We start from the raw sequence: 56479 nt of genomic DNA, 5'->3' as shown, positions 1-56479 counted from the left end.
ACCGAGGCCGCTCCGGGGCCACCGTTCAGCGCGAAGGTGACCGGTCGGTCCTTGCCGTCCATGGTGTATGCGGTGTACACCACGTCGGCGATGATCTTGCCCTGGGTGTCCTTGACCGGGAGTGTGCCGACCTTGACCGTGTAGTGCAGGGTCTTGCCGTTCAACTGAACGGTTTGGCTGGTTTGCGCATCGTCGGGCAGCGGTGCGGGCTTGTCGGCATCTGCATGCGTGGCCGCATCGGGCTTCTCATTGGGCTTCTCATTGCCGTGCTCCACCTCGCTGGCGAGCGCGGGGGAAAACGGCAACATGGCCAGCAATAGCACGCTGGCGAGCAGGGACGAGGAGAGGTTCGACACGCATGGGCGCTCGGCAATGGGGATTGGCATCCTAGTGGCGATGGTGCTGTCAGTGGATGTGCATAAAGACACGGTCAGGATGAATATGGTCATCCAACCCCTTGTCGCTCACCATGGCGTGTACCACGCTCTAGACATCCAGCGACGCCAGGTCGCCCTTTGTCTCCAGCCACTGCTTGCGGTCGCTGGCGCGCTTTTTGGCCAGCAGCATGTCCATCAACGCACGGGTGTCGTCGCCTTCGTCCACGGTCAATTGCACCAGCCGGCGGGTGTCGGGGTGGATGGTGGATTCGCGCAACTGTTGCGGATTCATCTCGCCCAGGCCCTTGAAGCGGGTCACGCTGACTTGGCCCTTGATCTTCTCGCGTGTGATCTTTTCCAGCAGTGAGCGCTTTTCTTCCTCGTCCAGTGCGTAGAACACTTGCTTGCCCACGTCCACGCGGAATAGCGGTGGCATCGCCACGAAGACGTGGCCGGCCTTGACCAGTGACGGGAAGTGGCGCAGGAACAGCGCGGTCAGCAGTGTGGCGATGTGCAGGCCATCGGAATCGGCGTCGGCCAGGATCACCACCTTGCCATAGCGCAGGCCGTCGATTTCTTCCTTGCCCGGGTCGCAGCCGATGGCGATGGCGAGGTTGTGCACTTCTTCGGAGGCCAGCACGCTACCCGAAGCCACTTCCCAGGTATTGAGGATCTTGCCGCGTAACGGCAGGATCGCCTGGAAGTCCTTGTCGCGCGCCTGTCTTGCGCTGCCGCCGGCGGAGTCGCCCTCCACCAGGAACAATTCGGTGCGCGAGAGATCCTGGCTGATGCAGTCGGCCAACTTGCCCGGCAACGCTGGACCCTGGGTCACTTTCTTGCGGGTGATCTGTTTTTCGGTCTTCAGGCGTGCGCTGGCGCGGTCGATCGCGATCTGGGCGATACGCGTGCCGGTTTCCACGTTTTGGTTCAGCCACAGGCTGAAGGCATCGTGCGCGGCACCTTCGATGAAGCCGGCGGCTTGGCGGGAGGACAGGCGTTCCTTGGTCTGCCCGCTGAATTGCGGGTCGGTCATCTTCAGCGACAGCACGAAGGCGACGCGGTCCCACACGTCTTCCGGCGCCAGCTTCACCCCGCGTGGCAGCAGGTTGCGGAAGTCGCAGAATTCGCGCAGTGCATCGGTCAAGCCGCTGCGCAGGCCGTTGACGTGGGTGCCGTGTTGCGCGGTCGGGATCAGATTGACGTAGCTCTCCTGCACCAGCTCGCCATCGACCACCCAGGCCACGGCCCAGTCGACGATTTCGCGGTCCTTCTTGAGGTTGCCGACGAACAGATCGGCGGGTAGTAGTTCGTGTTCGGCCAGTTCGCCGCGCAGGTAATCGCGCAGGCCATCCTCGAAATACCAAGTGTCCTGCTCGCCGCTCGCCTCGTCGTGCAGTTTGACGGTCAGGCCGGGGCACAGCACGGCCTTGGCACGCAGCAGGTGGCGCAGCGCGCGCACGGCGAACTTGGGCGTGTCGAAGTAGTGGGGGTCGGGCCAGAAGCGTAGGCGCGTGCCGGTGTTTTTCTTGCCGACGCTGCCGACGATTTCCAGCTTGGAAGCCGCATGACCATCGGCAAAGGCCATGCGGTATTCGTTACCTTCGCGGCGGATGAACAGTTCCACTCGTTTGGACAGTGCGTTGACCACGCTGACACCGACGCCATGCAAGCCGCCGCTGAACGTGTAGTTGCGGTCGCTGAACTTGCCGCCAGCGTGCAGCCGGGTGAGGATCAGTTCGACACCGGAGATTTTTTCCTCCGGGTGGATGTCCACCGGCATGCCGCGTCCGTCGTCGGAGACTTCGCAACTGCCGTCCTTGTATAGCGTCACCTCGATGTGCCGGGCATGGCCGGCCAGTGCCTCGTCCACGGCGTTGTCGATCACTTCCTGCGCCAGATGGTTGGGGCGTGCGGTGTCGGTGTACATGCCGGGCCGGCGTTTGACCGGATCCAGGCCAGAGAGAACTTCGATGTCGGCAGCGTTGTAGCGGGTGTTCATGCGTTTTGGCAGGTGGCGCGAAGCAGAGCCGGAAGTGTGCGGGCTGCGGGGGGTTTTTGCACGCGGCCCGGTATTCAGGGCCGGTGTGGCGCCATTGCGCTAGGGTGAACGTGGTAAAAGTGCGACGGCATCCCCCATGTTCGTCGCAGGTTTCAGGAGGAGTCCGCCATGCAGATTCGCACATCGTTGATCCTGTCTGCCCTGTTCGCCGCAGCCCTCGCCGTGCCGGTGGCGATGGCCCAGGCGCAGAGCGCCGATCCGGCCGCCGCCGGTGCCGCCGCCTATGAGGCGCAGGTCGCCAAGGAAAAGGCCCAGGCCGACGCCAAGGCCAAGCGGCGTGCCGCCGCTGCCTCTGAGCACAACGCCGGCAAGGGCGCGGCGGCACCCAAAAAAGAGGAAGAGGAAGAAGCCCGCAAGCCGTGATGGCGCGTGGCAGTGTCGGTACCCGACGCCCCGGTTGCAGCCGGGGCGTTTGTTTTTGTGTGGCCGATGTCGCTGAAAGCGCTTGGGCAAATCCGCATCAGCCGTTAAACTATGGCTTTCCGGGAGGCCTAGAGCCATGACCCCCCTGATTTTCGTGACTGGTGGCGTAGTGTCCTCGCTTGGCAAGGGCATCGCGGCCGCCTCGCTTGCGTCCATTCTCGAAGCGCGTGGCCTGTCGGTCACGATGATGAAACTGGACCCCTACATCAATGTCGATCCGGGCACGATGAGCCCGTTTCAGCACGGCGAGGTCTACGTCACCGACGATGGCGCCGAGACCGATCTGGATCTTGGGCATTACGAGCGTTTCGTGCGCACGCGTCTATCGCGCAAGAACTCGGTCACCACCGGGCGCATCTACGAGAACGTGATCCGTAAGGAGCGTCGTGGTGACTACCTCGGTGCCACCGTGCAGGTGATCCCGCACATCACCGATGAGATCCGCCGCTGCGTGGACGAGGCCACCGCCGGCTTCGATGTGGCGCTGGTGGAGATCGGCGGCACCGTCGGCGATATCGAGTCGCTGCCGTTCCTGGAGGCGATCCGTCAGGTGCGTACCGAACGCGGCGCCGAGAAGGCGATGTTCATTCATCTGACCCTGGTGCCGTACATCGCCGCTGCCGGCGAATTGAAGACCAAGCCGACCCAGCACTCGGTCAAGGAATTGCGCTCGATCGGTATCCAGCCGGATGTGTTGCTGTGCCGCTCCGAGCAAGCGATTCCCGATTCGGAGCGGCGCAAGATCGCGCTGTTCACCAACGTCTCCGAGCGCGCGGTGATCAGCGCTGCCGACATCAACGTGCTCTATGGCATGCCGTTGGAGTTGCACCGCCAAGGCCTGGACGAGATCGTCATCGATCAATTCAAGCTGCGCGACAAGGTCGGTCCGGCCAACCTGTCGGAATGGGAGGCCGTGGTCGATGCGGTCCAGCATCCGCTCGACGAAGTCACCATTGCCGTAGTCGGCAAGTACGTGGATCACCAGGATGCGTACAAGTCCGTCGGCGAGGCGCTCAAGCATGGCGGCTTGCGACAGAGCACCAAGGTCAACCTGAAGTGGCTGGAGGCGCAGGATCTGGAGCGCACCGACATGGCCGCGCTGGCCGATGTCGATGGCATTCTGGTGCCTGGTGGTTTCGGCGACCGTGGCTTCGAAGGCAAGGTGATGACCTCGCGTTACGCGCGTCAGCACGGGGTGCCGTACTTCGGCATTTGCTATGGCATGCAGGCGGCCGTGGTCGATTACGCACGGCATGTCGCCGGACTGGATGCGGCCAACAGTACCGAGAACGACCGCCAGTCGCCGTATCCGGTGATCGGCCTGATCACCGAATGGCGGACCGCCACAGGCGACCTCGAAAAGCGCGATGAACGCTCCGACCTCGGTGGCACCATGCGCCTTGGGTTGCAGGAACAACGGCTCAAGCCGGGCACGCTGGCGCGCGAACTGTATGGCAAGGATGTGGTGGCCGAGCGCCACCGCCACCGTTACGAGTTCAACAACCGTTACCGTACCCAGCTTGAAGATGCCGGTCTGGTGATTTCGGCCAAGTCCATGGACGACACTCTGGTGGAAATGGTCGAACTGCCGCGCGACATCCATCCCTGGTTCCTGGCCTGTCAGGCGCACCCGGAATTCCTGTCCACGCCGCGCGACGGCCATCCGCTGTTCATCGGATTTGTCCGTGCCGCGCGCGAGCGCAAGGCGGGCGGCAAGCTGTTGAAGCAAGCGCGTGCCTGAGTGTGCGTCGGCGCATGATTGGCTTTTTTCGGGTCTTCAACGCCAGATGCCGGATGCGCGCACGTGCTGGTTGGATTCCACCGGGTTGTGCCCGTGCTTTGATGCCATCCCTTCTTCCGGTGGGAGAGGGGAGTGATTTCGCGGGACTTCGCGCCCGCAGCCTTCTCCCGCTGGGAGCGGGGTTCAACCGATAGGTGATCTGATGAAACTGTGTGGCTTCGAGGTCGGTCTGGATCAGCCGTTGTTCCTGATTGCGGGCCCGTGCGTGATCGAGTCGATGCAACTGCAGCTCGACGTCGCCGGCAAGCTCAAGGAAATCACCGACAAGCTCGGTATCCATTTCGTGTTCAAGTCCAGCTTCGACAAGGCTAACCGCACCTCCGGCACCAGCTTCCGTGGCCCGGGCCTGGAGCAGGGTCTCAAGGTGCTGGAGGCAGTGAAGCGCCAGATCGGTGTGCCGGTGTTGACCGATGTGCACGAATACACCCCGCTGCACGAAGTGGCGGCGGTGGTGGACGTGCTGCAGACCCCGGCGTTCCTGGTGCGGCAGACCGATTTCATCAAGAACGTGTGCGCTGCTGGCAAGCCGGTCAACATCAAGAAGGGCCAGTTCCTGTCGCCGTGGGACATGAAGCCGGTGGTGGAAAAGGCCAAGTCCACCGGTAACGCGCAGATCATGGTCTGCGAGCGCGGCGCCAGCTTCGGTTACAACAACCTGGTCAGTGACATGCGCTCGCTCAGCGTGATGCGTGAGACCGGCTGTCCGGTGGTGTTCGACGCCACCCATTCGGTGCAGTTGCCTGGCGGGCAGGGCAGCAGTTCCGGTGGGCAGCGTGAATTCGTGCCGGTGCTGGCGCGTGCGGCGGTCGCGGTGGGTGTGGCTGGTGTGTTCGCCGAGACCCATCCCGATCCGGCGAACGCCCTCTCCGATGGCCCCAATGCCTGGCCGCTGGAGCGGATGGAGGGCTTGCTGGAAACCTTGCTTGCCCTGGATGCCATCGCCAAGCGTAGTGGTTTCCCCGAGCACGGCCTGGGTTGACCCCGCGGACCGCGCACACTGGCCGTCTGTGCTGTGGAGAGTCGCCCTTGCATGCGGGATGTCGCCGTAACGCGTGACGCATTTGGCAAGCTGCGGCACTACGGCGATAATCCGATGGTTTGCCGCCTTCCCCCTTATTCCTGGTAACCGACTGCACTTATGACCACTATCGCCAAGATCCACGCCCGCGAGATCCTCGATTCGCGCGGCAACCCCACGCTCGAAGCGGAGGTGACGCTGGCTGACGGCTCCCTGGGCCGCGCCGCAGTGCCCTCGGGCGCATCCACCGGCACCAAGGAGGCGGTCGAGCTGCGCGATGGCGACAAGACCCGCTATCTGGGCAAGGGCGTGCGCAAGGCGGTGGAGAACGTCAATACCACCATCGCCAACGCACTGCAGGGCTTCGATGCGGCCGATCAGCAAGGCTTGGACCGGCGCTTGATCGACCTGGACGGCACCGAAAACAAGGGCCGCCTGGGCGCCAATGCGCTGCTCGGGGTGTCGCTGGCCAATGCCCACGCGGTCGCCGTCTCGCGCAAACAGGCGTTGTGGCAGTCGTTGTCCGCCGCTCACCCGAACAACGTGGCGCTGCCGGTGCCGATGATGAACATCATCAATGGCGGCGCGCATGCCGACAATAACGTCGACTTCCAGGAGTTCATGGTGCTGCCGGTCGGCGCGGCGTCCTTCTCCGAGGCGCTGCGCGCCGGCACCGAGATCTTCCACGCGCTCAAGTCGGTGCTGAAGGGCCATGGCCTGTCCACCGCGGTCGGTGACGAGGGCGGCTTCGCGCCGGACTTCCGCAGCAACGTCGAGGCGCTGGACACCATCCTCGAAGCCATCGGCAAGGCCGGCTACACCGCTGGCGACGATGTGCTGCTGGGCCTGGACGTGGCCTCCAGCGAGTTCTACGACAACGGCAAGTACCACCTGGTGGGCGAGGGCAAGCGCCTGAGCAGCGAGCAGTTCGTGGATTTCCTGGCCGACTGGGCCGCGCAGTACCCCATCGTCAGCATTGAAGACGGCCTGGCCGAGGACGACTGGGCGGGCTGGAAGCTGCTCACCGATCGCATCGGCGGCAAGGTGCAGTTGGTCGGCGATGATTTGTTCGTGACCAATCCGAAGATCTTCAAGCAGGGGATCGCGTCCGGCACCGCCAATGCGATTTTGATCAAGGTCAACCAGATCGGCACCCTGACCGAGACCCTGGAAGCCATCGCCATGGCCGACCAGGCTGGCTACGCGGCCATCGTGTCGCACCGTTCCGGTGAGACCGAGGACACCACCATCGCCGACATCGCCGTGGCGACCACCGCGACCCAGATCAAGACGGGTTCACTGTGCCGCAGCGACCGCGTGGCCAAATACAACCAGTTGTTGCGGATCGAACAAGCGCTGGGCAGCGCCGCGCGTTATGCGGGGCGTCACGCGTTCGTCTCGCTCAAGCGATAGTCGTGCGCAACTGGCGCTGGCTGTTGCTGGTGCTGGCCGGACTGCTGGCGTGGCTGCAGTACCGCTTCTGGTTCGGTCCGGGAAATTCCGGCGAGGTGCTGGTGCTCGAAAGTCAGGTCGAGCACCAGAAGCGCGATAACGAAGGATTGCAACAACGCAACGCCGCACTCGCTGCCGAGGTCAAGGACCTCAAGGACGGCGAGGCGGCCATCGAGGAGCGCGCGCGTAGCGAACTGGGCATGATCAAACCTGGCGAGAAGTTCTACCGCGTGGTCGAGAACGCGCCGGTGTCCAAGGCACCGGACGCTGACCCGTCGCCGGCGTCCACAGCGTCCCCGGCACCGGGCGAGCAGCCCTGATGGCCGCGGTCTGGGCCGTGGTGCCGGCGGCGGGTCGCAGCACTCGATTCGGCGGCGTCACGCCCAAACAGTATCTGCAGGCCGGTGGGCGTCCCTTGCTCGCGCATGCGCTGGAGGCGCTGTTGGCGCATCCGGCGGTGGCTGGGGCGATGGTCGCACTTGGCATCGACGATGCGCAGTGGCCGGGCTGGACCGAGCTGGCTGGCAAGCCGGTGCTGACCTGTCTGGGCGCGGGCAGTCGTGCCGGCTCGGTGCTGGCCGCGTTGCATGCCTTGCCGGAGTCGGTCAAGGCGGACGATTTCGTGCTGGTGCACGACGCGGCGCGTCCCAATCTAGCGCTGGCCGATTTGGACCGACTGCTGGAGACCGGTCGCGGTGATCCCGTCGGTGCGATTTTGGCCGCGCCGGTACGCGACACGCTCAAGCGCGCTGGCGATGATGGGGGCATCGACGGAACCGAGCCGCGTGAGCGCTTGTGGCGCGCGCTGACCCCACAATTGTTTCGTCGTTTTCAGTTGAGTCGTGCGTTGGAGCAGGCAGAGGCGAATGGTGTGGAGGTGACCGACGATGCCATGGCAATGGAGTTGCTGGGGTTGCGGCCGCTCCTGGTCGAGGGCGCGGAGGACAACTTCAAGATCACCACCCCGGCCGATCTGGCACGCTTCGAGTTCGCGTTGTTCCAGCGCGAACGGCAACCGTGACCGGCCCGTTGTGTACGACCGACGCTGCGCTTTGGTGCGGCGTGCGAATCTCTTCCTTTTGCGGACGACCTTTCCATTTCTATGTCGATGTCTAACTTGCCTGCCTTCCGTATCGGCCAGGGCTACGACGTCCATGCCTTCGGTGATGGCGACCACGTGATGCTGGGCGGCGTGCGCGTCCCCCACGCGCACGGCGTGCTGGCCCACAGCGACGGCGACGTGGTGATCCATGCCTTGTGCGATGCCTTGCTTGGGGCATTGGCGCTGGGCGACATCGGTCAGCATTTCCCGCCTTCTGATCCGCGTTGGAAAGGTGCCGACAGTGCGCAGTTCCTGGTGCATTGCGACAGCCTGTTGCGCGAGCGCGGCTGGCGTCTGGGCAATGCCGACATCACCGTGGTCTGCGAGTTACCGAAGATCGGCCCACATGCGCCAGCGATGCGCGCGCGTCTGGCCGGCTTGCTGCACGTGGATGTGGATTGCGTCAGCATCAAGGCCACCACCAGCGAAAAACTCGGTTTTACCGGGCGTGGCGAAGGCATCGCGGCGCAGGCGGTGGTGCTGCTGGTGGCGCGATGAGCGCATTGCCGCGCGCGTTCGGCGTGGCTGCGCTGCAGGCGCGGATGCGTTGTGTGGCGGAAGACTTTCAGGTCGAGGAAATGCCCGCGTTCGCGCCGAGCGGCGAGGGTGAGCACTTGTTATTGAGCGTGCGCAAGCGTGGCATGAACACCGCGTTTGTCGCCCGCCGCCTTGCGCAGTGGGCCGGCGTGGCAGAGATGGCGATCGGCTATGCGGGCATGAAGGACCGCCATGCGGTCACCACCCAGCGTTTTTCGGTGCATCTGCCCAAACGCGTGGCTCCAGCCCTGGAAACCTTGCTCGATGCCGACCTGCAAGTGCTGGAAACGCATTGGCACAATCGCAAGCTGCCGCGTGGCGCGCTGGCCGGTAATGCCTTCGTGCTGGTGTTGCGTGAAGTGCGTGGCGCGCGTGCCGCGATTGATGCGCAGTTGGCGCAGATCGCCGCGCGTGGCATTCCCAACTGGTTCGGCGAGCAGCGCTTCGGCCGCGATGGCGGCAACGTCGCGGCCGCGCTGGCGATGTTCGGCGGACGTCGGGTGCGTCGCGAGCAGCGCACGCTGCTGCTGTCGGCGGCGCGTTCGGAATTGTTCAACCGGGTGCTGGCGGCGCGTGTGAGCGCGGGCAGCTGGGATCGCCCGCTCGATGGCGAAGTCTGGATGCTGGATGGCAGCCGCAGCGTGTTCGGTCCGGAGCCATGGACCGATGCGCTGGCCGAGCGTTTGCAGCGCTTCGATATCCATCCTTCGGCACCGCTGTGGGGAAGTGGCGCATTGCGCAGCGCCGAAGCGGCGCAGGCGCTGGAACTGGCGGCATTGGACGATGCGCTTGCGCTGCGTCTGCGCGAAGGGCTGGAGCGCGAGGGACTGAAACAGGAACGGCGTGCGACCCGCTTGCGTGTCGCCGATCTGCATTGGCGTTGGTTGGACGGGCGCGATGACGTGCTGGAGTTGCGTTTCGCGCTGCCGCCGGGCAGTTACGCCACCGCCTTGTTGCACGAACTGGGCGAGGTCGTTGACGCGGGCCAGACGCGCGACGATTTCACTGCGGCGTTGCCGTAACCGCGCGCGGTGTCAGCGCCGCGCCAGCAGCACCAGCAGCGCGCCGGTGCCGCCCTGGGCCGGTGGCGCGGAATGGAACGCCAGCACGTCGTTGCGCTGGCGCAGCAGGCGGTCCACCAGATTCTTCAACAACGGCGTGCCGCACGATTGCAGCCCCTTGCCATGCACGATGCGCACGCAACCCAATTCGTGCGCGTGCGCCTCGGCCAGGAACTGGCGTAGCAGCGCCTCGGCTTGTGTGGCGGTGGCGCCGTGCAGGTCCAGCTCGTCCTGTGCCGAGAACTGGCCCTTGCGCAGCCGCTGGAACACCCGCGCCGGCAGATGTGCGCGGCGATAGCTGGCGATATCGCCGGCTTCCAGCGGCGCACGTTCGCGTAGCAGCGTTTGGAACTCGCTTTGCGCCTGGGCATCATCGCGTTCGGCCATGCGCGCACGCGGCTTGGGCCGTGGCTTGGTATTGGCCGGTGGCGTCGCGTTGAGCGGCGCCACCGGGCCGATTGCCGCGCGGAACAAGGCGGTGGGGTCTTCGTCTTCGGGGTACGACATGCGCACAGCTTAGAGCGTGTCGTGCGGGTTGAGGGGAAATGATGCCGTGCGTGGGTGGCGTGTCGAGATGGCATGGTGTGCCGCGTCAGCATGTCGGCAGCGACCTGGCACAGTGCATCCGGTATCATGTTTCGGTTTTCGAGGAGCAGCATGCGCGTATTAGTGAGCAACGACGATGGCGTCGACGCCCCCGGCATCCGGATGCTGGCTGAGCATCTGCGCGGTGCCGGCCATCAGGTGACGGTGGTCGCGCCCGACCGCGATCGCTCCGGCGCGAGCAACTCGCTGACTCTGGATGTCCCGATCCGGATCAAGCGCATCGACCACGACACGTGCAGCGTTGCCGGGACGCCGACCGACTGCGTGCATCTGGCGCTGACCGGCATGCTCGACTTCGAGCCGGACATGGTGGTCTCCGGGATCAACAACGCGCCCAACCTCGGCGACGATGTGATCTATTCCGGAACGGTGTCGGCGGCAATGGAAGGCCGCTTCCTGGGCCTGCCTGCGGTGGCGGTGTCGCTAGCCTCCCACAACCACGCCCCGCAGCATTTCCAGAGCGCCGCGCGGGCCGCTGTCGAGATCGTGGCGCAACTGAAGGCCGATCCGCTGCCGGCGGACACCATTCTCAACGTCAACGTACCCGACCTACCATGGCAGGACATCAAAGGCTTCGAAGTCACCCGGCTCGGCAATCGCCACCGCTCCGAAGCGTGCCTGCCGCAATCGGATCCGCGTGGGTGCACCGTGTATTGGATCGGCCCGGCCGGGCGTGAGCAGGATGCCGGCCCGGGCACCGATTTCCATGCGGTGCGTACCGGCTTCATTTCGATCACCCCGATCCAGGTCGATCTCACCCGCTATCAGGCGCTGGAAACGCTCGCCAGTTGGGTCGGCGGCCTCAGCGCGGCGTTGGGTCGGTCGGCATGACCCCACGGTTGCGCCTGCAATCGGAAGCGATTGGCATCGGTATGACCTCGCAGCGCGTGCGCGACCGTTTGGTGGCGCGTCTGCGCGAGTCCGGTATCGCCGACGAGCGCGTGCTCAACGCCGTGCGTACCGTGCCTCGGCACCTGTTCATCGATGAGGCCCTGGCGTCGCGTGCTTACGAGGACACCGCTCTGCCGATCGGTCACGGGCAGACCATTTCCCAGCCCTGGGTGGTTGCACGGATGACCGAGGCCGTACTCGACGTCGCGCCGAAGAAGGTGCTGGAAGTCGGCACCGGCTCCGGCTATCAGGCGGCGATTCTGGCCGCGCTGGGGCTGGAGGTGCATACGGTCGAGCGCATCGGCGATTTACTGCGGCAGGCGCGCAAGCGCTTTCGCCAGCTCGGTATGAACGTGCGCAGCAAGCATGACGATGGTCGTATCGGTTGGCCCGAGCACGGCCCCTACGATGCGATTGTGGTCACCGCCGCAGCGCCGGCGCTGGTGAACGCGCTGGTCGAGCAATTGGCTCCGCGTGGCTGCCTGGTGGCACCTGTGGGCGAGGCATCGGCGCAGTCGCTGGTGCGCCTGCGTCGCGATGCTGACGGCGTCATCGAACACGACGTGCTGGCCCCGGTGACCTTTGTCCCGTTGCTGTCGGGCATGCTGGATTGAATCACCGGAGCCGCACCGCATGAAGATATTCGGGCCGCTGTACGAGCGTGCCATCCTCTGGTCGCGGCATCGTCACGCGCCGATGCTGCTGACCGCGCTGAGTTTCGCCGAAGCCATCGTGTTTCCGGTGTTGCCGGAAGTCATGCTGGCACCGATGTCGCTGGCGCAGCCGCGGCGTTCGCTGTGGTTCGCCACGTTGAGCCTGATCGGCTCGATCGCTGGCGCGATGATCGGGTACCTACTCGGTCATTTCGCCTTCGCGGCAGTGCAGCCGTTGATCGATTGGCTGGGATGGACGCAGAAAATCGACGCGCAGGTCAGCCACCTGCGCGCGCTGATCGTCGCCTCGCCCTGGAAGGCATTCTGGTTGCTGGTTCTGGCCGGCTTTACGCCGATTCCGCTGAAGATATTCACCTGGGCCTCAGGCATTGTTGGAGTGCCGCTGCTACCGTTTCTGGCGAGCATGCTGGTCGGTCGCGGCAAACGTGTCTATCTGGTGGCAGGCGCGATCCGTCTCGGCGGGCCGCGCGCGGAAGCTGCGTTGCGCCGCTGGATCGAGCCGCTGGGCTGGTGCGCGATGGCGATTCTGGTGCTGTTGGTGCTGTGGATCCTATGGAGAGCGAAATACGGATGAGCATCGATCCGATCATGCGGGGCGGTCTGCGTGGTGGCGCCGTGGTGCTGGTCGCTTTGGCGCTCGGTGCGTGCAGTAGTGCCACGGTGGTGCGGACTTCCTCTTCTGCCCAGACACCGGTGCGCTCCAGTGTGACGACGCCGCGCGTGTCCGCCGCCAAGCCCGGTGTCAGCGCGACCGTGCATCACGGCGACACCCTGTACGCGATCGCCCGCGCCAACAATGTCACCCCGCAGGATCTGGCCGCCTGGAACCGGTTGTCGCCGCCGTACACGATCTATCCTGGGCAGTCGCTGAAGCTGTATCCACCTGGGACAACGACTGCGGCTCAGCCCGGTAGTGCGTCGGTGTCGCCGCCGACAGGAGCCACCGCCACCGTCGCAGTCACGGAGGCCCGGCCTGCGAACGCAACCCCAGCGACGACCCCGGCGAGCAGCGGTTTCGGGTGGCGCTGGCCGGCCGATGGTGCGATCGTCAGCCGTTTCGTCGGCGGCGAGGCGACCAGGCAGGGCGTGGATATCGCCGGCAGCAGCGGTCAGCCGGTGCGGGCCGCTGCGGACGGCGTGGTGGTGTACTCCGGTGCCGGCCTGGTTGGCTATGGCGAGCTGATCATCGTCAAGCACAACGATCAATGGCTGTCGGCCTACGGTCACAACCGTAAGCGTCTGGTCAACGAAGGCCAGAACGTGAAGGCCGGCCAACAGATCGCCGAAATGGGCCACAGCGGCGCGGCGCGCGACATGCTGCACTTCGAGATTCGCTACAACGGCAAACCGGTGGACCCGCTGCTGTACTTGCCGGCCAAGTAGACGCTGCTGTCCCGCGCTGCCGGTTCTGAGCCGATTCAAGCCAGATCGGCCGGCTGTGCTCGATCTGTGCAATCCAATGAGTCGTAGCACGCTGCGCGCATTGATCAAAACCTATCGTTCCGGACCAATGCGTATCGTGCTGGCCGCGAATGCGTCAGCCGCAAAGCGGGATCGCAGAGCAGCGCCGCCGCCGCCGCGCGCCGACGGACGGCGTGTCTGCGCTCAGCCTTCGAGCAGAAAGCCGGCCGCCACGCGCCGACCCTCGGCGGCCAGTACGTTGTAGGTGCGGGCGGCGGCGGCGTTGCTCATCGCCTCGATACCGATGCCGCGGGTAAGGAACAGGGCCATCACCGCCGCCGAGGGAAACACCTGGTGCTCGCCCGTGCCGAGAATGACCAGGGCCGGGTTCAACGCCAGCAGGGGCTGCAGATGCCGCGGATCCAACGCGCTCGCCGTTGCCGTCTCCCATTCCTCGACAAGGGTGTCCGGGGCGAGGATGAAGCTGCGGGTCAGCAGGCGTTCGTTCACCTTGGCCTGACGGCCATCGGCCATCCGCAGGGCGTAGCTGTAATCGGGCAGCTCCTGGGTCAGTTGCATGACGTCACCCTGCTGCGGTCAGCCGCGTGGTAGCACGATCTGGCGGTCTTCCTTGGCCGGACGGTACAAAATGGCAGTGTGGCCGATCCGCTGCACCAGCGCGCTGTGCGACTGTTCGACCAAGCTGCCGATGGCGCTATCGCGGGTCTCGCGGTCGTCGCCGCCGACTTTCACTTTGACCAGTTCGTGACGTTCCAGCACCTCGTCCAGTTCGGCCAGGAACGCAGTGGTGACGCCCTTGCTGCCGATTTGCAACAGGGGTTTGAGGTCGTGTGCCATGCCGCGCAGGAAGCGGTTCTGGGACGGGGTCAGTCGGATCGACATGCAAGTGGCAGCAGGGTTGGCAGGGGCGATCAGGGTATCATGGTCGCCCTTTCCGCCCGCCCGTCCATGGCCACCCGCAGCAAAAGCAGCCAACGCTGGCTACGCGAACATTTCGCCGATCCCTTCGTGAAGAAGGCCCAGGCCGAAGGCATGCGTTCGCGCGCCGCCTACAAGCTCGAAGAACTCTTGCAACGCGACAGGCTGTTGAAGCCGGACATGGTCGTGGTCGATCTTGGCGCAGCCCCCGGTGGCTGGTCGCAGCAGGTGCGCAAATCGATGGGCGAGCGCGGCCGAGTTCTGGCACTGGACATCCTGGAGATGCCGCCGCTGGCCGGTGTGGAGTTCCTTCATGGTGACTTCAGGGAAGAAGCCGTGCTATCGCAATTGGAGGCCATGCTGGGCGAGACGGCGGTGGACCTTGTGTTGTCGGATATGGCCCCAAATAAAAGTGGAATGGATGCGGTGGACCAGCCGCGCATGATGCATCTGGCGGAATTGGCGATGGCGTTCGCCGATAGCCACCTCAAGCCGAACGGTGCGTTCTTGATCAAGCTGTTCCAGGGAGTTGGGTTCGACGACTACATTCGCGCGATGCGCCGCCGCTATGAGAAGGTGACCATCCGCAAGCCGGCCGCCTCGCGCAAGCGCTCGCCGGAGGTCTATGCCCTGGGACAGGGTAAGCGCGACCAAATTAAGTAAACTGAACACGCCATGTTACGCATCGAGACAGAGTTGAAGGGGCACCGGAGCCAATGAGGATGAACGACTTGACCAAAAATCTGCTGTTGTGGGTAGTCGTCGCCGTCGTGCTGATGGTGGTCTTCCAGAGTTTCTCGCCGCGGCTGGCCGGTGGCGGGGGCAACGACACCGTGACCTATACGCAGTTCCTGAAGGACGTGGATGCTGGCCGGGTGAAGTCGGTCGATTTCACCGACGATACCGGCTTGTCGGTCACGGCAATCCGCTTCAAGCGCGACGACAACAGCGAAGCCACGGTCTACGGCCCACGCGACGACAAGCTGGTCGACGTGCTGTACAGCAAGAACGTGGAGATGACCCGGCAGAAGCCGACCAGCGGGCCGGGTTTCTGGTCGTTGGTGCTGAATTTCCTGCCGGTCATCCTGATCATCGGCTTCTGGTTGTTCATCATGCGCCAGATGCAGGGCGGTGGTGGCGGTGCCAAGGGCGCGATGTCCTTCGGTAAATCGCGGGCCAAGCTGCAGGGCGAGGACCAGATCAAGATCACCCTCGCCGACGTCGCCGGGTGCGACGAGGCCAAGGAGGAGGTCGGCGAACTGGTCGACTTCCTGCGCGACCCGAGCAAGTTCACCAAACTCGGCGGCAAGATTCCGCGCGGCGTGCTGATGGTCGGTCCGCCCGGCACCGGTAAGACCCTGCTGGCCAGGGCAATCGCTGGCGAGGCCAAGGTGCCGTTCTTCAGCATCTCCGGCTCGGACTTCGTGGAGATGTTCGTCGGCGTCGGCGCCAGCCGCGTACGCGACATGTTCGAGCAGGCCAAGAAGCATGCGCCGTGCATCATCTTCATCGACGAGATCGACGCGGTCGGCCGTCACCGTGGCGCTGGCCTGGGCGGCGGCCACGACGAGCGCGAGCAGACGCTCAACCAGTTGCTGGTGGAAATGGACGGGTTCGAGGGCGGCGAGGGCGTGATCGTGATCGCTGCCACCAACCGTCCCGACGTACTCGATCCGGCGTTGCTGCGTCCGGGGCGCTTCGACCGCCAAGTGGTAGTGGGCTTGCCCGATGTGCGTGGTCGCGAGCAGATCCTCAAGGTGCACATGCGCAAGTTGCCCCTGGCCGACGATGTCGAGCCGCTGGTGATCGCGCGTGGGACACCGGGGTTTTCCGGCGCGGACCTGGCCAACTTGTGCAACGAGGCGGCACTGTTCGCCGCGCGCGAGTCGGTCAAAGAGGTGCGGATGGAACACTTCGACCGCGCCCGCGACAAGATCCTGATGGGCGCCGAGCGCCGCTCGATGGCGATGAGCGAGGACGAGAAGACCCTCACCGCCTACCACGAGGCCGGCCATGCCATCGTCGGCCGATTGGTGCCCGAACATGATCCGGTCTACAAGGTCACCATCATCCCGCGCGGGCGGGCGCTGGGCGTGACCATGTACCTGCCGGAGGGCGACAAGTACTCGATGAATCGCGTGGCGATCGAGTCGCAGTTGTGCTCGCTATATGGCGGTCGCGTGGCCGAAGAACTGATCTTCGGTACCGACAAGGTCACCACCGGCGCCTCCAATGACATCGAGCGTGCGACCAAGATGGCGCGCAACATGGTCACCAAGTGGGGGCTGTCCGACGAACTGGGGCCGATTGCCTATGGCGAAGAAGACGACGAAGTGTTCCTGGGCCGTTCTGTGACCCAGCACAAGAGCGTCTCAGACGATACCGCGCGGCGGATCGATGAAGTGGTGCGTTCGATCCTGGACAAGGCGTATGCGAAGACCACGCAGATCCTGACCGAAAACCTGGACAAGCTGCACACCATGTCGCAGTTGCTGCTGCAGTACGAAACCATCGACGCCCCGCAGATCGACGCGATCATGGAAGGCCGCGATCCGCCGCCGCCGATGGGCTGGGGCAAGTCCGGCAAGGACGGCGGCAACGACCAGGGCAGTTCGCGGCCATTACCGCCGATCGCCGGGCCTGCCGAGCAGTTGTAGCGTTGCCAGCGCTCACGTGCGCAGACGAGCCAGGGAGCGATCCCTGGTTTTTTTGTCGCCGGCGGAAGTTTGGTCGGGGCGCGCAAACGCCATGCTCATCGGGCGACTGTGGTTCTGCGCGACAATGATGTTTGCGCGGTGTGTCCATTGCCATGCTGCGGTCCCGTTCGACGCGACCGTCAACGGCATGCCGTTGTTGCCCTCGTGTGCCGTTATCGGCGTAACCGTCGCGGCGCGTAGGCGGCCCTTCCCGGCTGCACAGATGACCAGGAGACCTGTTTGATGTTCGATACCTCGCCTCGCCTGGATTGCGCTGGCCGCATCCTGGTGCTGGACCGCCCACGGATCATGGGCATCGTCAACGTCACCCCCGATTCGTTCTCCGATGGCGGCGCGCATGCGACGGTCGAAGCGGCGGTTGCGCATGGCCTGCGTCTGGCCGAGGAGGGCGCGGACCTGCTCGATATCGGTGGTGAATCGACCCGGCCTGGCGCCACGCCGGTGCCGGTGGAGGAAGAACTGCGTCGCGTCATTCCAGTGATCCAGCGACTGGCCGCGCAGACCTCGCTGCCGCTGAGCGTTGACACCTTCAAGCCGGAGGTGATGCGCGCGGCGGTGGCGGCCGGTGCCGGCATGATCAATGACGTGCAGGCCTTGCGTGCGCCCGGCGCGTTGGATGCGGCGGCGGACTTGCGCGTGCCCGTGATCCTGATGCACATGCCCGGCGACGCCTACGCGGCAGGCAATGCGCCGCACTACGACGACGTGGTCGCTGAGGTGCATCGATTCCTGGTCGAGCGGATTTTCGCTGCGGAGATGGCTGGGATTGAAAAGCGTTGCTTGCTGATCGATCCAGGCTTCGGGTTCGGCAAGAGCACTGCCGACAATGTGCAGTTGCTCGCGCACTTGCCGCGTTTGTGCGAGTTGGGCGTTCCGGTGCTGGCGGGTTTGTCGCGCAAGCGCAGTATCGGCGAGCTGACCGGACGCGCGGCGCCGGAACAGCGTGTGGCCGGCTCGGTCGCCGCGCACCTGCTGGCGGCGCAGCGCGGCGCATTGCTGCTGCGCGTGCACGACGTCGCCGCGACCGTGGACGCACTGACGGTCTGGCAGGCGGTACACGCCGTGCCGTCGCCGCGTGTTGCGACCGGGACGGCAACGCCGATCCGCTGGCCGGACGAGGACTGATGCCGGCCGACCAGCGCCCGCGCGCGATCGCGTTGATGGGCCCGACTGCCTCGGGCAAGACTGCGGTGGCCATCGCCCTGGCCGAGCGCTACGGTGGCGAGATCGTCAGCGTCGATTCGGCCCTGGTGTACCGAAATCTGGAGATCGGCGCGGCCAAGCCCGACCCCACACAGCGGGCACGGGTGCCGCACCATCTGCTGGATCTGCGCGATCCCTGGCAGACCTATTCGGCGGCCGAATTCGCGGTGGATGCGCGCGCCGCACTGCAGGGAATCGTCGCCCGTGGTCGCCTGCCGATCCTTGCCGGCGGGACCGGCCTGTACTTTCAGGCCCTGCTCGAAGGCCTGGCGCCGATGCCGCCGGCCGATGCGCAGTTTCGGGCCGCATTGGCCGCGCGTGCGGGTGCCGAAGGCTGGACCGCATTGCATGCGCAATTGCAACAGGTCGACCCGGTGGCAGCGCAGCGGATCGGCACGGGCGATGCGCAGCGCATCCAGCGCGCGTTGGAGGTTTACCAACACAGTGGGCGGCCGATCAGTGACTGGCAGGCCCAGCCCAGGCCACCTCGGTTGCCGCTGCGGGTACTCAAATTGATCTTGGCGCCCAGCGAGCGCAGCGTGCTGCATCGGCGCATCGAAGCGCGTTTCGACGCGATGCTGGCGCAAGGGTTTCTCGACGAGGTGCGTGCATTGCGCGCTTTGCCCGCCATGGTTGCGCTGGAACAGCCATTGCAACTGCCAGCGGTGCGTGCGGTCGGCTATCGTCAGGCATGGGAGTACCTGGACGGCGAGACCGACGCGGCGACCTTCCGCGCACGTGGCATCGCCGCCACCCGCCAGCTTGCCAAGCGTCAATTGACGTGGCTACGCGGCGAACTGGACGCGCGCTGGTTCGACCCGGAGGGCGATGCTGGGCGTTTGCAGGCGGCGCTGGAATCCTTCCTCGCCTGAGCCGGATTCCTGTCGCGCTGTGCTTGCGCTCGTGGTTGTGTACCATCAGCGTTCCGGACCACGCCAGGGGAGCTGCATTGGCGTGCCGGACAATAAAAACAATAAGTTCGGGAGTGAAGCATGTCTAAGGGGCAATCCTTGCAAGATCCTTTTCTCAACGCGTTACGGCGTGAACGGGTGCCTGTGTCGGTATATTTGGTCAACGGGATCAAGTTGCAGGGGACGATCGAGTCGTTCGATCAGTTCGTGGTGCTGTTGCGTAACACCGTGAGTCAGATGGTCTACAAACACGCCATTTCCACCGTGGTGCCGGCGCGCAACGTGCGTGTCGGGCCGGGGGGTGGTTATGTGCAGCAGAATGAAGGTGGCAGTGCGGGCGATGACGAAGCTGAGTAGTGGGTTGTTGAAGGCTGGAGTTGCAGGTGTTTGATCGGTCGCGTCGCGGCGAACACGCACTGTTGATCCAGCCCTACGCGGGCGGTCCGTTGCAAGACGACGTGTTGGAAGAGTTCGCCGATCTGGCACGCTCGGCTGGCGCCAGCATCGCGGTGACCGTGACCGCGCGTATCGACAAGCCCAGCCCGTCCACCCTGATCGGCAGCGGCAAGCTGGAGGAAGTGAAGGCGGCCGCCGATGCCAGCGGCGCCGATCTGATTCTGGTCAATCACGCGCTCAGCCCGGGCCAGGAGCGTAATCTGGAGAAATACTTGGAGCGGCGCGTGATCGACCGCACCGGGCTGATTCTGGATATCTTCGCTCAGCGCGCACGCAGCCACGAAGGCAAACTGCAGGTCGAGCTGGCGCAATTACGGCACATGGCCACGCGCCTGGTGCGTGGATGGACCCACCTGGAGCGTCAGCGCGGTGGTGCGATCGGCTTGCGCGGTCCTGGCGAAACCCAGTTGGAAACCGACCGACGCCTGCTGCAGAAGCGGGTGGAGCAGTTGCAGAAGCGCTTGGAAAAGGTCGAAGTCCAGCACACGCAAATGCGTCGCGCGCGGGTACGCAGTGAACTGCCACGGATTGCCGTGGTCGGCTATACCAACGCGGGCAAATCGACCCTGTTCAATGCGCTGACCGGTGCCGAGGCCTATGCCGCCGATCAGTTGTTCGCGACATTGGACCCGACCGTGCGCCGGATCGCCTTGCCTGGTGGCAATGCAATGCTCGCCGATACCGTCGGCTTCGTGCGCAACCTGCCGCACGAACTGGTCGCCGCGTTCCGCTCCACCCTGTCCGAGGCGCGTGAGGCCGATTTCCTGCTGCATGTCGTCGATGCTGCCGATCCATTGCGCGAGGAGCGCATCGCGCAGGTCGACGAGGTGCTGCACGCGGTCGGCGCTGGCGAGCTGCCGCAGTTGCTGGTGTTCAACAAGATCGATCGTATCGAGGGTGCCGAAGCGCGCCACGATGCACAGGACGGCGTTCCCGACACGGCACGGCGCGAGCGCGTGTGGATCTCGGCACGCGACGGACGTGGCCAGGATCTGCTGCAACAGGTGCTCGGCCAGCGCCTGGGATTGCGTCACGTGCAGGGACGTTTGCGCCTTCCACCGAGCGCTGGGCGCCTGCGTTCGCAGTTGCACCAGTTGCAAGTGATCCGCAGTGAGCAGAGCGACGAGGATGGCTGGCTGCTGCAGGTGGACATCCCGATCACCGAAGCCGAGCGCCTTGCCGCCAGCACCGACGGCGCGCCGATCCGCGCGCTGTTGCCGCCGCGCGAGCAAGAGGAATGGCAGCGGCGCTGAGCGCTCTGCTTGGAGCTGACTTGTCGCACGACATTGATCGGGCGTAGTGCGCTATCGATGTCGATCTGGCATAGGTGCGGCTGTCGCAGACGGCCAGGCCATCCGCTGGCGCGCGCGCGACAGCCACGGCGAATTGGGCTACAAAGCGCATTGGTTTTCCGAGTCGCGCCATGAGCCTGCCTACCGATCAAGACCTGCTGCATCTTGCCACCGAGCTGAGTGAGCGACTGCGTTGCGCACGCGAACGGCTCGTCACCGCCGAGAGTTGCAGCGGTGGCTGGATCGCCAAAGTGATGACCGACGTGGCCGGTTCGTCGGCCTGGTTCGACTGCGGCATCGTCGCCTACAGCTACGAAGCCAAGCAGGCGTTGCTCGGAGTACGTCCGCAGACGCTGGAGCAGCATGGCGCGGTCAGCCGCGAGACGGTGATCGAAATGGTGTCTGGCGCGTTGGTCAGTTCCGGGGCCAGCATCGCGGTGGCGGTCACCGGCATCGCCGGACCTGGTGGCGGTTCGGCGGACAAGCCAGTGGGCAGCGTCTGGCTGGGCTGGAAGCGGCGCGGTGATTATGCCAGTGCACAACTGTTCCACTTCCCCGGCGACCGCGACGCGGTGCGTCGGCAGACCGTGGCGGCGGCCCTACGCGGTCTGGACGCGCTGCTGTGAACGCCGCTGAGCACAGCGATAGCGGATGTGCGCGATGTGGAAAACCGTGATCGTGGCGCCGACGTTGGATCACCCGTCAGCCTGCCGCAACTCATCGATGCCCTGGGCGAGGCAACGATAAGGCGATTTTCAATTCTGTTGGCGTCACTTCTCTTGCTTGCCGCGTCGTGCTTGCCGCGCGGCAACCGCCTGGCGATCTGCCGCACGGTACTTGCCGGTCTGCCGCACGGTACTTGCCGGGTCGAGCCTGCGGCATGTTCTTCTGGATCTGGCGCAACGCGCGCTGAGCATGCCGATGGTTGCAGTCGGGGGCGACCCTTGCGTACCGTGCTGTCAAGCGCTCAACCACGTCGGGCGAAGCATGCGATTGGAGTGGTTGGTGCGTGGTGGCGACATGGAGGGTTGCCTTTTGGGATTTTTAGTAGTATTACTACTAATCATGGAGCTAACCGAAACCCAGCAGGCGATTCTCGACTTGATCGCCGAGCGCATCGAACACGAGGGCGTCCCGCCGTCGCAAACGGAAATTGCCCGCGCCCTCGGCTTCAAGGGCGTGCGCGCCGCGCAATATCACCTTGAGGCACTGGAGCAGGCAGGCGCGATCCGGCGCGTGCCGGGACAGGCGCGTGGAATCCGCTTGCTGGGCGGAACGGGCGTGCCGGCACCGCCGCCGCAGGTGGATAAGGCCGAGGTCCTACGCCTACCGGTGCTGGGGCGCGTCGCGGCCGGTTTGCCGATTGGTGCGGACATCGGCTCCGACGATTTCGTGGTACTGGACCGGGTGTTTTTCTCGCCAGCGCCGGATTACCTGCTGAAAGTGCAGGGCGACTCGATGCGCAACGAAGGCATCTTCGATGGCGACCTGATCGGTGTCCACCGTACTCGCGATGCGCGTTCGGGCCAGATTGTCGTGGCGCGGATCGAGGAAGAAATCACCGTCAAGCTGCTCAAGATCGGCAAGGACCGCATTCGTCTGCTACCACGCAATCCGGACTACGCGCCGATCGAAGTGTTGCCCGATCAGGACTTCGCCATCGAAGGGCTGTATTGCGGTCTGCTGCGTCCCAATCGCTGATGCGGCGGGGGCAGGGCATGCACGACACCGTTCTTGGGACTTCCCCGACCTTGCAGATCGCCATTCGCCGCTGTCCTAGGCACGCTCGATCACATTATTTTGGCTGCGCCACGCGTCGTCTCAGCCTGTGCGATACCAGGTCATTACATTGAACCCACTCCGCACATCCTCCTCACCTTCCAAGGAAACAACAATGGACGAGAACAAGAAGCGCGCGCTCGCGGCCGCCCTGAGTCAGATCGAAAAGCAGTTCGGCAAGGGCTCGGTGATGCGGATGGGCGATCGTGTCATCGAAGCCGTGGAAGTGATTCCGACCGGCTCGCTGATGCTGGATATCGCGCTCGGCATCGGCGGCCTGCCGAAGGGGCGGGTGGTCGAGATCTACGGTCCGGAATCTTCGGGTAAGACCACCCTGACCCTGCAGGCCATCGCGCAGTGTCAGAAGAACGGCGGCACCGCTGCGTTCATCGACGCCGAGCATGCGCTGGACCCGGTCTACGCCGCCAAACTTGGCGTCAATGTCGACGAATTATTGCTGTCGCAGCCGGATACCGGCGAACAAGCGCTGGAAATCGCCGATATGCTGGTGCGCTCGGGGTCGGTGGACATCGTGGTGATTGACTCGGTCGCCGCGTTGACCCCGAAAGCCGAAATTGAAGGGGAAATGGGCGATCAACTGCCCGGCCTGCAGGCGCGTCTGATGAGCCAAGCGCTGCGTAAGCTCACCGGCAACATCAAGCGCTCCAATACCCTGGTCGTCTTCATCAATCAGTTGCGCATGAAGATCGGCGTGATGATGCCTGGCCAGAGTCCGGAAACCACCACCGGCGGTAACGCACTGAAGTTCTACGCCTCGGTGAGGTTGGATATCCGCCGCATCGGCGCGATCAAGAAGGGCGATGAAATCATCGGCAACCAGACCAAAATCAAGGTGGTCAAGAACAAGCTGGCCCCCCCGTTCAAGCAGGTCGTCACCGAAATCCTCTACGGTGAAGGCATCAGCCGCGAGGGCGAGCTGATCGACATGGGTGTGGAAGCCAAACTGGTTGAAAAGGCGGGTGCTTGGTACAGCTACGGCAGCGAGCGCATCGGCCAGGGCAAGGACAACGCTCGCGGCTACCTGCGCGACAACCCTCAGGTCGCGGCCAAGTTGGAAAGCGAACTACGCGAGAAGTTCCAACCCACGGAAATCGCACCCAGCCAAGCCGACGCCGAAGACCTCGAAGCGGAATGATTTTCTGCCGGGGGAGCGGTGGAGTCAGTGCCGCTCGTCTCCCTCGGCAGTCTTGATCAAGCTAAGGAGCACGCGTGCCAGGGAGGGACGAATGACGGGTGGTGGATTTTCATGAGTGAAGAGCCTGCGCAAGCGCGACATCGGCGTCGCCGACAACCTGAGCAGACGCCGCTACAGAAGGCTTTGGGACTGTTGGTGCGGCGCGAGCATTCACGCAAGGAATTGACCCGCAAGTTGTTAGCGCGCGGTGTGGAGGTAGAGGCCGCCAATGCGGCAGTGGATCGTCTCAGTGAAGATGGCTGGCAGGACGATGGCCGGTTCGCTGAACTCTTGGTCCGCAGCCGTGCCAGCCTGGGCTACGGGCCGTTGTATATCCGCGCAATGCTAGGCACGCATGGGTTCGATAGCGATGCCATCGCGATGGCCATGGCAACGTTCGACGGCGATTGGGTCGAAAATGCCCGCGACTTGGTGATGCGGCGTTTCGGCGCGGAAGGGTCAAGAGAGCTGCAACAACGGCGCAAGGCCGCCGACCTGCTGGCGCGGCGGGGTTTCGACGGCGACAGCATCCGCGCAGCCATGCGCGATGCCACGGAGGACTGAGGAGGTCGGGCCTGTTACCCTTGGTGGCTTATCTTGTCCGGTTTCTATGCGTCTTCATCGTTGAGGGCGCACCTGAAAACCCGCCCGCTCGTTTACAGCCAGCCCATGAACGCACCCGCCAAATTCTCCACCTCCCAGATTCGTAGTGACTTCCTCGAGTTCTTCAAGGGCAAGGGCCATACCATCGTGCCCTCCGCCCCACTGGTCCCCGGTAACGATCCGACGCTGCTGTTCACCAATTCCGGCATGGTCCAATTCAAGGACGTGTTCCTTGGTGCGGAGAAGCGCAGCTACGTGCGCGCGGCGGATGTGCAGCGCTGTCTGCGTGCTGGCGGCAAGCACAACGATCTGGACTCGGTCGGCTATACCGCCCGCCATCACACGTTCTTCGAGATGCTCGGCAACTGGTCCTTCGGCGATTATTTCAAAAAAGAGGCGATCAGTTGGGCCTGGGAGTTGCTGACGCAGGTGTGGAAATTACCGGCCGAGCGTCTGTTGGTCACGGTCTACCACACGGACGATGAGGCCTATGGCTTGTGGCGCGATATGGTGGGTGTGCCCGAAGAGCGCATCGTGCGTATCGGCGACAACAAGGGGGCGCCTTACGCCTCGGACAACTTCTGGCAGATGGCCGATACCGGGCCCTGCGGGCCCTGTACCGAGATCTTCTACGATCATGGCGCACATATCCCGGGAGGTCCGCCGGGATCGCCGGAGGAGGATGGCGACCGTTTCATCGAAATCTGGAACCTTGTGTTCATGCAGTTCGATCGCCAGCCCGATGGGAACCTGGTGCCGCTGCCGGCACCCTGCGTGGATACCGGGATGGGATTGGAGCGCTTGGCGGCAATCCTGCAGCATGTGCACACCAACTATGAAATCGACCTGTTCCAGACGCTGATCCGTAAGGCTTCCGAGCTGACCGCGACGGCCGATCTGGAGAACAAATCGTTACGCGTGATCGCCGATCACATCCGTGCATGCGCATTCTTGATCGTCGATGGTGTGCTGCCGTCCAACGAGGGGCGCGGCTATGTTCTGCGTCGGATCATCCGTCGTGCCTTGCGTCATGGCTGGATGCTCGGTGTGCGGCAGGCATTCTTCAGCAAGCTCGTGCCGACCCTGGTTGCGCTGATGGGCGAGGCCTATCCCGAACTGGTCGCGGCGCAGGACACCGTGTTGCGGGCGTTACAGGCCGAGGAAGAGCGCTTTGCCGAAACTCTCGACGCCGGGATGAAGATCTTCGAAGACGTTGCTGCGAGTGCGCAGGGAGGCGTGATCGCTGGCGAAGATGCCTTCCGTTTGTACGACACTTACGGTTTTCCGCTGGATTTGACTCAGGACATCGCCCGCGAACGCGCTTTGTGCGTGGACGAGCAGGGTTTCCAGACGGCAATGGAAGAGCAGCGCAGGCGCGCACGCGAGGCCGGCAAGTTCGGCGGCGGCGTGCAGTTGCCGGCCGACTTGGTCGCGACACTGGCGCCGACCGTGTTCCTGGGCTACGACAGCTTGCAGTCCGATGACTTGCGTGTGGTCGCATTGCTCAAGGACGGGCGGCCTGTGCAGTCTGTGCAGGCAGGCGATGCGGTGATCCTGCTGACCGATAAGACACCATTCTATGCGGAATCTGGCGGTCAAGTCGGTGATGTCGGCATGTTGCTGCAGGGCGGCACGCGCTTTGCTGTGGCCGATACGCAGAAGTTCGCCGGCCAGTTCCATGGCCATGTCGGTACGTTGATCGAGGGTACTCTGAAGATCGGCGATGTGCTTTCCGGTCAGGTCGATGCCGAGCGCCGTCGTGCAACTATCCTCAACCACTCTGCGACTCATCTGTTGCATGCCGCGCTCCGCGAGGTCTTGGGAACGCATGTCCAGCAGAAAGGCTCGCTGGTGGCGCCAGATCGCCTGCGCTTCGATTTTTCGCACTTCCAGCCGATCGCGGCCAAGGAGCTGGCGTTGATCGAGCGCAAGGTCAACCAGCAGGTGCGCGCGAACCATGCGGTCCAAGTGCATCAGATGGGAATGCAGGAAGCGCTGGACTTCGGTGCGATGGCGCTGTTCGGCGAAAAATATGGCGAGCGCGTGCGCGTACTGAAGATGGGCGACTACTCCACTGAACTGTGCGGCGGTACGCATGTAACACGCACAGGCGACATCGGCCTGTTCAAAATCACCAGTGAAGGCGGCGTATCCGCCGGCGTCCGCCGCATCGAGGCGGTGACAGGTCAGGGCGCGTTGGATTACGTGTCGGCCGAAGAAGCCATGTTGCATGAGGCTGCCGAGTTAGTCGGTGGCAGCGCGACTGACATGGTAGACAAGATTCGTCAGCTTGGTGACAAGCACAGGCGCCTGGAGCGCGAAATGGAGGCATTAAAAGCCAAGTTGGCCTCCAGCGCTACGGCCGACCTGGCCGGTTCTGCGGTCGATGTGAGCGGAGTGAAAGTGCTCGCGGTACGGCTGGAGGGGTTCGACGCCAAGGCATTGCGCGAGGCGATGGATCGCTTGAAGCAGCAGCTTGGCGACTGTGTGATCGTGTTGGCGGGTGCTAGCGGGGGCAAGGTCGCCCTGGTTTCGGGGGTGAATGGCAGCCCAATGGGACGGGTCAAGGCCGGAGAACTGTTGAGCCAGATCGCCAGTCAAATATCGGGCAAGGGCGGCGGCCGCCCGGACCTCGCCCAGGGTGGTGGTGAGGACGGGCCCGCCCTTGTCCATGCCTTGGCAGGCGTCCCGGGATGGGTCAAACAACATCTCCCCTGAATCTCTATCGGCCCATCTTGCTGCGGGCGCACGGCTTCGATTAAGATCGAACCTCATTTTCCCTATTGGTTATGGTGCGCCCCACGTGGGGTGTCGTGCTGGTGGGAGTGCCGGTCCTAAGGAGAATTTTAAAAATGTTGATCTTGACTCGCCGGGCAGGCGAAACATTGATGATCGGCGATGCGGTCACCGTGACTGTGCTCGGGGTCAAGGGCAATCAAGTGCGTATCGGTATCACCGCGCCGAAGGACGTGGCAGTGCACCGCGAAGAGATCTATCAGCGCATCCAGCGCGGCGACGAGCCGAATTCCCATGGCTCCGGTGGGCATGGTGACTCGTCCGTCGATTGATTTGAAGAAAGGGTTTACCTGAGATGCTCCAACCCTGTATTCTTCGCGGCCGGTCGCGGAATAGCCGCAACGCTTAAATCCGGAGTGATGCCCGAGCGGCAAATCACCAGTGAAGGCGGCGTATCCGCCGGCGTCCGCCGCATCGAGGCGGTGACAGGTCAGGGCGCGTTGGATTACGTGTCGGCCGAAGAAGCCATGTTGCATGAGGCTGCCGAGTTAGTCGGTGGCAGCGCGACTGACATGGTAGACAAGATTCGTCAGCTTGGTGACAAGCACAGGCGCCTGGAGCGCGAAATGGAGGCATTAAAAGCCAAGTTGGCCTCCAGCGCTACGGCCGACCTGGCCGGTTCTGCGGTCGATGTGAGCGGAGTGAAAGTGCTCGCGGTACGGCTGGAGGGGTTCGACGCCAAGGCATTGCGCGAGGCGATGGATCGCTTGAAGCAGCAGCTTGGCGACTGTGTGATCGTGTTGGCGGGTGCTAGCGGGGGCAAGGTCGCCCTGGTTTCGGGGGTGAATGGCAGCCCAATGGGACGGGTCAAGGCCGGAGAACTGTTGAGCCAGATCGCCAGTCAAATATCGGGCAAGGGCGGCGGCCGCCCGGACCTCGCCCAGGGTGGTGGTGAGGACGGGCCCGCCCTTGTCCATGCCTTGGCAGGCGTCCCGGGATGGGTCAAACAACATCTCCCCTGAATCTCTATCGGCCCATCTTGCTGCGGGCGCACGGCTTCGATTAAGATCGAACCTCATTTTCCCTATTGGTTATGGTGCGCCCCACGTGGGGTGTCGTGCTGGTGGGAGTGCCGGTCCTAAGGAGAATTTTAAAAATGTTGATCTTGACTCGCCGGGCAGGCGAAACATTGATGATCGGCGATGCGGTCACCGTGACTGTGCTCGGGGTCAAGGGCAATCAAGTGCGTATCGGTATCACCGCGCCGAAGGACGTGGCAGTGCACCGCGAAGAGATCTATCAGCGCATCCAGCGCGGCGACGAGCCGAATTCCCATGGCTCCGGTGGGCATGGTGACTCGTCCGTCGATTGATTTGAAGAAAGGGTTTACCTGAGATGCTCCAACCCTGTATTCTTCGCGGCCGGTCGCGGAATAGCCGCAACGCTTAAATCCGGAGTGATGCCCGAGCGGCTGAATGAAGGGGCTCCCCTGCTAAGGGAGTATAGGGTCAAAAGCTCTATCGAGGGTTCGAATCCCTCTCACTCCGCCAGTAGTCGACAAACGCCTGCAAAGTAATGATTTGCAGGCGTTTCTTTTTTCGCCAGTGAGCTCGCTTGGGCGAGACGCTTGTGTACGATCTCGGACTGCTTTCCGCGCGACGCCATCGGCCACGACGACGTTCGTTTGTGTATTCAACCCACTGAGGGTGCGGTGGCGTATAAGCTCATCGAACGTCTGGCTGGTGAGGATTTTCCAGGCAATGACGAGAGGGCGGATAGATGGAAGTCCGTTGCACTGCGGATGCCGATCCTTGGTGCGCCTCAGGTGGGCCTTGTGCTTGCCGGTGCAATGACGCGCCCGTGTTCGCTGCCCCTGGTTGCGTGCATATTGCATGATCGTGCTGGTGGACTTGGCGCGGCATAAGCTTGCCAGACTATTCGCTCACGATGCCCTGCGCATTTTCGATACGCGTGGCATGCGCTGGTTGTAGCGGGGGTATGGGCGAGGTGTGGATGGTGAGGATCGTCGTGCGCATGCCTTGAGTGACGATGGCTGGATCTGTTCCGTCGGTGATGCGCCGGCGTGTACGCGTGCCGTCGGTGTCGGGAGGATAATGGCGGCGGTTGTTTTTCGTCTTGGGCACAGCATGAAATGCAGGAATTGATCGCGCGTTATGGCCTGGGTCTGCTCTTCGTCAACGTGTTGGCGTTGTCGTTGGGCTTGCCTGTCCCCGCATTGCCAACCCTGATTCTGGTGGGTGCGACCTATGCGTTACTCCATGGTGTGGGGGTGTGGGTTGCACTGTTGAGCGCGCTTGCGGTGTCGATTCTGGCTAGCCTGCTCGGTGATCTGCTCTGGTTCTGGGCTGGTCGCCGTTATGGCAATCGCACATTGCAGTCGCTGTGCCGGCTGTCGCTGTCGCGCGACAGCTGCATGAGGCAAACCGAGCGCTTCTATGCACGCTGGGGGGTAGGCGTGCTGATGATCGCAAAGTTCGTGCCTGGCTTGTCCATGGTCTCGGTGCCGATGGCCGGTGCGATGCAGGTGCCACTTGCCGCGTTCCTGCGCTACGACACGTTGGGTACCGCGCTGTGGGCGGCTTGTGGTCTGCTGCTCGGTCTATGCTTTGCCGGCCAAGTACAGGCATTGCTGGATTGGTTGAGTTTGCTGGGAGTGCGCGCGTCGCTGTTGCTTGCCGGTTTGCTGGCCTTCTATGTGGGTTATCGGGCTTGGCGTCGTTACAGGTTGATGAAGTCGATGGAGGCCTCGCGCATCGACGTGGACGAACTCTACGCGTTGATGCAGGGCGATGCGGTACCGGTGGTGTTGGATATCCGTGCTCCGGGCTATCGCACGCTGCAGTCGTATGTCATTCCGGGGGCGTTGTCTGTGGACGAGCGACGCATCGACGACATCGTCGCGGTGTTGCCGCGCGAGCGCAAGATCGTTATTTACTGTGCGTGCCCGAATGAAGTGTCCGCTGCCGTGCTGGCCAGGCGGTTGCGCCAGCGGCATTACGATGACGTGGTGCCGTTGCGGGGTGGGTTGGAGGCGTGGCAGATGGCCGGTTATCCGGTGATGGCGGTCGGCGAGCTCGGGCGCCTGTAGCGTCGCATCACGGTGTGGGGGCTGCGTGAGCGTGTGGGCGCAAGGAGGGTAATGCCTGCGTGTCGCTGCGCTTTGCGTGCAAAAGGTGTTCTATGCAGGCTGGCGGTGATGACATCACGGGCGCTTTGTTCGTCGCCCCGATGAGCTTGCTAAAAACAAAAAAAAACGACAAGCAACAACTTGTCGTTTTTTATCTGACTGGTGCGCCCGGAGAGATTCGAACTCCCGACCGCCTGGTTCGTAGCCAGGTACTCTATCCAACTGAGCTACGGGCGCGTTGTCAGGAGCGGAATTATGCGTGAGATGGTTGGATGCGTCAATCCTTCCTTCAAAAAATTCAGCCGATCTCGTTCAGCGAGGCCTTGCGCCAGGATTACCGCTTGCTCGGTTCAGGAGGCGTGGCCGGCCGGTTCGGCTCGGGCTGTACGCATCCATGGACATGAGCTTGCGGGCATGCGCAGCTCTGCACACCAATCTTCCGGGGTCCCGCAGGGCGGCCTGGGGCAGGCTGAAAAGCAGATCCACTGTCGTGCCCGCCATCGCGTAGGTGGTTCAGATCAGTGCGTACCTCGGATGCGCGCATCATCTTGGGACGTTCTGCCACAACAGCTTTCGCTGCGGCGAAGGCGTAGCGACGAGTAGATGCCGAAGCGGTGTCGATTGCAGGCAGTGGCGCGATGTCTCTTTCCCGCGATGTACAAGCTTGTTCATCCGCTGCGTGCGGCACCGAAATGGTCCAATACAACCACTGCGCTGCGACCAGGACGGTAGCTGCCGCGCAGTGCGCGGGCCACGTAGTCGATCGCCGCTGCGCAGGCCGCTGCCAATGACAGGCCCTGGCAGAGTTGTGCGGCGATCGCCGCTGCGAGGGTGCAGCCGGTTCCGTGCGCGTCCAGCGGCAGCCGTGCATGGCTGAATTCGCTGCGGCTGGCGCCATCGTCGTAGCGGTCGATCACCCGTTGGCCTTCGTGTAGATGGCCGCCTTTCAGTAACACTGCGCGCGCGCCAGACTCAAGCAGGGCGGCGATCGCGTGCTCGGCATCGTCGGCGTTCTCGATCGGGCGACGCAGCAGTAACTGCGCTTCCGGAATATTCGGTGTGACCAAGGTCGCCAACGGCAGTAGGCGCTGGCGCAGCGCGTCCAGCGCATCGTCTTCCAGCAGGGTGGCACCGCTGGTCGCCACCATCACCGGGTCCAGAATCACGTAAGGCGGGCGATGGTGTTCCAGCGCATCGGCGACCAGGTCGATCACCGCAGCATTGGCGAGCATGCCGAGCTTGACCGCGGCGATGTCGAAATCGGCGAAGCAGGCGTCGATCTGCGCGCGCAGGAATGACAATGGCGGAATATGCACGGCGGTGACGCCACGGGTGTGTTGCGCGGTGAGTGCGGCCGCCGCAGACAGGCCGTGCACACGGTGCGCGGCGAAGGTTTTCAGATCGGCCTGGATTCCGGCGCCACCACCGGAATCGGTGCCGGCGATGCTCAGCGCGGAGACGGCGATGGGGTCGTTCATGCCTGGATTGTGCAGTGCTGGCGATGCATTGGCGATGGTGCGCTTAGCGCCGCTAACAACACGGCGGTGTTGCCGCTGTTTGGCCGCAGGCAGTGCTTTGAATCCTCATGTGCTGGCAGCACGCTAGGTTGCTTGCGTGCTATCCGCGCCCACCCGCGACTGGCGAGGCTTTTGTTGATCACTCTTCGCGCTCGCGGTAGCGGGAGTGCAGGAGCAGGATGTACAGCGTGCCGACCGTGCCAGTCAGCAGCGCCGGCACCAACAGCGCATTGAAGCCGATGCGGCGGTACGCCAATGCGCCGATGACGCCGCCGAGCAGGAATCCGCCGATGATCAGCAGGCTCAGGCTGATGCGCTGGCGCGGCAGCGGTAGGCCGCTCAGTGCCTGACCCAGGCCGATCCCTAGATCGGTGAACATGCCGGTGAGGTGGGTGGTGCGTACCACCGTGCGGCTGTAGATCGTGGTGGTGGCGTTCTGCAGGCCGCAGGCGGTTGCGGCGAGTAGAGCGCCAAACAACGGCTGATGTTTGAATGCCTGTATTGCCGCAAGTAACAGCAGTGATTCCAGTGCGAGCGCCAGACCATAGCGCCTGCCCAGGCGCAGCCGGCGATCCCGCACGAGGCCGCCCGCCAGCACCGCGCCGCTCAGGAACGCCAGTACCACGCCACTGAGTTGACCGATGGCGCGCGGGTCAGCGTCGGCCAGCGCCGCGCCGAGCAAGGTCGTGGTGCCGGTGAGGTGGGTCACCGCCTGGTGCTCGAAGCCGAGGTAGCCCACCACGTTGACCATGCCGGCCACGCTGGCCAATGCAGCGGCGAAAATCCAGGCCCAGCCTGGCAACGCGAAGTTCATGCGGTTTGCTGACGCGGATGTATCTGACAGCGGCGCAGGCACGCGGCCATCTCAGTGGCTGCCGTTGACCGCGATCTCGGAGAAGCGAAGGCTGGCCGGATCGTAGACCGCGCCCCAGAAGCGATCGCCGCCGCCACAGGCGCGTACTGCATCGACGCTTGGGTTGCGATCACTGTTGTCGTCCGGGGCGAAAGCGTTGACATAGATCGCTTGCTTACCGTTGTACACGATGCCCACGTATTGGCGATCTGAGCCCGATGGATCGGTGATCTGCGGCTGCAGTTGCGCCAGATGCGCTTCCAGTTGCGCGATCTGCTCAGGCGTTGGAATCCAGTAGCCGCTCACCGCGCGCTCGTGGTGTGCGGGGCTGTCGCGCGCGCAGGTGTCCAGCACCTGTGCGGCGGTGCTGTTACGCGTGATCACCCACGATTGCCCGACCTTGAGCGCGGTTGGTACGCTGGCTGGACCCGGTGCGGTGGCGCAGGCGCCGAGCAGGGCCATGACCAGTGCCGCGCCGCTCAGGCGCACGCCCACGATACTCACAGCACCTCCGAGGCATAGTCGGCCAGACGCGAGCGTTCGCCACGGCGCAGGGTGATGTGCGCGCTGTGCGGCCAAGCTTTGAAGCGGTCCACCGCATAGGTGAGACCGGAGGTGGTTTCGGTCAGATAGGGAGTGTCGATCTGTTCGACGTTGCCCAGGCAGACGATCTTGGTGCCGGGGCCGGCACGAGTGATCAGCGTCTTCATCTGCTTGGGCGTCAGGTTCTGCGCTTCGTCCAGGATCAGATAGCGCGACAGGAACGTGCGCCCGCGCATGAAGTTCATCGAGCGGATCTTGATCCGGCTGGCGAGCAGGTCGTTGGTCGCCGCGCGGCCCCAGGCGCCGCCTTCCTGGGTGTGGGTCAGCACTTCCAGGTTGTCGGTCAGCGCGCCCATCCATGGGGTCATCTTTTCCTCCTCGGTGCCAGGCAGGAAGCCGATGTCTTCGCCGACGCTGACCGTCGCACGGGTCATGATGATTTCGCGGTAGCGCTGCTGGTCCATGGTCTGTGCCAGGCCCGCCGCCAGCGCCAGCAGGGTCTTGCCGGTGCCGGCGGTGCCGAGCAGAGTGACGAAGTCGATTTCCGGGTCCATCAGTGCGTTGAGCGCGAAGTTCTGCTCGCGGTTGCGCGCGGCAACGCCCCACACCGCGTGCTGGCCACTGCGGAAGTCGTCCACCAGCGCCAGCGTGGCCTTGCGATCAGCGTTGACCTTGGTCACGCGTAGTTCCACTTCGTCGTCGCCGGGCAGATATAGGTACTGGTTCGGATACCAGTCCTCGTCGGCGGCCAGCGCAATTTCGTAACAGGTGCGACCTTTGTCGCTCCAGCTGCGCAGGTCTTGGTTGTGTTTCTGCCAGAAATGCTCCGGCAGTTCGATCGCGCCGGTGTAGAGCAGGCTGAAATCGTCGAGCGCGCGGTCGTTCTCGTAGTCTTCGGCGGCCAGGCCGCTGATCGCCGCCTTGATCCGTAGGTTGATGTCCTTGGAGACCAGAATCACCGGCGTTTCCGGACGCTCCTCGCACAGCGCCAGTACCGAGGCCAGAATCTTGTTGTCCGGGGCGACGCTGCCGAAGCTGCGCGCGGGCTCGACCGGCTGGATCTGGAAGTACAGCTTGCCGATGCCGCTGTTGCTCTTGAGTTGGATGCCTTGTGGGTGACTCAGTGGGATGCCGGAGGCGATCTGCTCGGCGCCGGCGCCTTCGATCAACTCGTTGAGGAAGCGGCTGACCTGCCGTGCGTTGCGGCTGACTTCGGACATGCCCTTCTTGGCGTTGTCCAGTTCCTCGATCACCTGCATCGGCAGGAATACGTCGTGTTCCTCGAACTTGAACAGCGCGGTCGGATCGTGCATGAGCACATTGGTATCCAACACGTAGATGCGCTTGCCTCGGGTCATCGTGGATTCCTGGAAAAGGGGCAGGGAAAAACCATCGCCGCCTGCTTGGCAGGGGGATGCGATGTAATGTGAACCAGGCTTGTCACTGCTGGGTGGCGGTCTGCAGTGTGTCGAGAACGGCCTGGGCGTGACCGGCAACCTTGACCTTGCGCCAGCTGTGCAGCACTTGGCCCGAAGGCGAGATGAGGAAGGTGCTACGCTCGATACCGAGCACCTGACGGCCGTACATGTTCTTTTCCTTGATCACGTCAAAGGCGTGGCATAGCGCCTCGTCGGCATCGCTGATCAGCGGAAAGCGGAAGCCTTGCTTGGCGCAGAAGTTGTCGTGCGACTTCACCGAGTCGCGCGATACGCCAAGCACCACGGCGCCGGCTTTCTGGAATTGCGGCAACAGCGCGTTGAAATCCAGCCCTTCGGTGGTGCAGCCAGGGGTGCTGTCCTTGGGATAGAAATACAGCACCAGCCAGCCACCGGCATAGTCGCCGAGCGTGGCGCTGGCGCCGCCGGACAGGGCCAGCGGCAAGGTCAGCGTGCTTCGATCCAGGGTGTCGCCATCCTTCATGGGGTGTCCTCCGCGTGCATCGCCATCATCGGCGTTCGGTTGCGTCGCTGTCCAGCGCGTCTCAGAACTTCATCGGGTCCATGATCGCGTCCAGGTTGAGGTGGTCGCAGAATTCGAGGAAGTCGTCGCGCAGCGCGGCGATGTGCATATTCGCCGGCACCCCGATCGTCACCTGCGCCGAGAACATCTCCGCACCGGTCTGCATGGCGCGGTAGCGCGTGCTTTGCAGGTTTTCGATGGTGATGCCCTGGCGGTCGAAGAAATCGGCCAACTGGAACAGGATGCCCGGTTTGTCGGCGGCGATGACCTCGACGATGTAAGGCAGCAGGTTGGACTGCGCTTGCTTGGGGCCGGTGCGGTACCACACCAGCTTCATGCCTTCATCGCGCTCCAGCCGGGTGAGCATCGCTTCCAGTTTGGCCACCGCGTCCCAGGAGCCGGTCGCCAATGCGGTCACCGACACGTCGCGACCGACAGTGGCCAGACGCGCATCGACGAGGTTGCAACCGCTATCGGTGATACGACGTGTGACCGGCAATAGGGGCGACTCCGGATGCGTCGAGTAGGCGTTGATCAGGAGGTGGTTCTCGGTCGGCGCGGGCCGGGTTGTGGTGTCTGTCAAAGGGGCTTCCGGCATTGCGTATGGCTGAACGGCGTCAGGGCAGTGGCCCGACATGAGGTGCAGCATACTTGCCCGCGCTTTCGGGCCGCAAGTAACATGCACGGCAAACCCGTCGGCGCAGGCCGCGCGGCCCTCATTTCCCAGCGAGCACTCGGCATCTTGTCTCTCTCCGGCATCATCACCGCTCTGGCCACGCCCTTCCAGGCCAATGGCGATCTCGATCTCGACGCCTGGCAGCGGTTGCTCAAGGGGCAGCTCGGAGGCGGTGTTCAGGGTGTCGTGGTGGCGGGATCGACCGGCGAAGCGGCCGCGTTGCTGGATGATGAATACGATTTGCTGATGCGCGAGGCGGTTGTTGCCATCGCTGGGCGCGTGCCGGTGCTGGCTGGCACGGGCTTGTCCGCTACCGCCAAGACCGTGGCGTTGACGCGTCGCGCGGCGGCCAATGGCGCGCAGTACGCGCTGGTGGTGACGCCGCCTTATGTGCGTCCGACACAGGCTGGCTTGCTGGCGCACTACACGCAAGTGGCCGAGCAAGGTGGCCTGCCGGTAGTGCTGTACAACGTGCCAGGACGCACCGGCTGCGATTTGTTGCCCGAAACCGTGGCGCAACTGGCGCAGCACCCCGCGATCGTCGGCATCAAAGAGGCCAGTAGCGATCCGCAGCGTATCGCCGCGCTCGCGGCCCTGCGCAGTGAGCACTTTGCCGTGCTGAGCGGTGACGACGGCAGCGCCGCGCAGGCCATGCTGAGCGGCTTCGACGGCCTGATTTCGGTGGCGTCCAATGCCTTGCCGGGCGCCTATCGTCATTTGTGCGATCTGGCGCGGGCCCAGCAGGCCGAGCCGACGCAGGCCTGGGATGCGCGTCTGCGGCCCTTCCACGCCTTTTGCGGCATCGAATCCAACCCGATCCCGGTCAAAGCGCTGTTGCAGCGTGCCGGGATCGGTCAGGGCTTGCGGCTGCCGCTGCTGCCGTTGTCGGCGGCGCACCATGCCACGGCCGACCGTCTTGCTGCCGACGCCGTCGCGTTGGAACGTTTATCCAGCCGCGAAACGCTCGCGGCCTGACCCCAGGAGATTGATTGATGCGTGCTTCCGTTCCCTACGTCCGCGTGCTATCGGCCGCCGTTCTGGCGACCACCATGGTCGCGGCCACCAGCGGTTGCAACTGGTTCCACAAGGGCAAGCCGCGTGGCGATTACCTGTTGCCGCCGGCGATGCGGCCGTTGGAAGTACCGCCGGATTTGAGCGCCCCGGATACCTCGGCGGCGATGAAGATTCCGGCGCTGGCGTCGGCCCAGCGCCCGGCGGCGGCCCAGGCGCCGGCCGCGTCGAACAGCGGCTTCGTGGTGCCGGGCGCGCGCGATCAGGTGTTCGGCCAGGTCGGCGATGCCCTGGGCGGTATCCCGGGCGTCACCATCGCCAGCAGCGCGAAACTGCTCGGCTCCTATGACGTGGGCTATGAAGGCAGCAATTTCCTGATCCGCGTGGTGGCCGTGGACGCCGGGGTGTCGGTGTCGGCGGTCGATGCGCGTGGCCTGCCGGCGTCCGGTGAGGCCCCGGTCAAGCTGATCGAGGCGCTGAAGGCCAAGCTCGTCCACTGAACTTGAGCAAGCGTTGGCAGTGTGGCGTTCGCGCCCGTTGTGGCGCGGAAAACATGAAACGGGCACCTCAGGGTGCCCGTTCGTTTTTGTGTCGCAGCGTTTTTGATGTGGTTGTGCGCGAGCGTCACCGGGTTTTTCGGGAGCGCTTGCGCTGGCCGGGCAGGCAGGGAGCTGCACAGCCGCGCATGATTGCGCGCCGCCTATTTCTGCAGTAGCGACAGCTTGTTTGGTTTGCCGTCCCACTCGGCGGCGTCTGCTAGCGGTTCCTGGCGCGTGGTCAGGACCGGCCACGCTTTGGCTAGTTCCGCGTTCAACGCGACGAAGGCTTCCTGACCGGCCGGCACGTCATCCTCGGGGTAGATGGCGTTGGCCGGGCATTCCGGTTCGCATAGGGTGCAGTCGATGCACTCCTCCGGATCGATCACCATGAAGTTTGGGCCGGCGTGGAAACAATCCACGGGGCACACCTCCACGCAGTCGGTGTATTTGCATTTGATGCAGTTTTCGGTGACGACGAAAGGCATGGTTCGATCCGTAAATTAAGCCTGCAATTCTAAAACAGTCGATGTCGTGGAGTGGAGAATGGATCCGTGCCCGCGCGCCTGACGGGTGCGGATCAACTGGCGATGCCGCCGTGCTGCCGCGCCAGCCGGTATAGCCCGCGTGCGGCCAGATCTTCCGGGTGGGTGTGGACGGTACTGCCGAGTGCGCGCAATGCGTGCGTGTAGCGCGTCAGCAGGCCGCTGCCGCCGACCAGATGCACCATTGGCGCCAGCGGCAGGCGTGCGCGCAGTTCGTGGCCGATCAGCAACCCGGACAGGTAGGACGGCGCCGCCGCTGCGCTCAGGCGTTCGAACAATCCCAGGCTGCGCACGCCGAACAGATGATGCAGCAATCCTCCGGGATCGCCGCTGCGCTGCACCCCGGCAGCGAAGCCGGGTGCATCGAACGTGGTGTCGTCGGGTTCCATCAGCCGCGCCAGCAGGCTGTGTTGGCGCAGCAGTGCGTAGAGTTCGCCGGTCATCATTGTCGCCAGTGCGGCGATGCGGCCGTGTTCCAGATCCACCCATTTGCTGTGGGTGCCCGGCAGGCAAACGCTGTGGTGGGCGTGGTCCTGCCGCTCCTGCGCCAGGATGTCGAGCAGCCCGATCAATTGGGTTTCCTCGCCACGCATCACGTCCGGCACGGGCGCATGGGTGCTGGCGACGCCGGGTACGAACCACAGCGTGCGTCCAGGCAGTGCCGGGTCCTGCAGCGGGCGCATCGCCGTGGCGAGTGAGGCGGTGTCGGCGGGGCAGGGCGCGTAGGGCAGTTCGATCCATCCATTGCGGCTGCCGATCATGCCGCAGAGCACGACATCGCCCGGCCAGGTGTCGATCAATGTGGCCAGGGTCGCGGCGAAATGGCCCTGGCAGACCGCGATGCCCTGATCGCTGCGGCGTTGTTCGAGGATGCCGCCGTCGGCGTCGAGCCGATAGCCGCGCAGGCTGCTGGTCCCCCAGTCGATGGCGATCATGCGCTGGCGATGCGTCCTTCGGGCAGGCCGGCAATGCCGACCGCGGCGACGAACACGCCACCGGCTTGCGGTGTGCGCGCCAGTTCGGCCTCGCTGTGGTCCTGGCGCGAGGTGCTCAAGTACAGCGTGGTGCCGTCTGCACCGCCCAGCGCGGGGCAACTGGGATGTTTGACCGGTAGTGCGACACGCCGCTCGATGCTGCCATCTGGGCGGTAGCGCACCGCCTGCCAGGCGCGCCATTGCGCGTTCCACACATGGCCTTCGGCATCGACGATGGCGCCGTCCGGCTCGCCGCCGTCGCGCTCCAGTTCGACGAACACGCGGCTGTTGCTGGTGTGAGCACTGGCCGCGTCGTAGTCGCAGCACAGGATGCGCGGTTGCACCGAATCACAGTAGTACATGGTGCGGCCATCGGCGCTGAAGCAGATGGCGTTGGGAATGGCCACGCCGGGCAAGGGCAGTCGGCGCAGCCCGTGGCGTGCGGACCATTGGTAGAAGCTGCCGATCGGCGCCCGATCGGCGCGCTCGCTCATGGTGCCGAACACGAAGTTACCGTGGCGGTCGCTGCGGCCATCGTTGCTGCGGGTGTCGTCGCGCTCGGGTTCGAGTTCTGCGAGTTGTTGCAGCGGCAAGCTGCTGGCCGTGTCGATGGCGGCATCCGGGTCGGCGGCGTACACGCCCTTGACCATGGCCAGCAGCAGCCGACCATCGTCGAACATGCCCAGGCAGCCTGGACGGTCGGGCAGATCCCAGTGCCGGGTCGCGCCGCTTGCCGGGGCGTGCCGCCACAGCCGGCGGCCCGTGATGTCGACCCAGAACAGCACCTGGCGATGCGCGCACCACACGATGCTTTCGCCGTGCGCGCAGCGGCTATCAACGGCCAGCGTCGCGCTGTGTTGGGCAGCGGTGTGTGCGTTCATGGAATCACCATTCGGCGATGCTGCCGTCGGCGTGGCGCCAGACCGGGTTGTGCCAGTCGGGTGGATTGGCGCTGGCATGGCGCAGGCGGTCTTCGTCGATTTCCACGCCCAGGCCCGGTTTGGGCAACGCGGCGATGCTGCCGCTGGCGTCGCAGGCGAAATCGTCCTTGTTGAGCACGTAGTCGAGCAGGTCGGCACCTTCGTTGTAGTGGATGCCGATGCTCTGTTCCTGCAGCACCGCGTTGTGCGAGACGAAGTCGACCTGCAGGCAGGCGGCCAAGGCGACCGGGCCGAGCGGGCAGTGCGGGGCCAGGCCGACGTCGTAGGTCTCGGCCATGCTGGCGATCTTCAGGCATTCGGTAATGCCGCCGGCGTGCGAGAGATCCGGTTGCAGCAGCGACAGGCCACCGGCTTGCAGCACCGGTTTGAAGTCGAAGCGCGAGAACATGCGCTCGCCGGCGGCCAGCGGGATCGGGGTGGCGGCGGCCAGGCGCGGGTAGTACTCGGCCTGTTCAGGCAGCACCGGCTCTTCGACGAATAGCGGCTTGAACGGTTCCAGCTCGCGTAGCAGCACGCGCGCCATCGGCGCGGCAACCCGGCCATGGAAATCGATCCCGAAGTCGATGCTGGTGCCGAATGCCTCGCGGATCTGCGCGACCTTGGCGATGGCCGCGTCCACCGCGCGGGGGCCGTCGATCAGCTTCATCTCCTCGGTGCCGTTGAATTTGAATGTGTCGAAACCGAGGTCGCGGTAGCTCTGGATCTGCGCGATGGTCGCCGCGGGGCGGTCGCCGCCGACCCAGCGATAGGTTTTCATGCGTTCGCGTACCAACCCGCCCAGCAGTTCGTAGACCGGCACGCCGAGTGCTTTGCCCTTGATGTCCCACAAGGCCTGGTCGATGCCGGCAATGGCGCTCATCAGGATCGGGCCGCCGCGATAGAAGCCACTGCGATAAAGCAGTTGCCACAGATCGTTGATCCGCGCCGGATCCTTGCCGATCAGATAGCCGCTGAGTTCGTGTACCGCGGCCTCGACGCTGCGCGCGCGGCCCTCGATGACCGGTTCGCCCCAGCCGGTAATGCCTTCGTCGGTTTCGACCTTCAGGAACAGCCAGCGCGGTGCCGCGTGGTAGGTGGTGAGGCGGACGATTTTCATGCGCGATCCTGATAGGCGTGGCGGAAGGCGGCGGCATGTGCCTGGGTGTGCGCGAGCGCTTGTCCTGGTCGATACAGTTCGCCGCCGATGCCGGCGCCGATCGCGCCAGCGGCAAGGTAGTCGTGCAGGGTGTCGATGGTGACGCCGCCGACCACGAATACCGGCACCTGCGCCGGCAACACCGCACGCAATGCGCGCAGATGGCCAGGGCCGTAGGTGGCGGCGGGGAACAGCTTGAGCATCTGTGCGCCGGCGTCGAGGGCGGTAAATGCCTCGGTCGCGGTAGCGAAGCCGGCCACCACTTGCAGGCCGCGCGTCACTGCGTGACGAATCAGCGCTGGGCAGGTGTTGGGGGTGACGATGAAGCGCGCACCCAGGTCGGCGAGGGTATCGACGTCGTCGGTGCGCAGCACGGTGCCGCCGCCGATCCAGCAACGCTGGCCGAACGCCTGCGCGGCTGAGCCGATGCTGTCGGCCCAGCGTGGTGAATTGAGCGGGATCTCGATGGCGTCGTAACCAGTGTCGACCAGCGCGCCGACATGCGCCAGTGCGTCCTCGGGGGGGATGCCGCGCAAGATCGCAATCAGGGGGAGTTTGAACACGGAGGTGGCGGGCATCGGTTTAGCTGGCAGGGAAATACACGGCGCGCGCCGCGATAGGGACAGAGAAGTGGCGAGCCATCGATGCCGCAACAACACGCCGAGCGTCCAGCGCCTCGGCGCTGACGCGGACCCGTAAACGGGTCCGTCGGTTGGGAGAGAACGGTGCAACGGCACTGCGACAAGAGCAGCCGCGAGCAATTAGCGTGCGCGTGTCAGCTATGTGCTGCAAATGAAATTTTAGGCATATCCTATTCTTCTTGCGAATACAAAACCCCCATTCAGGATGTTCGTTCACGATGATCGCTTCCAACAATCCCTGGTTCAATGCATCGCGCTTGAAGACCCGGCATCTGCTGCTGTTGCTGCAGTTGCACGAACACCGTTCCGTGTTGCGCGCCGCAGAGGCGGCGAGCATGACCCAGCCGGCGGCGTCCAAGTTGCTTGCAGAGATGGAGGACTTGTTGGGGGTGCGCCTGTTCGAGCGGCATGCGCGTGGGGTGGAGCCGACCTGGTATGGGCAGGTGCTGATCCGCCGCGCTCGCGCGGCGATGTCGGAGATCGGTCGTGCCCAGGAGGAGATCGCCGCGCTGCGCCAAGGGCGCGTGGGTCAGGTTTCGATCGGCACGGTGGTCAATCCGGGGACCAATCTGGTGCCGCAGGCGATTATCGAGGTCAAGCGCGAGTTTCCCGGCATCTTGGTACGGGTGGAGATGGATTACAGCCGGCCACTGGTGGCCAGGCTGCTGGATGGCCAGCTCGACATCGTGATCGGTCGCATCCTTGGCCCATATGGCGGCGAGGAACTGGACTTCGAGCCGTTGGCGGACGAGCCGCATTCGGTGGTAGCGCGTGCCGGTCATCCGTTATCCGCCCGCGCGGAGCTGCGCCATGCTGATCTGGCGCGGTACGGCTGGGTGTTGCCACCGCTGGACAGCGTGTTGCGCGCACGCCTGGATGCGATGTTTCTGGAGCATGCGGTGCCGGTGCCGCAGAACGTGATCGAAACTTCGTCGTTGCCGGTGATCACCAGTTTGCTGCGTGGCAGCGATCTACTCGCTGCGTTGCCGGCAGAGGCGGTGGCGCCCTATGTGCAGGCCAAACTGCTGACGGTGCTGCCGATTGGGTTGGGGGTGCGGATGGAGTCGTTCGGAATCATCCGACGTCGCGATTACCTGCTGCCACCGGGTGCCGAGCGCGTGTTGATGGCGTTGCGCAACGCAGCCCGACGTTTGTATCCGGAGCATGTGTCGCTGGCGTGAGCCGTGCCACGTCGCGATTGCAGGCGCGGATCGTTTGGCGTGTTGCTGGAGGCGTGCGTGTGCGTGGATGCAGACTGGGTGCGGGCGAGGTGCACGTATCGGTTCAGATAGTCCAAACGCACATAGCTCATCACGAAACTTTCATTTGTTCGTTGTTGAATTTGAATGTGTCGAAACCGAGGTCGCGGTAGCTCTGGATCTGCGCGATGGTCGCCGCGGGGCGGTCGCCGCCGACCCAGCGATAGGTTTTCATGCGTTCGCGTACCAACCCGCCCAGCAGTTCGTAGACCGGCACGCCGAGTGCTTTGCCCTTGATGTCCCACAAGGCCTGGTCGATGCCGGCAATGGCGCTCATCAGGATCGGGCCGCCGCGATAGAAGCCACTGCGATAAAGCAGTTGCCACAGATCGTTGATCCGCGCCGGATCCTTGCCGATCAGATAGCCGCTGAGTTCGTGTACCGCGGCCTCGACGCTGCGCGCGCGGCCCTCGATGACCGGTTCGCCCCAGCCGGTAATGCCTTCGTCGGTTTCGACCTTCAGGAACAGCCAGCGCGGTGCCGCGTGGTAGGTGGTGAGGCGGACGATTTTCATGCGCGATCCTGATAGGCGTGGCGGAAGGCGGCGGCATGTGCCTGGGTGTGCGCGAGCGCTTGTCCTGGTCGATACAGTTCGCCGCCGATGCCGGCGCCGATCGCGCCAGCGGCAAGGTAGTCGTGCAGGGTGTCGATGGTGACGCCGCCGACCACGAATACCGGCACCTGCGCCGGCAACACCGCACGCAATGCGCGCAGATGGCCAGGGCCGTAGGTGGCGGCGGGGAACAGCTTGAGCATCTGTGCGCCGGCGTCGAGGGCGGTAAATGCCTCGGTCGCGGTAGCGAAGCCGGCCACCACTTGCAGGCCGCGCGTCACTGCGTGACGAATCAGCGCTGGGCAGGTGTTGGGGGTGACGATGAAGCGCGCACCCAGGTCGGCGAGGGTATCGACGTCGTCGGTGCGCAGCACGGTGCCGCCGCCGATCCAGCAACGCTGGCCGAACGCCTGCGCGGCTGAGCCGATGCTGTCGGCCCAGCGTGGTGAATTGAGCGGGATCTCGATGGCGTCGTAACCAGTGTCGACCAGCGCGCCGACATGCGCCAGTGCGTCCTCGGGGGGGATGCCGCGCAAGATCGCAATCAGGGGGAGTTTGAACACGGAGGTGGCGGGCATCGGTTTAGCTGGCAGGGAAATACACGGCGCGCGCCGCGATAGGGACAGAGAAGTGGCGAGCCATCGATGCCGCAACAACACGCCGAGCGTCCAGCGCCTCGGCGCTGACGCGGACCCGTAAACGGGTCCGTCGGTTGGGAGAGAACGGTGCAACGGCACTGCGACAAGAGCAGCCGCGAGCAATTAGCGTGCGCGTGTCAGCTATGTGCTGCAAATGAAATTTTAGGCATATCCTATTCTTCTTGCGAATACAAAACCCCCATTCAGGATGTTCGTTCACGATGATCGCTTCCAACAATCCCTGGTTCAATGCATCGCGCTTGAAGACCCGGCATCTGCTGCTGTTGCTGCAGTTGCACGAACACCGTTCCGTGTTGCGCGCCGCAGAGGCGGCGAGCATGACCCAGCCGGCGGCGTCCAAGTTGCTTGCAGAGATGGAGGACTTGTTGGGGGTGCGCCTGTTCGAGCGGCATGCGCGTGGGGTGGAGCCGACCTGGTATGGGCAGGTGCTGATCCGCCGCGCTCGCGCGGCGATGTCGGAGATCGGTCGTGCCCAGGAGGAGATCGCCGCGCTGCGCCAAGGGCGCGTGGGTCAGGTTTCGATCGGCACGGTGGTCAATCCGGGGACCAATCTGGTGCCGCAGGCGATTATCGAGGTCAAGCGCGAGTTTCCCGGCATCTTGGTACGGGTGGAGATGGATTACAGCCGGCCACTGGTGGCCAGGCTGCTGGATGGCCAGCTCGACATCGTGATCGGTCGCATCCTTGGCCCATATGGCGGCGAGGAACTGGACTTCGAGCCGTTGGCGGACGAGCCGCATTCGGTGGTAGCGCGTGCCGGTCATCCGTTATCCGCCCGCGCGGAGCTGCGCCATGCTGATCTGGCGCGGTACGGCTGGGTGTTGCCACCGCTGGACAGCGTGTTGCGCGCACGCCTGGATGCGATGTTTCTGGAGCATGCGGTGCCGGTGCCGCAGAACGTGATCGAAACTTCGTCGTTGCCGGTGATCACCAGTTTGCTGCGTGGCAGCGATCTACTCGCTGCGTTGCCGGCAGAGGCGGTGGCGCCCTATGTGCAGGCCAAACTGCTGACGGTGCTGCCGATTGGGTTGGGGGTGCGGATGGAGTCGTTCGGAATCATCCGACGTCGCGATTACCTGCTGCCACCGGGTGCCGAGCGCGTGTTGATGGCGTTGCGCAACGCAGCCCGACGTTTGTATCCGGAGCATGTGTCGCTGGCGTGAGCCGTGCCACGTCGCGATTGCAGGCGCGGATCGTTTGGCGTGTTGCTGGAGGCGTGCGTGTGCGTGGATGCAGACTGGGTGCGGGCGAGGTGCACGTATCGGTTCAGATAGTCCAAACGCACATAGCTCATCACGAAACTTTCATTTGTTCGTTCCTGTGCTTCATTCCTAGTCTCGCGCCATCGCGATTGCGTTTAATAGAGGGGCAGCGCCGTGTGCGGCGCGCATATGTGCATCGATTGGCTGTAGTTCTTGTCAATCTTTGTATTTTTATAACTTATCGAACGGAGCGCTCACGCGCATCCGTCTTCTGTGTCGCTGTGCGTGTTTCCTGGGAGGGATTCGTCATGTCATCGCAGTACCTATTCGGTTCGGCTCGGCCGACCGAACGGCCGTGTGCAACGCACATTCTGGCCCGTTCCGTCATCGCTGTGAGTATCGGCTTATTGCTCAGTGCGCAGGCACTGGCACAGCAGGCCGACGAGAGTGGCAATAAAAAAAATGCGTCCGTCACCGAACTCGATACGGTGCAGGTCAAAGGCGTGCGCGGCAGTTTGATCAAATCGCAGTCGATCAAGCACGATGCCGAACAAGTCGTCGATTCGGTCAGTGCCGAGGATATCGGCGCGCTCCCCGATCGCAGCGTGACCGAAAGCCTGCAGCGGGTCAGCGGCGTGACCATCGATCACTTCATGGCGCGCAACGATCCGGACCATTTCTCCGCCGAAGGCAGCGGGGTGATGATCCGCGGCATGACCCAGGTCCGCGGCGAGCTCAATGGTCGCGACAGCTTCAGCGCCGCCAGTGGTCGTGGACTCAGCTTCGAGGACGTCCCAGCCGAACTGATGGCGGGTGTGGATGTCTACAAGAATCCATCGGCCGAGATCATCGAAGGCGGACTCGGCGGCACGGTCAACTTGCGCACGCGCATGCCGTTCGACCAGCCGGGGCGCAGCATCGCTTTCAACGCCGATGCCAACTACGGCGACCTCAGCAAGACCTACAAGCCGTCCGGCTCGTTCCTGTTCAGCAACCGCTGGAACACGGATCTGGGCGAAATGGGGTTCATGCTGGATGCGGCGTACTCGTCGATGGCCACGCGTAGCGATGGCGTGCAGGTCGAGCCGTTCGTGCGCCGTACCGATCCGGCGTTGCTGGCCGGGACCAATTTTTCCAAGGTCTATGTGCCGGGCGGGGTCAACTGGCGGCAAATGGATTCCGAGCGCAAGCGCAAGGGCATCGCGGCCGCGTTCCAGTGGCGTCCCAGTGATGCCACCGATATCTATGTGCAGTACTTGCGCTCGACCTACGACATGAACTGGCAGGAGCACGCGGCGTTCTTCAACGATCAGAGCAACGCGGTCGGCCCTGCACCGGGGACCATGTTCACCTATAACGACGAAGGCCGCTTCGTCAGCGGGGAGCCGGTGTCCAGCTCCTGGCGCGGCAATATCACCGGCAATGACGGCGTGCGCTTCTATACCCAGAATCGCTACGCGCAGCAGACCACCACCACCGCGGATCTGTCCGGCGGTTTCACCCAGCGCCTGACCGACCGATTGAGCCTGCGCGGCGACATGCAGTTGGTGCAGTCGCACAGCGATGCGCTGGATTTCACCCTGTTCGATTCGATCTACCTGCCGGGCTTGACCTTCGACCTGAGTGGCAAATACCCCTCGGTGACGCTTGCCAATCCTGGTTATCTCTCCGCTCCTGCCAATTATTTCTGGAGCGCGGCGATGGATCACCTGGGGCAGAACAGTGGCCGCGAATTGGCCACGCGCTTCGATCTGGACTACAGCTACGACGATAACCCCTGGTTGCGCAGTTTCCGTGCGGGCATTCGCGGTACCTCCCGCACCCAGACCAACAAGAACACCCGCTACAACTGGGGCGTGATTTCGGATAACTGGGCACCCATTCCCGGGACGGCCACCGGGCTGGCGGATCTGGCCGATTACATGACCCAATCCTCGTCCTGGTACACCTTGTCGAACCTGTTCCGGGGCAATGTGAACGTGCCGAAACAGTTGTATTTCCCCAGCGATGCGGCGGTCAAGAATTATGCCGGCACCACCCAGTTGATCGAGCAGATCGTCGCATTGCGCGGTACCGGCTGGTCGCCGGAGCATTACCAGTTGCAGGACATCAATCGTCAGTTCGAGCGTACCCAGGCCGCGTACATGATGCTGTACTTCGGCAACGATACGGCCTTGGGTGTTCCCGTGGATGGGAATGTCGGCGTGCGCGTGGTACAGACCAAGACCAGTGCCACCGGCTATGGTCAGTTTCCCGACCTGTCCGCGAGCACCTCCTCGGCCGCGCTGGCGGCGGAGTACACCGGGCAGTACTTCCCCAATAATGCCAAGGGTAGCTATACCAACGTCTTGCCGAGCTTCAATATGCGCTTCAAGTTCTCCGACGCGCTGCAGTGGCGTATTGCCGCTTCCAAGGCTATCGCGCGTCCGGATTACAGCCAGCTACAGCCGTATCTGTTGCTCGCTGCGACGATTCAAGATGGTGTGGTGACGCAATGGACCGGTACCGCCGGCAACCCGAACCTGAAACCGATGAAGGCCAACCAGTACGACACCGCGCTGGAGTGGTATTTCGGCAAGAGCGACATGATGTATCTGACGTTGTTCTACAAAGACGTCAGGGATTACTTCTCCAACCAGACCGTCACCGAGATCTACAACGGCCAGCCGTGGCTAGTGACGCGTCCCTACAACATGGACAAGGGCCATATCGGCGGCTTCGAATACGGGTATACCCAGTTCTTCGATTTCCTGCCGGGCTGGATGAGCGGCTTTGGCGTCAATGCCAATTTCACCTTTGTCGATAGCAATGGTGGAGTCAATACCGCGACCGATCCTTACACCAAGACCACCGTCACCGGCGTGCGCCTGCCGTTGGAAGGGTTGTCGCGGCGTAGCTACAACTTGGCCGGGATCTACGAGAAAGGGCCGCTGTCGGTGCGTCTGGCCTACAACTGGCGCTCGCGCTACCTGTTGACCGCCAGCGACGTGATCACCAAGTTGCCGGCGTGGTCGGACGATTTCGGGCAACTGGATGCCTCGCTGTTCTACCGCTTCACGCCGCACCTGCAACTGGGGGTCCAGGCCAACAACCTCACCAATACGGTGACCAAGGTGCTGATGGGGCCGACGTCCTATAGCGACGGCGAGGTCGATCCGCACTTGTACACCCGCAGTTGGTTCGTCAACGACCGTCGCTATTCGCTGGTGTTGCGCGCCAACTGGTAATGGTGATCCTGCCGCAGCGGCAGCGCGCCGCTGACGGCCAACGTCGCCGGATGCGATCCGGAGCATGCCCAAACGGTAACGCGCGCCTTGCCCTTGCTGACAAATCTCGGGCAGGGCGCGCGCTTTGTCGCAAGTGGCTCCATCGGTTTCGCACGCATCTCACCCTCGAATGACACGTTCCAGGATTCACGCCATGCCCGTTTCCAGGTTTTCCTCCGTTCACTGGCTGACCCTGTTGGCCGTGGCGGCGCTGCCGTGGCCTGTGGCGGCAGAAGTGCAATTGCCCTTGCTGTTCGCCGATGGTGCGGTGTTGCAGCGCGATGTGCCGATGCCAGTGTGGGGATGGGCCACCCCTGGGGCGCGCATCCAGGTGCGCCTGGACGGTGCGCAGGCCAATGCCGTCGCTGCGCTGGATGGTCGTTGGCAGGCGCAATTGCCAGCGCATGCGGCGGGCGGTCCCTATGTGCTGGAGGTGCAGGGCGACGGTCGCCAGCAGCGGATCGACGATGTGCTGATCGGGGATGTCTGGCTGGCCAGCGGCCAGTCCAATATGGAAATGCCGATCGTGATGGCGCGCGACAGCGCAAGCGAGATCGCCGCCGCGAAGGACCCACAATTGCGCAATTTCAAGGTGCCGCACACCTGGTCGCCGCAGCCGCAGTCGCGCTTGGCCGGTGGAGCATGGCAGGCCACCACGCCAGAGCATGCCTACGCGTTTTCCGCCGTGGCTTATTTTTTCGCGCGCGAACTGCGTAAACAGACAGGCGTGCCGATCGGCATCATCGACAGCACGTGGAGTGGCAGTGCCATCGAGGCATGGATGGACCGCTCGGCGCTGGGCATGGACGAGGCGCAGATTGCACAGCGCAACGCCGAGCAGCAGGCCAAGGACGCGCGCACCATGGCGCAGGTGCACGAGCGCATCGCACGTTGGCCGGCGGTGCAGGACGGCGCGAAGCAGTGGCGTGCGGCGGATCTGGACGACAGTCAGTGGGACCGCATTTCGGTCGAACGCACCTGGGAAAGTAGTGGTTACGAGGGCATGGACGGTATCGCCTGGTACCGCACTTCCTTCGTCCTCAGCGCCGCCGAAGCCAAGGCTGGGATTGTGCTGGGCGTGGGCAAGGTCGACGATTCCGATGTCACGTATGTCAATGGTCAGCAGGTCGGCAGCACCGACAACCGCTGGAACCAGGCGCGCGTGTATCCAGTGCCGCCGACGGTGCTGAAGCCTGGCGTCAACTGGATTGCGGTACAGGTGACCGATCTCGGTGGCGGTGGTGGTCTGCATGGCGAGAATAGCGAGCGTTTCGTCGAAGTCGCTGGTGGTGCCAGACACCTATTGCAGGCTTGGAAATTCCGCCCGGCCAAGGTCACGGTGAATTTGAGCGATGACAAGTACCAAGAGCCGACGCTGCTCTATAACGCCATGATCCATCCGTTGCAGCCGTTCCCGGTTCGCGGTGTGATCTGGTACCAGGGCGAGAGTAATGCCACCGTGTCCGGCGCGCTGCGTTATCGCGAGCAGTTCGCCACGATGATCCGGCACTGGCGCGAGGAACGCGGGCAGCCGCAACTGCCTTTTCTGTGGGTGCAACTGGCCAATTTCCGTGCTGGTAGCGACACGGACGATCTCAGTCCATGGGCGCTGCTGCGCGAATCGCAATCCAAAGCGCTGGCGCTGCCGGCGACGGCGCAGGTGGTGACCATCGATATCGGCACGCCTGGCGATATCCATCCGCCCGACAAGCAGGATGTCGGTCATCGTCTGGCGCTTGCCGCGCGCCACGTCGTCTACGGTGAAAACCTGATCTACACAGCGCCGATGTTGGCCGATGCGCATTTCGGTCACGGCCAGGCGAGGCTGCGTTTCGATCTGCGCGGCAGCGCGCTGGCAGTACGTGGTGGCGGGGAATTGCATGGCTTCCTCGTTGCCGGAGCCGATCGTCGCTTTCATCCTGCGCAAGCGCGCATCGAGGGCGACCACGTGCTGGTGCGCAGCGCGGCGGTGCCGCAGCCGCAGTCGGTGCGTTACGCCTGGAGCGAGAACCCGGCCGACGCCAACCTGGTCAATCGCGAGCAATTGCCAGTGTCTCCGTTCCGTACCGATACCTGGTGAGCTGCGGCGCTTTCCGGTGGTTCTTATCCCGCAGCCAGCATGGTGTGCTGGTTGCCGGTGTCTGCTGCAATTTTAGGTTTGCGTGTGGGAAGGGAACGAGGATGCACATTTCCAGTCATACCGTCCGTTCGATGATGACGCCGCTGCGGCATCTATTCGCCGTGGTTTTGGCGATGAGTGTGTGCGTTGCCGACGGCGCGTTCGCCCAACAGGTGACCCAGCAGGCCGATGGCATCACCGTGCGGCCCAGCGGCAAGGGCAGCGTGCCGGTTCGCCTGCAGGTGGTGGACAGCAATCTGTTGCGGGTCAGTGCCGATCCGCATGGCATCTTCCAACGCACTCCGAGCCTGATGCGCGTGCCGGTGCAGGGCGATACCGGCTTTCGTTTCGAGCGTCAGGGCGATGCGGTGCGGATCCGGACCGCCAGATTGAGCGCACAAGTCTCCACGATCGATGGTCACGTCAGTGTTGTCGATGCGCAAGGCCGGCCGTTGTTGTCGGAAGTGCCGGGTGGGCGCAGCTTCGTCCCGCTGACGGTGGAGGGCAAGGCGTACTTCAGTGTGCGTCAGCGCTTCGCCTCACCGGACGATGAGGCCTTGTATGGCTTCGGCCAGCATCAGCAAGGCTGGATGAATCAGAAAGGGCACAACATCGAACTGTTGCAGAGCAATCTGGACATGGCGGTGCCATTTTTTCTATCCAGTCGCCACTACGGCATTTTGTGGGACAACAACGCGATCACCCGGATGGGCGATCCACGTGGGCTGCAACCGCTACCGGCATCGTTGACCTTGTACGACGCCCAGGGCAAGCCCGGCGCGCTGACGGCGCGCTATGCGCTCGACGGCAAGCCGGTGCTGGAACGGCGCGAGAAGGAGATCGACTATCAATACATCAAGGATCTTGCCAAGTTCCCGCAGCAAGCCAAGCCCGGCGACACGCGCCGCATGCAGGTGGTCTGGGAGGGCGCGTTCGAAGCGCGCAGTGGCGGCGAACATACGTTCTCGCTGTATGCCAGCGAATACACCAAGCTGTGGATCGACGGCAGGCTGGTGCTCGACCGCTGGCGGCAGAACTGGAATCCCTGGCACCACGAATTCGCATTGCAGCTTAAGCCGGGCCAGCGGCATACGCTGAAGCTGGAATGGAACCTGATCGATCCCAGCTACATCGCGCTGCTGCATCGCGATCCCTTGCCGGCGACCGAGGCGAAGGATCTGTCGTTGTGGTCCGAGGCCGGGCAGATGATCGACTATTACGTCGTTGCCGGCGACAACGCCGATCAAATCATCGCCGGTTACCGTGCGCTCACCGGCAAGGCGGTGCTGCTGCCGAAATGGGCCTACGGGTTTTGGCAGAGTCGCGAACGCTACAAATGCCAGGACGAATTGCTCGCGGTGCTGGCGGAGTATCGCCGGCGCAGGTTGCCCATCGACAATATCGTGCAGGACTGGTCGTACTGGCCCGAGGATGCCTGGGGCGCGCACACCTTCGACACGCGTCGTTTTCCCGATCCCGATGGCATGGTCAAGACGGTGCACGAGCTGCACGCGCACATCATGATCTCGGTATGGCCCAAGTTCTATCCGACCACCGCTCATTACAAGGAACTGGACGCGGCCGGTTATATCTACAGGCGCAATGTCCAGGTCGGTGAACTCGACTGGATCGGCAAGGGCTACAAAAATGCCTTCTACGATCCTTATGCGGCCCAGGCGCAGGCGATCTACTGGCGCCAGATCGACGAGACGCTCAATCACAAGGGTTTCGATGCCTGGTGGTTGGACGCCGACGAACCCGATGTGCATTCCAACCTGGATATCGCCGAGCGCAAGGCGCGTACCACGCCGACCGCGCTAGGGCCTTCCACCGAGTTCTTCAATTCCTATCCGTTGCCGCATACCCACGGTGTCTATGCCGGTGATCGCGCCGCCGATGGCAAACGCGTGTTCATTCTCTCGCGCAAGGGTTACGCCGGCACGCAGCGCAATGCGGTGGCGGTGTGGAGCGGGGACATCGTGTCGCGCTGGGACGACATGCGCGAGCAGATTTCCGCCGGCGTCAACCTGTCGATGTCGGGCTTGCCGAACTGGACCTTCGATATCGGCGGTTTCGCGGTGGAGACGCATGACGCGCACCAGGATCCGGCGCATCTGCCGCAATGGCGCGAACTCAATACGCGCTGGTTCCAGTTCGGCGCGTTCGTGCCGCTGTTCCGTTCGCACGGACAGTTTCCGTATCGCGAAATCTGGAACATCGCTCCGGAAGGCACGCCTTATTACGCCAGCATGGCGTATTACAGTCGTCTGCGTTACACGCTGCTGCCCTACATCTACACTCTCGCCGGCGACACCTACCACCATGATGGGGTGATCATGCGTGGTTTGCCGATGGATTTTCCGCACGATCCCAAGGTCGCCGACATCAACGACGAGTATCTGTTCGGGCCGGCGTTCCTGGTCGCGCCGGTGACCCGTTTCGGCGCGACCTCGCGTCAGGTGTACTTGCCGGCCGGGACCAGTTGGATCGACTTCAACAGCGGCAAGCGCTACGACGGCGGCCAGACCATCGATGCGGCCGCGCCGCTGGAGCGCATGCCGTTGTTCGTGCGTGCCGGCGCGATCGTGCCGACCGCGCGCGTGCAGCAGTACGTTGACGAAACGCCGGATGTGCCGCTGACGCTTGTGGTCTATACCGGTGCCGATGGTCGCTTCTCGTTGTACGAGGACGATGGCAATGGCTACGGCTACGAGCAGGGGCAATTCAGCCGGATTCCATTGGCCTGGGACCAGCGCACAGGGGTGTTGACCATCGGCGCGCGCGAGGGTCGCTGGCCGGGGATGCAGGCCCGGCGTACCTTCAAGGTGCGCTTCGTCGATGGCCCGCGTGCCGATACCGGCGCACTTGAGCCCAGGGCCGACCTGCAGGTGCAGTATCGTGGCGATGCCGTGCGTGTGGCCAGGCCTGTGGCTTCGTCCCCGGCGCTGCACTGATTTCGGAGCCCGCCCACAACAAGCCTTGCTGCAGCGCACACACTTGCTGCAGCGCACACAGACGTTGCTGCATGCCGTGTTTCCAGGCGCTCCAGTTTGCTTCGCACTTGCCTCGATGCACATCGCAGGCGCGCCGGCAAGCTGATGCGATGCGTGCCGGAGGTCGGCGGGGCTGAGCAACAGGCGTCTGTCGGACTACACTGTGTCGACGGCGGCCGGCCCCTGGCCGCCGCTTTTTATCTTGGAGCGATAATGGACCTGGGTTTGCGCAACGAGCGGTGGGTGCGGCGATGAGCCTGTATATCGGCCTGGATGTGGGCACACAGAGCGTCAAACTGCTCGCCTACGATGCGGACAGCCGCCGCGTGGTCGCCACGCACGGTCATGCGCTGGAGCTCATCAGTCGCGACGATGGCACTCGCGAACAACAGGCGCAGTGGTGGATCGACGGTATCGTTGCCTGCTTCGCCGCGCTCGGTGCCGAACGCCGTGCGCAGGTCCGGGCGATCGCCGTTTCCGGGCAGCAGCACGGTTTCGTGCCATTGGACGCGCAAGGGCAGGTCACCGCGCCGGTCAAACTGTGGTGCGATACCAGCACCCAGCGCGAGTGCGAGGAGATCATGCAGGCGGTCGGTGGCGCGCAGCGCTGCGTGGAGTTGGCCGGTAATCCGATCCTGGCCGGCTATACCGCTTCCAAGCTGCCGTGGACCCGCAAGCATCGTCATCCGGCCTACGCCGCGATGACCTCGGTGCTGTTGCCGCATGACTACGTCAACTTCTGGCTCACCGGCGAGCGTTACACCGAGTTCGGCGATGCCTCCGGCAGCGGTTGGTTGGATGTGCGCCGCCGGCAATGGTCGGCGCCGCTGTTGCAGGCGATCGATCCGCAGCGCGATCTGGCCGCGGCGCTGCCGCCGCTGGTGCCCACCGAGACCACCTTCGCCCTGTCCGCTATGGCGGCGCAGGCACTGGGATTGCCGCGCCAGGTCCGGGTCGCCACCGGCGGCGGCGACAACATGATGGCGGCCATCGGTACCGGCAATGTCGTGCCTGGGCGTCTCACCATGAGTCTAGGGACCTCCGGTACCCTGTTCGCTTATGCCGATCACCCGGTGGTGGACGCCGATGCGCGTTGGGCCGCGTTCTGCTCCTCCAGCGGCGGCTGGTTGCCGCTGATATGCACGATGAATTGCACCGTCGCCACCGAGACGATCTCGCGTTTGTTCGGCATCCAGACCGGGCAGGGCGAGGCCTTGCTCGACGCCACCGCGCCCGGCGCCGGTGGTTTGGTGCTGCTGCCGTTCTTCAATGGCGAGCGCACGCCCAATCTGCCGGCGGCGCGTGGTTGCCTGACCGGCATGGATCTGCACAACACCACGCCAGCGCATTTCTATCGCGCGGCGATGGAGGGCGCCAGTTACAGCCTGCGCAACGGCTTCGATGCATTCGTCGATGCCGGCCTGCGTTTCGATTCGATCTACGTCACCGGCGGTGGCAGCAAGAGCGCCGGCTGGCGTCAGCTCATCGCCGATCTGTTTGCGTTGCCGGTGCATGTGCCGGCTCAGGTCGAAGGAGCCGCGTTCGGCGCCGCGCTGCAGGCGCTGTGGGCCGATGCTCATGCCCAGGGCGCGCGCGCCAGTCTGGCCGAGGTCGTGCTGCAGCATCAACAGGATGATGCGGCACTGTCCGCGCAGCCGGATGCGCAACGCGGCGCACAGTACCAGGCGCATTACCGTACCTTCCTGCAGCATTTGCAGGCCATTGGCCCGCTCTACGCGGGTTGATCCCCCTTTCCCCCATCACGCATACCAGGACTTTGCATGCAATGAGCCACTCCGTCTACCTCGGCGCCAAGGAATATTTTCCGGGCATCGGCCGCATTCCGTTCGAAGGCAAGGCCTCGGACAACCCGCTGGCGTTCAAGGTGTACGACGCCGACAAGCAGATTGGCGGCAAGTCCATGGCCGCGCGCGCACCTGCGTTTTGCGGTGGCGTATTGGCATAGTTTCTGCGGTAACGGCGCCGATCCGTTCGGTCCGGGCACGCGCGCCTATCCGTGGGACGCCGGCAGCGACGCGCTGGCGCGGGCCGAGGCCAAGGCCGATGCGGCGGCAGCGACGCGCTGGCGCGGGCCGAGGCCAAGGCCGATGCGGCGTTCGAGTTTTTCACCAAACTCGGTGTGCCGTATTACTGCTTCCACGACGTGGATCTGGCCCCGGACGCGGAGGCCATCGGCCAGTACGAAAAGAATGAATCTGCAGCACATGGTCGGCATCGCCAAGCAGCGCCAGGCCGACACCGGCATCAAGCTGCTGTGGGGCACGGCCAATCTGTTCTCGCATCCGCGCTACATGAACGGTGCGGCGACCAACCCGGACTTCGACGTGGTGGCGCGCGCGGCGGTGCAGGTCAAGGCGGCACTGGAGGCGACGGTGGCGCTGGGCGGGGAGAACTACGTGTTCTGGGGCGGTCGCGAGGGGTATGCGTGCCTGCACAACACGCAGATGCGGCGCGAGCAGGAACACCTGGCGCGCTTCCTCACCCTGGCGCGCGACTACGGCCGCAGCATCGGCTTCAAGGGCAATTTCCTGATCGAGCCCAAGCCGATGGAGCCGATGAAGCACCAGTACGATTTCGACAGCGCCACGGTGGTGGGTTTCCTGCGCCAGCACGGGCTGGAGAAGGATTTCAAACTCAACATCGAGGCCAACCACGCCACGTTGTCCGGGCACAGTTTCGAGCACGATTTGCAGGT

Annotated in this window: 52 protein-coding genes, 2 tRNA genes and 3 pseudogenes (1 of these 57 cut by a window edge); 37 read left to right on the top strand and 20 right to left on the bottom strand. The window is 63.9% G+C overall.

Annotated features, from left to right (window positions below; translation table 11 throughout):
* Both XANALMUS060_RS09245 and parE read right to left on the bottom strand, forming a co-directional pair.
* Positions 1-308, bottom strand: the beginning of a protein-coding gene (locus XANALMUS060_RS09245; RefSeq protein ID WP_235430439.1) for a S10 family peptidase. The gene continues 1171 nt to the left of window position 1, outside the view; 308 of the gene's 1479 nt are visible here — the first part of the coding sequence; the start codon lies at positions 306-308; its stop codon lies off the left edge, out of view.
* Between the two features lie 178 nt (positions 309-486).
* Complete coding sequence (gene parE, locus XANALMUS060_RS09240; protein ID WP_045738146.1) at positions 487-2376, bottom strand: DNA topoisomerase IV subunit B; 1890 nt, start codon at positions 2374-2376, stop codon at positions 487-489.
* Positions 2377-2544: 168 nt separating this feature from the next.
* Between parE and XANALMUS060_RS09235 the strand changes: the two genes are divergently transcribed.
* The 8 genes from XANALMUS060_RS09235 to truD all read left to right on the top strand — a co-directional run bounded on the left by XANALMUS060_RS09235 (position 2545) and on the right by truD (position 9791).
* On the top strand, positions 2545-2799 hold the full coding sequence (locus XANALMUS060_RS09235) for a hypothetical protein (protein ID WP_045738145.1): 255 nt from the start codon (positions 2545-2547) through the stop codon (positions 2797-2799).
* Positions 2800-2935: 136 nt separating this feature from the next.
* On the top strand, positions 2936-4600 hold the full coding sequence (locus XANALMUS060_RS09230) for a CTP synthase (RefSeq protein ID WP_045738144.1): 1665 nt from the start codon (positions 2936-2938) through the stop codon (positions 4598-4600).
* Between the two features lie 202 nt (positions 4601-4802).
* Positions 4803-5639, top strand: a complete 837-nt coding sequence (kdsA, locus tag XANALMUS060_RS09225; RefSeq protein WP_045738143.1) for a 3-deoxy-8-phosphooctulonate synthase — start codon at positions 4803-4805, stop codon at positions 5637-5639.
* Between the two features lie 159 nt (positions 5640-5798).
* A complete protein-coding gene (eno, locus tag XANALMUS060_RS09220; RefSeq protein ID WP_045738142.1) occupies positions 5799-7091 on the top strand; it encodes a phosphopyruvate hydratase in 1293 nt (430 codons plus the stop codon).
* 2 nt (positions 7092-7093) lie between these two features.
* Positions 7094-7450 carry a cell division protein FtsB gene (gene ftsB, locus XANALMUS060_RS09215; RefSeq protein WP_045727286.1) on the top strand — a complete coding sequence of 119 codons (357 nt, stop codon included), beginning with the start codon at positions 7094-7096 and terminating at the stop codon, positions 7448-7450.
* On the top strand, positions 7447-8151 hold the full coding sequence (ispD, locus tag XANALMUS060_RS09210) for a 2-C-methyl-D-erythritol 4-phosphate cytidylyltransferase (protein ID WP_200894029.1): 705 nt from the start codon (positions 7447-7449) through the stop codon (positions 8149-8151). Before ftsB ends, ispD begins: the two co-directional genes overlap by 4 nt.
* Before the next feature lie 81 nt (positions 8152-8232).
* The gene (ispF, locus tag XANALMUS060_RS09205) at positions 8233-8730 is read left to right on the top strand and encodes a 2-C-methyl-D-erythritol 2,4-cyclodiphosphate synthase (RefSeq protein ID WP_045738140.1); all 498 of its coding nucleotides are present in this window, start codon (positions 8233-8235) and stop codon (positions 8728-8730) included.
* Positions 8727-9791, top strand: a complete 1065-nt coding sequence (gene truD, locus XANALMUS060_RS09200) for a tRNA pseudouridine(13) synthase TruD (protein ID WP_045738139.1) — start codon at positions 8727-8729, stop codon at positions 9789-9791. The genes ispF and truD overlap by 4 nt, the downstream gene beginning before the upstream one ends.
* 12 nt (positions 9792-9803) lie before the next feature.
* On the opposite strand, the gene XANALMUS060_RS09195 is transcribed toward truD, so the two are convergent.
* The gene (locus XANALMUS060_RS09195; protein WP_045738207.1) at positions 9804-10337 is read right to left on the bottom strand and encodes a Smr/MutS family protein; all 534 of its coding nucleotides are present in this window, start codon (positions 10335-10337) and stop codon (positions 9804-9806) included.
* A 150-nt stretch (positions 10338-10487) separates the two neighbouring features.
* On the opposite strand from XANALMUS060_RS09195, the gene surE reads away from it, so the two are divergent.
* Genes surE through XANALMUS060_RS09175 form a run of 4 tightly spaced genes read left to right on the top strand, consistent with a single transcriptional unit; the run spans position 10488 to position 13384 of the window.
* Positions 10488-11267 (top strand): 5'/3'-nucleotidase SurE, encoded by a 780-nt coding sequence (gene surE, locus XANALMUS060_RS09190; protein WP_045738138.1) that lies wholly within the window; start codon positions 10488-10490, stop codon positions 11265-11267.
* Positions 11264-11941 (top strand): protein-L-isoaspartate(D-aspartate) O-methyltransferase, encoded by a 678-nt coding sequence (locus tag XANALMUS060_RS09185; RefSeq protein WP_045738137.1) that lies wholly within the window; start codon positions 11264-11266, stop codon positions 11939-11941. The genes surE and XANALMUS060_RS09185 overlap by 4 nt, the downstream gene beginning before the upstream one ends.
* A 19-nt stretch (positions 11942-11960) precedes the next feature.
* On the top strand, positions 11961-12575 hold the full coding sequence (locus XANALMUS060_RS09180) for a YqaA family protein (RefSeq protein WP_045738136.1): 615 nt from the start codon (positions 11961-11963) through the stop codon (positions 12573-12575).
* Positions 12572-13384: a peptidoglycan DD-metalloendopeptidase family protein gene (locus XANALMUS060_RS09175; protein WP_152640452.1), complete on the top strand. Its 813-nt coding sequence runs from the start codon at positions 12572-12574 to the stop codon at positions 13382-13384. The genes XANALMUS060_RS09180 and XANALMUS060_RS09175 overlap by 4 nt, the downstream gene beginning before the upstream one ends.
* Positions 13385-13606: 222 nt before the next feature.
* Here XANALMUS060_RS09175 and XANALMUS060_RS09170 read toward each other — a convergent pair whose 3' ends face one another.
* Together XANALMUS060_RS09170 and yhbY are read right to left on the bottom strand one after the other, a co-directional pair.
* On the bottom strand, positions 13607-13981 hold the full coding sequence (locus XANALMUS060_RS09170) for an Mth938-like domain-containing protein (protein WP_045738135.1): 375 nt from the start codon (positions 13979-13981) through the stop codon (positions 13607-13609).
* 18 nt (positions 13982-13999) lie between these two features.
* On the bottom strand, positions 14000-14305 hold the full coding sequence (gene yhbY, locus XANALMUS060_RS09165) for a ribosome assembly RNA-binding protein YhbY (RefSeq protein ID WP_045727295.1): 306 nt from the start codon (positions 14303-14305) through the stop codon (positions 14000-14002).
* A gap of 66 nt (positions 14306-14371) precedes the next feature.
* Between yhbY and rlmE the strand changes: the two genes are divergently transcribed.
* From rlmE to XANALMUS060_RS09090, 15 genes and pseudogenes are all read left to right on the top strand, one after another.
* On the top strand, positions 14372-15004 hold the full coding sequence (rlmE, locus tag XANALMUS060_RS09160) for a 23S rRNA (uridine(2552)-2'-O)-methyltransferase RlmE (protein WP_045738134.1): 633 nt from the start codon (positions 14372-14374) through the stop codon (positions 15002-15004).
* 59 nt (positions 15005-15063) lie between these two features.
* A complete protein-coding gene (ftsH, locus tag XANALMUS060_RS09155) occupies positions 15064-16998 on the top strand; it encodes an ATP-dependent zinc metalloprotease FtsH (protein ID WP_045727297.1) in 1935 nt (644 codons plus the stop codon).
* A 282-nt stretch (positions 16999-17280) separates the two neighbouring features.
* The gene (folP, locus tag XANALMUS060_RS09150; protein ID WP_045738133.1) at positions 17281-18183 is read left to right on the top strand and encodes a dihydropteroate synthase; all 903 of its coding nucleotides are present in this window, start codon (positions 17281-17283) and stop codon (positions 18181-18183) included.
* Positions 18183-19133, top strand: coding sequence for a tRNA (adenosine(37)-N6)-dimethylallyltransferase MiaA (gene miaA, locus XANALMUS060_RS09145; protein WP_045738132.1), 951 nt, complete (start codon positions 18183-18185; stop codon positions 19131-19133). Before folP ends, miaA begins: the two co-directional genes overlap by 1 nt.
* A 120-nt stretch (positions 19134-19253) precedes the next feature.
* Entirely contained in the window at positions 19254-19529 is a 276-nt protein-coding gene (gene hfq, locus XANALMUS060_RS09140; protein WP_045727300.1) for an RNA chaperone Hfq, read from the top strand.
* Positions 19530-19555: 26 nt separating this feature from the next.
* Complete coding sequence (gene hflX, locus XANALMUS060_RS09135; protein WP_045738205.1) at positions 19556-20881, top strand: ribosome rescue GTPase HflX; 1326 nt, start codon at positions 19556-19558, stop codon at positions 20879-20881.
* Positions 20882-21051: 170 nt separating this feature from the next.
* Positions 21052-21546, top strand: coding sequence for a nicotinamide-nucleotide amidohydrolase family protein (locus XANALMUS060_RS09130; RefSeq protein WP_045738131.1), 495 nt, complete (start codon positions 21052-21054; stop codon positions 21544-21546).
* Positions 21547-21985: 439 nt separating this feature from the next.
* Complete coding sequence (lexA, locus tag XANALMUS060_RS09125; protein WP_045738130.1) at positions 21986-22621, top strand: transcriptional repressor LexA; 636 nt, start codon at positions 21986-21988, stop codon at positions 22619-22621.
* A gap of 193 nt (positions 22622-22814) precedes the next feature.
* Positions 22815-23855, top strand: a complete 1041-nt coding sequence (recA, locus tag XANALMUS060_RS09120) for a recombinase RecA (RefSeq protein ID WP_045738129.1) — start codon at positions 22815-22817, stop codon at positions 23853-23855.
* Between the two features lie 111 nt (positions 23856-23966).
* Positions 23967-24458: a recombination regulator RecX gene (recX, locus tag XANALMUS060_RS09115; RefSeq protein WP_045738128.1), complete on the top strand. Its 492-nt coding sequence runs from the start codon at positions 23967-23969 to the stop codon at positions 24456-24458.
* A gap of 105 nt (positions 24459-24563) precedes the next feature.
* Positions 24564-27215 carry an alanine--tRNA ligase gene (gene alaS, locus XANALMUS060_RS09110; RefSeq protein WP_045738127.1) on the top strand — a complete coding sequence of 884 codons (2652 nt, stop codon included), beginning with the start codon at positions 24564-24566 and terminating at the stop codon, positions 27213-27215.
* A 134-nt stretch (positions 27216-27349) separates the two neighbouring features.
* Entirely contained in the window at positions 27350-27565 is a 216-nt protein-coding gene (gene csrA / locus XANALMUS060_RS09105; RefSeq protein WP_045727306.1) for a carbon storage regulator CsrA, read from the top strand.
* A gap of 99 nt (positions 27566-27664) precedes the next feature.
* A pseudogene (locus XANALMUS060_RS09100) lies at positions 27665-28255 on the top strand (DHHA1 domain-containing protein); the annotation flags it as partial.
* 134 nt (positions 28256-28389) lie between these two features.
* Positions 28390-28605: a carbon storage regulator CsrA gene (gene csrA, locus XANALMUS060_RS09095; protein WP_045727306.1), complete on the top strand. Its 216-nt coding sequence runs from the start codon at positions 28390-28392 to the stop codon at positions 28603-28605.
* 81 nt (positions 28606-28686) lie between these two features.
* A tRNA-Ser gene (locus tag XANALMUS060_RS09090) sits at positions 28687-28783 on the top strand.
* Between the two features lie 384 nt (positions 28784-29167).
* Here XANALMUS060_RS09090 and XANALMUS060_RS19780 read toward each other — a convergent pair.
* Positions 29168-29377: a hypothetical protein gene (locus XANALMUS060_RS19780; RefSeq protein ID WP_152640451.1), complete on the bottom strand. Its 210-nt coding sequence runs from the start codon at positions 29375-29377 to the stop codon at positions 29168-29170.
* Positions 29378-29385: 8 nt separating this feature from the next.
* Between XANALMUS060_RS19780 and XANALMUS060_RS09085 the strand changes: the two genes are divergently transcribed.
* Positions 29386-30342: a DedA family protein/thiosulfate sulfurtransferase GlpE gene (locus XANALMUS060_RS09085; RefSeq protein ID WP_045738125.1), complete on the top strand. Its 957-nt coding sequence runs from the start codon at positions 29386-29388 to the stop codon at positions 30340-30342.
* 199 nt (positions 30343-30541) lie between these two features.
* Here XANALMUS060_RS09085 and XANALMUS060_RS09080 read toward each other — a convergent pair.
* The 7 genes from XANALMUS060_RS09080 to XANALMUS060_RS09050 form a co-directional block, all read right to left on the bottom strand.
* Positions 30542-30618 (bottom strand) — tRNA-Arg (locus XANALMUS060_RS09080).
* Between the two features lie 431 nt (positions 30619-31049).
* On the bottom strand, positions 31050-31859 hold the full coding sequence (gene thiD, locus XANALMUS060_RS09075; RefSeq protein WP_045738124.1) for a bifunctional hydroxymethylpyrimidine kinase/phosphomethylpyrimidine kinase: 810 nt from the start codon (positions 31857-31859) through the stop codon (positions 31050-31052).
* A gap of 178 nt (positions 31860-32037) precedes the next feature.
* Positions 32038-32712, bottom strand: coding sequence for a YoaK family protein (locus XANALMUS060_RS09070; RefSeq protein ID WP_045738123.1), 675 nt, complete (start codon positions 32710-32712; stop codon positions 32038-32040).
* A 51-nt stretch (positions 32713-32763) separates the two neighbouring features.
* Positions 32764-33213: a hypothetical protein gene (locus XANALMUS060_RS09065; protein WP_045738204.1), complete on the bottom strand. Its 450-nt coding sequence runs from the start codon at positions 33211-33213 to the stop codon at positions 32764-32766.
* 38 nt (positions 33214-33251) lie between these two features.
* Positions 33252-34652 (bottom strand): PhoH family protein, encoded by a 1401-nt coding sequence (locus XANALMUS060_RS09060; RefSeq protein ID WP_045738122.1) that lies wholly within the window; start codon positions 34650-34652, stop codon positions 33252-33254.
* 82 nt (positions 34653-34734) lie between these two features.
* The gene (locus tag XANALMUS060_RS09055) at positions 34735-35214 is read right to left on the bottom strand and encodes a peroxiredoxin (protein WP_045738121.1); all 480 of its coding nucleotides are present in this window, start codon (positions 35212-35214) and stop codon (positions 34735-34737) included.
* Between the two features lie 61 nt (positions 35215-35275).
* Complete coding sequence (locus tag XANALMUS060_RS09050) at positions 35276-35851, bottom strand: glycine cleavage system protein R (protein ID WP_152624825.1); 576 nt, start codon at positions 35849-35851, stop codon at positions 35276-35278.
* Between the two features lie 144 nt (positions 35852-35995).
* Here XANALMUS060_RS09050 and dapA point away from each other — a divergent pair, with 144 nt between their 5' ends.
* Positions 35996-36904: a 4-hydroxy-tetrahydrodipicolinate synthase gene (gene dapA, locus XANALMUS060_RS09045; protein WP_045738203.1), complete on the top strand. Its 909-nt coding sequence runs from the start codon at positions 35996-35998 to the stop codon at positions 36902-36904.
* Positions 36905-36921: 17 nt separating this feature from the next.
* Positions 36922-37440: a hypothetical protein gene (locus tag XANALMUS060_RS09040; protein ID WP_045738120.1), complete on the top strand. Its 519-nt coding sequence runs from the start codon at positions 36922-36924 to the stop codon at positions 37438-37440.
* 200 nt (positions 37441-37640) lie between these two features.
* On the opposite strand, the gene fdxA is transcribed toward XANALMUS060_RS09040, so the two are convergent.
* The 5 genes from fdxA to XANALMUS060_RS09015 form a co-directional block, all read right to left on the bottom strand.
* A complete protein-coding gene (gene fdxA / locus XANALMUS060_RS09035) occupies positions 37641-37964 on the bottom strand; it encodes a ferredoxin FdxA (protein WP_045738119.1) in 324 nt (107 codons plus the stop codon).
* Positions 37965-38056: 92 nt separating this feature from the next.
* Entirely contained in the window at positions 38057-38956 is a 900-nt protein-coding gene (locus tag XANALMUS060_RS09030; protein ID WP_045738118.1) for a 2-dehydro-3-deoxygalactonokinase, read from the bottom strand.
* A complete protein-coding gene (locus XANALMUS060_RS09025; RefSeq protein ID WP_045738117.1) occupies positions 38953-39876 on the bottom strand; it encodes an SMP-30/gluconolactonase/LRE family protein in 924 nt (307 codons plus the stop codon). The genes XANALMUS060_RS09030 and XANALMUS060_RS09025 overlap by 4 nt, the downstream gene beginning before the upstream one ends.
* 4 nt (positions 39877-39880) lie before the next feature.
* Complete coding sequence (dgoD, locus tag XANALMUS060_RS09020) at positions 39881-41032, bottom strand: galactonate dehydratase (RefSeq protein WP_045738116.1); 1152 nt, start codon at positions 41030-41032, stop codon at positions 39881-39883.
* Positions 41029-41649 (bottom strand): 2-dehydro-3-deoxy-6-phosphogalactonate aldolase, encoded by a 621-nt coding sequence (locus XANALMUS060_RS09015; RefSeq protein WP_045738115.1) that lies wholly within the window; start codon positions 41647-41649, stop codon positions 41029-41031. The genes dgoD and XANALMUS060_RS09015 overlap by 4 nt, the downstream gene beginning before the upstream one ends.
* Before the next feature lie 281 nt (positions 41650-41930).
* Here XANALMUS060_RS09015 and XANALMUS060_RS09010 point away from each other — a divergent pair, with 281 nt between their 5' ends.
* Entirely contained in the window at positions 41931-42893 is a 963-nt protein-coding gene (locus XANALMUS060_RS09010; protein ID WP_045727318.1) for a LysR substrate-binding domain-containing protein, read from the top strand.
* Positions 42894-43029: 136 nt separating this feature from the next.
* Here the strand turns inward: XANALMUS060_RS09010 and XANALMUS060_RS09005 are convergent.
* A pseudogene (locus XANALMUS060_RS09005) lies at positions 43030-43485 on the bottom strand (D-galactonate dehydratase); the annotation flags it as partial.
* Complete coding sequence (locus XANALMUS060_RS09000) at positions 43482-44102, bottom strand: 2-dehydro-3-deoxy-6-phosphogalactonate aldolase (protein WP_045738115.1); 621 nt, start codon at positions 44100-44102, stop codon at positions 43482-43484. The pseudogene XANALMUS060_RS09005 and the gene XANALMUS060_RS09000, both read right to left, overlap by 4 nt.
* Before the next feature lie 281 nt (positions 44103-44383).
* Here XANALMUS060_RS09000 and XANALMUS060_RS08995 point away from each other — a divergent pair, with 281 nt between their 5' ends.
* The 6 genes and pseudogenes from XANALMUS060_RS08995 to XANALMUS060_RS08965 all read left to right on the top strand — a co-directional run.
* Positions 44384-45346 (top strand): LysR substrate-binding domain-containing protein, encoded by a 963-nt coding sequence (locus XANALMUS060_RS08995; RefSeq protein ID WP_045727318.1) that lies wholly within the window; start codon positions 44384-44386, stop codon positions 45344-45346.
* Between the two features lie 347 nt (positions 45347-45693).
* A complete protein-coding gene (locus XANALMUS060_RS08990) occupies positions 45694-48612 on the top strand; it encodes a TonB-dependent receptor (RefSeq protein ID WP_082064993.1) in 2919 nt (972 codons plus the stop codon).
* 193 nt (positions 48613-48805) lie between these two features.
* Positions 48806-50731 (top strand): sialate O-acetylesterase, encoded by a 1926-nt coding sequence (locus XANALMUS060_RS08980; RefSeq protein ID WP_052688136.1) that lies wholly within the window; start codon positions 48806-48808, stop codon positions 50729-50731.
* Between the two features lie 101 nt (positions 50732-50832).
* On the top strand, positions 50833-53724 hold the full coding sequence (locus XANALMUS060_RS08975) for a TIM-barrel domain-containing protein (RefSeq protein ID WP_045738113.1): 2892 nt from the start codon (positions 50833-50835) through the stop codon (positions 53722-53724).
* A gap of 290 nt (positions 53725-54014) precedes the next feature.
* A complete protein-coding gene (gene xylB / locus XANALMUS060_RS08970) occupies positions 54015-55508 on the top strand; it encodes a xylulokinase (protein WP_045738112.1) in 1494 nt (497 codons plus the stop codon).
* A 41-nt stretch (positions 55509-55549) separates the two neighbouring features.
* Positions 55550-56479, top strand: a pseudogene (locus tag XANALMUS060_RS08965) (xylose isomerase); the annotation flags it as partial.

It is taken from the genome of Xanthomonas sp. MUS 060 (genome assembly GCF_000963215.1).
GTDB lineage: Bacteria > Pseudomonadota > Gammaproteobacteria > Xanthomonadales > Xanthomonadaceae > Xanthomonas_A.
This window is presented reverse-complemented; position numbering and strand designations above follow the sequence as displayed.

What these genes read in the sequence shown, in the direction of transcription:
- parE (WP_045738146.1), bottom strand. Translation starts at nt 2,376, where the DNA reads ATGAACACCCGCTACAACGCTGCCGACATCGAAGTTCTCTCTGGCCTG.
- XANALMUS060_RS09235 (WP_045738145.1), top strand. Translation starts at nt 2,545, where the DNA reads ATGCAGATTCGCACATCGTTGATCCTGTCTGCCCTGTTCGCCGCAGCC.
- XANALMUS060_RS09230 (WP_045738144.1), top strand. Translation starts at nt 2,936, where the DNA reads ATGACCCCCCTGATTTTCGTGACTGGTGGCGTAGTGTCCTCGCTTGGC.
- kdsA (WP_045738143.1), top strand. Translation starts at nt 4,803, where the DNA reads ATGAAACTGTGTGGCTTCGAGGTCGGTCTGGATCAGCCGTTGTTCCTG.
- eno (WP_045738142.1), top strand. Translation starts at nt 5,799, where the DNA reads ATGACCACTATCGCCAAGATCCACGCCCGCGAGATCCTCGATTCGCGC.
- ispF (WP_045738140.1), top strand. Translation starts at nt 8,233, where the DNA reads ATGTCGATGTCTAACTTGCCTGCCTTCCGTATCGGCCAGGGCTACGAC.
- truD (WP_045738139.1), top strand. Translation starts at nt 8,727, where the DNA reads ATGAGCGCATTGCCGCGCGCGTTCGGCGTGGCTGCGCTGCAGGCGCGG.
- XANALMUS060_RS09195 (WP_045738207.1), bottom strand. Translation starts at nt 10,337, where the DNA reads ATGTCGTACCCCGAAGACGAAGACCCCACCGCCTTGTTCCGCGCGGCA.
- surE (WP_045738138.1), top strand. Translation starts at nt 10,488, where the DNA reads ATGCGCGTATTAGTGAGCAACGACGATGGCGTCGACGCCCCCGGCATC.
- XANALMUS060_RS09185 (WP_045738137.1), top strand. Translation starts at nt 11,264, where the DNA reads ATGACCCCACGGTTGCGCCTGCAATCGGAAGCGATTGGCATCGGTATG.
- XANALMUS060_RS09180 (WP_045738136.1), top strand. Translation starts at nt 11,961, where the DNA reads ATGAAGATATTCGGGCCGCTGTACGAGCGTGCCATCCTCTGGTCGCGG.
- XANALMUS060_RS09175 (WP_152640452.1), top strand. Translation starts at nt 12,572, where the DNA reads ATGAGCATCGATCCGATCATGCGGGGCGGTCTGCGTGGTGGCGCCGTG.
- XANALMUS060_RS09170 (WP_045738135.1), bottom strand. Translation starts at nt 13,981, where the DNA reads ATGCAACTGACCCAGGAGCTGCCCGATTACAGCTACGCCCTGCGGATG.
- yhbY (WP_045727295.1), bottom strand. Translation starts at nt 14,305, where the DNA reads ATGTCGATCCGACTGACCCCGTCCCAGAACCGCTTCCTGCGCGGCATG.
- rlmE (WP_045738134.1), top strand. Translation starts at nt 14,372, where the DNA reads ATGGCCACCCGCAGCAAAAGCAGCCAACGCTGGCTACGCGAACATTTC.
- ftsH (WP_045727297.1), top strand. Translation starts at nt 15,064, where the DNA reads ATGAACGACTTGACCAAAAATCTGCTGTTGTGGGTAGTCGTCGCCGTC.
- folP (WP_045738133.1), top strand. Translation starts at nt 17,281, where the DNA reads ATGTTCGATACCTCGCCTCGCCTGGATTGCGCTGGCCGCATCCTGGTG.
- miaA (WP_045738132.1), top strand. Translation starts at nt 18,183, where the DNA reads ATGCCGGCCGACCAGCGCCCGCGCGCGATCGCGTTGATGGGCCCGACT.
- hfq (WP_045727300.1), top strand. Translation starts at nt 19,254, where the DNA reads ATGTCTAAGGGGCAATCCTTGCAAGATCCTTTTCTCAACGCGTTACGG.
- XANALMUS060_RS09130 (WP_045738131.1), top strand. Translation starts at nt 21,052, where the DNA reads ATGAGCCTGCCTACCGATCAAGACCTGCTGCATCTTGCCACCGAGCTG.
- lexA (WP_045738130.1), top strand. Translation starts at nt 21,986, where the DNA reads ATGGAGCTAACCGAAACCCAGCAGGCGATTCTCGACTTGATCGCCGAG.
- recA (WP_045738129.1), top strand. Translation starts at nt 22,815, where the DNA reads ATGGACGAGAACAAGAAGCGCGCGCTCGCGGCCGCCCTGAGTCAGATC.
- recX (WP_045738128.1), top strand. Translation starts at nt 23,967, where the DNA reads ATGAGTGAAGAGCCTGCGCAAGCGCGACATCGGCGTCGCCGACAACCT.
- alaS (WP_045738127.1), top strand. Translation starts at nt 24,564, where the DNA reads ATGAACGCACCCGCCAAATTCTCCACCTCCCAGATTCGTAGTGACTTC.
- csrA (WP_045727306.1), top strand. Translation starts at nt 27,350, where the DNA reads ATGTTGATCTTGACTCGCCGGGCAGGCGAAACATTGATGATCGGCGAT.
- csrA (WP_045727306.1), top strand. Translation starts at nt 28,390, where the DNA reads ATGTTGATCTTGACTCGCCGGGCAGGCGAAACATTGATGATCGGCGAT.
- XANALMUS060_RS09085 (WP_045738125.1), top strand. Translation starts at nt 29,386, where the DNA reads ATGCAGGAATTGATCGCGCGTTATGGCCTGGGTCTGCTCTTCGTCAAC.
- thiD (WP_045738124.1), bottom strand. Translation starts at nt 31,859, where the DNA reads ATGAACGACCCCATCGCCGTCTCCGCGCTGAGCATCGCCGGCACCGAT.
- XANALMUS060_RS09070 (WP_045738123.1), bottom strand. Translation starts at nt 32,712, where the DNA reads ATGAACTTCGCGTTGCCAGGCTGGGCCTGGATTTTCGCCGCTGCATTG.
- XANALMUS060_RS09065 (WP_045738204.1), bottom strand. Translation starts at nt 33,213, where the DNA reads ATGGCCCTGCTCGGCGCCTGCGCCACCGCACCGGGTCCAGCCAGCGTA.
- XANALMUS060_RS09060 (WP_045738122.1), bottom strand. Translation starts at nt 34,652, where the DNA reads ATGACCCGAGGCAAGCGCATCTACGTGTTGGATACCAATGTGCTCATG.
- XANALMUS060_RS09055 (WP_045738121.1), bottom strand. Translation starts at nt 35,214, where the DNA reads ATGAAGGATGGCGACACCCTGGATCGAAGCACGCTGACCTTGCCGCTG.
- XANALMUS060_RS09050 (WP_152624825.1), bottom strand. Translation starts at nt 35,851, where the DNA reads ATGCCGGAAGCCCCTTTGACAGACACCACAACCCGGCCCGCGCCGACC.
- XANALMUS060_RS09040 (WP_045738120.1), top strand. Translation starts at nt 36,922, where the DNA reads ATGCGTGCTTCCGTTCCCTACGTCCGCGTGCTATCGGCCGCCGTTCTG.
- fdxA (WP_045738119.1), bottom strand. Translation starts at nt 37,964, where the DNA reads ATGCCTTTCGTCGTCACCGAAAACTGCATCAAATGCAAATACACCGAC.
- XANALMUS060_RS09030 (WP_045738118.1), bottom strand. Translation starts at nt 38,956, where the DNA reads ATGATCGCCATCGACTGGGGGACCAGCAGCCTGCGCGGCTATCGGCTC.
- XANALMUS060_RS09025 (WP_045738117.1), bottom strand. Translation starts at nt 39,876, where the DNA reads ATGAACGCACACACCGCTGCCCAACACAGCGCGACGCTGGCCGTTGAT.
- dgoD (WP_045738116.1), bottom strand. Translation starts at nt 41,032, where the DNA reads ATGAAAATCGTCCGCCTCACCACCTACCACGCGGCACCGCGCTGGCTG.
- XANALMUS060_RS09015 (WP_045738115.1), bottom strand. Translation starts at nt 41,649, where the DNA reads ATGCCCGCCACCTCCGTGTTCAAACTCCCCCTGATTGCGATCTTGCGC.
- XANALMUS060_RS09010 (WP_045727318.1), top strand. Translation starts at nt 41,931, where the DNA reads ATGATCGCTTCCAACAATCCCTGGTTCAATGCATCGCGCTTGAAGACC.
- XANALMUS060_RS09000 (WP_045738115.1), bottom strand. Translation starts at nt 44,102, where the DNA reads ATGCCCGCCACCTCCGTGTTCAAACTCCCCCTGATTGCGATCTTGCGC.
- XANALMUS060_RS08995 (WP_045727318.1), top strand. Translation starts at nt 44,384, where the DNA reads ATGATCGCTTCCAACAATCCCTGGTTCAATGCATCGCGCTTGAAGACC.
- XANALMUS060_RS08990 (WP_082064993.1), top strand. Translation starts at nt 45,694, where the DNA reads ATGTCATCGCAGTACCTATTCGGTTCGGCTCGGCCGACCGAACGGCCG.
- XANALMUS060_RS08980 (WP_052688136.1), top strand. Translation starts at nt 48,806, where the DNA reads ATGCCCGTTTCCAGGTTTTCCTCCGTTCACTGGCTGACCCTGTTGGCC.
- XANALMUS060_RS08975 (WP_045738113.1), top strand. Translation starts at nt 50,833, where the DNA reads ATGCACATTTCCAGTCATACCGTCCGTTCGATGATGACGCCGCTGCGG.
- xylB (WP_045738112.1), top strand. Translation starts at nt 54,015, where the DNA reads ATGAGCCTGTATATCGGCCTGGATGTGGGCACACAGAGCGTCAAACTG.